At 61.2% G+C, this 56237-nt stretch carries 51 protein-coding genes and 1 riboswitch (2 of these 52 cut by a window edge); of the genes, 27 read left to right on the top strand and 24 right to left on the bottom strand.

Annotated elements, in window-relative coordinates; translation table 11 throughout:
- The 6 genes from KGA96_RS00990 to madM form a co-directional block, all read left to right on the top strand.
- Nucleotides 1-763 carry the 3' portion of a biotin-independent malonate decarboxylase subunit beta gene (locus KGA96_RS00990; RefSeq protein WP_046039278.1) on the top strand. It extends 89 nt beyond the left edge of the window, so only the last 763 of its 852 coding nucleotides appear in the window; its start codon lies beyond the left edge, outside the window; it ends in the stop codon at nucleotides 761-763.
- Nucleotides 760-1563 carry a biotin-independent malonate decarboxylase subunit gamma gene (mdcE, locus tag KGA96_RS00985; RefSeq protein WP_046039279.1) on the top strand — a complete coding sequence of 268 codons (804 nt, stop codon included), beginning with the start codon at nucleotides 760-762 and terminating at the stop codon, nucleotides 1561-1563. Before KGA96_RS00990 ends, mdcE begins: the two co-directional genes overlap by 4 nt.
- A complete protein-coding gene (locus KGA96_RS00980; protein ID WP_223465274.1) occupies nucleotides 1557-2177 on the top strand; it encodes a malonate decarboxylase holo-ACP synthase in 621 nt (206 codons plus the stop codon). Before mdcE ends, KGA96_RS00980 begins: the two co-directional genes overlap by 7 nt.
- The gene (gene mdcH / locus KGA96_RS00975) at nucleotides 2174-3085 is read left to right on the top strand and encodes a malonate decarboxylase subunit epsilon (protein WP_046039282.1); all 912 of its coding nucleotides are present in this window, start codon (nucleotides 2174-2176) and stop codon (nucleotides 3083-3085) included. Before KGA96_RS00980 ends, mdcH begins: the two co-directional genes overlap by 4 nt.
- A gap of 65 nt (nucleotides 3086-3150) precedes the next feature.
- Nucleotides 3151-3567 (top strand): malonate transporter subunit MadL, encoded by a 417-nt coding sequence (gene madL, locus KGA96_RS00970; RefSeq protein ID WP_056726512.1) that lies wholly within the window; start codon nucleotides 3151-3153, stop codon nucleotides 3565-3567.
- Nucleotide 3568: 1 nt separating this feature from the next.
- Nucleotides 3569-4333 (top strand): malonate transporter subunit MadM, encoded by a 765-nt coding sequence (gene madM / locus KGA96_RS00965; RefSeq protein WP_046039286.1) that lies wholly within the window; start codon nucleotides 3569-3571, stop codon nucleotides 4331-4333.
- Between the two features lie 158 nt (nucleotides 4334-4491).
- Here madM and KGA96_RS00960 read toward each other — a convergent pair whose 3' ends face one another.
- Nucleotides 4492-5406 carry a LysR substrate-binding domain-containing protein gene (locus KGA96_RS00960; RefSeq protein WP_046039288.1) on the bottom strand — a complete coding sequence of 305 codons (915 nt, stop codon included), beginning with the start codon at nucleotides 5404-5406 and terminating at the stop codon, nucleotides 4492-4494.
- A 131-nt stretch (nucleotides 5407-5537) separates the two neighbouring features.
- Here KGA96_RS00960 and trhA point away from each other — a divergent pair, with 131 nt between their 5' ends.
- Nucleotides 5538-6155 carry a PAQR family membrane homeostasis protein TrhA gene (trhA, locus tag KGA96_RS00955; RefSeq protein WP_223511328.1) on the top strand — a complete coding sequence of 206 codons (618 nt, stop codon included), beginning with the start codon at nucleotides 5538-5540 and terminating at the stop codon, nucleotides 6153-6155.
- Here the strand turns inward: trhA and KGA96_RS00950 are convergent.
- Nucleotides 6152-7069 carry a LysR family transcriptional regulator gene (locus KGA96_RS00950; RefSeq protein ID WP_046039291.1) on the bottom strand — a complete coding sequence of 306 codons (918 nt, stop codon included), beginning with the start codon at nucleotides 7067-7069 and terminating at the stop codon, nucleotides 6152-6154. The genes trhA and KGA96_RS00950 overlap by 4 nt on opposite strands.
- A 109-nt stretch (nucleotides 7070-7178) precedes the next feature.
- Between KGA96_RS00950 and KGA96_RS00945 the strand changes: the two genes are divergently transcribed.
- The 3 genes from KGA96_RS00945 to KGA96_RS00935 are packed head-to-tail and all read left to right on the top strand — an operon-like array spanning nucleotide 7179 to nucleotide 9730.
- Complete coding sequence (locus KGA96_RS00945; RefSeq protein WP_223511326.1) at nucleotides 7179-8420, top strand: D-amino acid dehydrogenase; 1242 nt, start codon at nucleotides 7179-7181, stop codon at nucleotides 8418-8420.
- Between the two features lie 27 nt (nucleotides 8421-8447).
- Entirely contained in the window at nucleotides 8448-8798 is a 351-nt protein-coding gene (locus KGA96_RS00940; RefSeq protein ID WP_046039294.1) for a RidA family protein, read from the top strand.
- Between the two features lie 29 nt (nucleotides 8799-8827).
- Nucleotides 8828-9730: a transporter substrate-binding domain-containing protein gene (locus KGA96_RS00935; RefSeq protein WP_007975438.1), complete on the top strand. Its 903-nt coding sequence runs from the start codon at nucleotides 8828-8830 to the stop codon at nucleotides 9728-9730.
- A 1-nt stretch (nucleotide 9731) separates the two neighbouring features.
- On the opposite strand, the gene KGA96_RS00930 is transcribed toward KGA96_RS00935, so the two are convergent.
- Both KGA96_RS00930 and KGA96_RS00925 read right to left on the bottom strand, forming a co-directional pair.
- Entirely contained in the window at nucleotides 9732-10451 is a 720-nt protein-coding gene (locus KGA96_RS00930) for a 16S rRNA (uracil(1498)-N(3))-methyltransferase (protein ID WP_046039295.1), read from the bottom strand.
- A 220-nt stretch (nucleotides 10452-10671) separates the two neighbouring features.
- A complete protein-coding gene (locus KGA96_RS00925) occupies nucleotides 10672-12078 on the bottom strand; it encodes an adenosylmethionine--8-amino-7-oxononanoate transaminase (protein ID WP_223511324.1) in 1407 nt (468 codons plus the stop codon).
- A gap of 223 nt (nucleotides 12079-12301) precedes the next feature.
- Between KGA96_RS00925 and KGA96_RS00920 the strand changes: the two genes are divergently transcribed.
- From KGA96_RS00920 to KGA96_RS00910, 3 genes are all read left to right on the top strand, one after another.
- Nucleotides 12302-14053: a flavin monoamine oxidase family protein gene (locus tag KGA96_RS00920; RefSeq protein ID WP_046039297.1), complete on the top strand. Its 1752-nt coding sequence runs from the start codon at nucleotides 12302-12304 to the stop codon at nucleotides 14051-14053.
- 266 nt (nucleotides 14054-14319) lie between these two features.
- Nucleotides 14320-14871 carry a cytochrome b gene (locus KGA96_RS00915; RefSeq protein ID WP_046039298.1) on the top strand — a complete coding sequence of 184 codons (552 nt, stop codon included), beginning with the start codon at nucleotides 14320-14322 and terminating at the stop codon, nucleotides 14869-14871.
- 32 nt (nucleotides 14872-14903) lie between these two features.
- Nucleotides 14904-15497, top strand: a complete 594-nt coding sequence (locus KGA96_RS00910) for a YceI family protein (protein WP_046039299.1) — start codon at nucleotides 14904-14906, stop codon at nucleotides 15495-15497.
- Between the two features lie 178 nt (nucleotides 15498-15675).
- On the opposite strand, the gene KGA96_RS00905 is transcribed toward KGA96_RS00910, so the two are convergent.
- From KGA96_RS00905 to ahcY, 4 genes are all read right to left on the bottom strand, one after another.
- Entirely contained in the window at nucleotides 15676-17544 is a 1869-nt protein-coding gene (locus KGA96_RS00905; RefSeq protein ID WP_046039300.1) for a DEAD/DEAH box helicase, read from the bottom strand.
- A gap of 222 nt (nucleotides 17545-17766) precedes the next feature.
- On the bottom strand, nucleotides 17767-18585 hold the full coding sequence (locus KGA96_RS00900; protein WP_223465280.1) for a substrate-binding periplasmic protein: 819 nt from the start codon (nucleotides 18583-18585) through the stop codon (nucleotides 17767-17769).
- A gap of 192 nt (nucleotides 18586-18777) precedes the next feature.
- Nucleotides 18778-19623: a methylenetetrahydrofolate reductase [NAD(P)H] gene (gene metF / locus KGA96_RS00895; protein ID WP_046039302.1), complete on the bottom strand. Its 846-nt coding sequence runs from the start codon at nucleotides 19621-19623 to the stop codon at nucleotides 18778-18780.
- A gap of 189 nt (nucleotides 19624-19812) precedes the next feature.
- Nucleotides 19813-21222, bottom strand: coding sequence for an adenosylhomocysteinase (ahcY, locus tag KGA96_RS00890; RefSeq protein ID WP_046039303.1), 1410 nt, complete (start codon nucleotides 21220-21222; stop codon nucleotides 19813-19815).
- A gap of 23 nt (nucleotides 21223-21245) precedes the next feature.
- Nucleotides 21246-21348: riboswitch (S-adenosyl-L-homocysteine riboswitch) on the bottom strand.
- A 197-nt stretch (nucleotides 21349-21545) separates the two neighbouring features.
- Between ahcY and KGA96_RS00885 the strand changes: the two genes are divergently transcribed.
- Nucleotides 21546-21950 carry an acyl-CoA thioesterase gene (locus tag KGA96_RS00885; RefSeq protein ID WP_046039304.1) on the top strand — a complete coding sequence of 135 codons (405 nt, stop codon included), beginning with the start codon at nucleotides 21546-21548 and terminating at the stop codon, nucleotides 21948-21950.
- Between the two features lie 111 nt (nucleotides 21951-22061).
- On the opposite strand, the gene KGA96_RS00880 is transcribed toward KGA96_RS00885, so the two are convergent.
- Nucleotides 22062-23231, bottom strand: coding sequence for an MFS transporter (locus KGA96_RS00880; RefSeq protein WP_223465281.1), 1170 nt, complete (start codon nucleotides 23229-23231; stop codon nucleotides 22062-22064).
- A gap of 218 nt (nucleotides 23232-23449) precedes the next feature.
- On the opposite strand from KGA96_RS00880, the gene KGA96_RS00875 reads away from it, so the two are divergent.
- Together KGA96_RS00875 and KGA96_RS00870 are read left to right on the top strand one after the other, a co-directional pair.
- Entirely contained in the window at nucleotides 23450-24283 is an 834-nt protein-coding gene (locus tag KGA96_RS00875; RefSeq protein ID WP_223465283.1) for an EamA family transporter, read from the top strand.
- Nucleotides 24284-24314: 31 nt separating this feature from the next.
- Nucleotides 24315-24698 carry an MAPEG family protein gene (locus KGA96_RS00870; protein ID WP_046039307.1) on the top strand — a complete coding sequence of 128 codons (384 nt, stop codon included), beginning with the start codon at nucleotides 24315-24317 and terminating at the stop codon, nucleotides 24696-24698.
- A 132-nt stretch (nucleotides 24699-24830) separates the two neighbouring features.
- On the opposite strand, the gene KGA96_RS00865 is transcribed toward KGA96_RS00870, so the two are convergent.
- Nucleotides 24831-26015, bottom strand: a complete 1185-nt coding sequence (locus KGA96_RS00865; RefSeq protein ID WP_046039308.1) for a murein transglycosylase A — start codon at nucleotides 26013-26015, stop codon at nucleotides 24831-24833.
- 128 nt (nucleotides 26016-26143) lie between these two features.
- On the opposite strand from KGA96_RS00865, the gene KGA96_RS00860 reads away from it, so the two are divergent.
- The gene (locus KGA96_RS00860; protein WP_046039309.1) at nucleotides 26144-26593 is read left to right on the top strand and encodes a c-type cytochrome; all 450 of its coding nucleotides are present in this window, start codon (nucleotides 26144-26146) and stop codon (nucleotides 26591-26593) included.
- A gap of 191 nt (nucleotides 26594-26784) precedes the next feature.
- Here the strand turns inward: KGA96_RS00860 and KGA96_RS00855 are convergent, their stop codons facing one another.
- From KGA96_RS00855 to KGA96_RS00840, 4 genes are all read right to left on the bottom strand, one after another.
- Nucleotides 26785-27180 carry a DUF1090 domain-containing protein gene (locus tag KGA96_RS00855; protein WP_046039310.1) on the bottom strand — a complete coding sequence of 132 codons (396 nt, stop codon included), beginning with the start codon at nucleotides 27178-27180 and terminating at the stop codon, nucleotides 26785-26787.
- A gap of 96 nt (nucleotides 27181-27276) precedes the next feature.
- Nucleotides 27277-28956 (bottom strand): NAD-dependent DNA ligase LigB, encoded by a 1680-nt coding sequence (ligB, locus tag KGA96_RS00850; protein ID WP_046039311.1) that lies wholly within the window; start codon nucleotides 28954-28956, stop codon nucleotides 27277-27279.
- Between the two features lie 187 nt (nucleotides 28957-29143).
- Nucleotides 29144-30334, bottom strand: a complete 1191-nt coding sequence (metK, locus tag KGA96_RS00845) for a methionine adenosyltransferase (RefSeq protein WP_008050251.1) — start codon at nucleotides 30332-30334, stop codon at nucleotides 29144-29146.
- A gap of 18 nt (nucleotides 30335-30352) precedes the next feature.
- A complete protein-coding gene (locus tag KGA96_RS00840; protein ID WP_046039312.1) occupies nucleotides 30353-31348 on the bottom strand; it encodes an ArsR/SmtB family transcription factor in 996 nt (331 codons plus the stop codon).
- Nucleotides 31349-31609: 261 nt separating this feature from the next.
- Between KGA96_RS00840 and tkt the strand changes: the two genes are divergently transcribed.
- From tkt to fba, 6 genes are all read left to right on the top strand, one after another.
- Nucleotides 31610-33607, top strand: coding sequence for a transketolase (tkt, locus tag KGA96_RS00835; RefSeq protein ID WP_223511322.1), 1998 nt, complete (start codon nucleotides 31610-31612; stop codon nucleotides 33605-33607).
- 152 nt (nucleotides 33608-33759) lie between these two features.
- Nucleotides 33760-34812 (top strand): erythrose-4-phosphate dehydrogenase, encoded by a 1053-nt coding sequence (epd, locus tag KGA96_RS00830; protein ID WP_008050248.1) that lies wholly within the window; start codon nucleotides 33760-33762, stop codon nucleotides 34810-34812.
- Nucleotides 34813-34824: 12 nt separating this feature from the next.
- Nucleotides 34825-35988: a phosphoglycerate kinase gene (locus KGA96_RS00825; protein ID WP_046039315.1), complete on the top strand. Its 1164-nt coding sequence runs from the start codon at nucleotides 34825-34827 to the stop codon at nucleotides 35986-35988.
- Nucleotides 35989-36022: 34 nt separating this feature from the next.
- Nucleotides 36023-36244, top strand: coding sequence for a hypothetical protein (locus tag KGA96_RS00820; RefSeq protein WP_046039316.1), 222 nt, complete (start codon nucleotides 36023-36025; stop codon nucleotides 36242-36244).
- Nucleotides 36245-36300: 56 nt separating this feature from the next.
- Nucleotides 36301-36633, top strand: a complete 333-nt coding sequence (locus KGA96_RS00815; RefSeq protein ID WP_046039317.1) for an MliC family protein — start codon at nucleotides 36301-36303, stop codon at nucleotides 36631-36633.
- Between the two features lie 119 nt (nucleotides 36634-36752).
- On the top strand, nucleotides 36753-37817 hold the full coding sequence (gene fba / locus KGA96_RS00810) for a class II fructose-bisphosphate aldolase (protein ID WP_007981624.1): 1065 nt from the start codon (nucleotides 36753-36755) through the stop codon (nucleotides 37815-37817).
- An 89-nt stretch (nucleotides 37818-37906) separates the two neighbouring features.
- On the opposite strand, the gene KGA96_RS00805 is transcribed toward fba, so the two are convergent.
- The gene (locus KGA96_RS00805; RefSeq protein WP_046039318.1) at nucleotides 37907-38575 is read right to left on the bottom strand and encodes a polysaccharide lyase family 7 protein; all 669 of its coding nucleotides are present in this window, start codon (nucleotides 38573-38575) and stop codon (nucleotides 37907-37909) included.
- 322 nt (nucleotides 38576-38897) lie between these two features.
- Between KGA96_RS00805 and KGA96_RS00800 the strand changes: the two genes are divergently transcribed.
- From KGA96_RS00800 to KGA96_RS00790, 3 genes are read left to right on the top strand one after another with little or no spacing between them, the layout of a single operon-like run.
- Nucleotides 38898-41021, top strand: a complete 2124-nt coding sequence (locus tag KGA96_RS00800; RefSeq protein ID WP_223511320.1) for a putative bifunctional diguanylate cyclase/phosphodiesterase — start codon at nucleotides 38898-38900, stop codon at nucleotides 41019-41021.
- A 45-nt stretch (nucleotides 41022-41066) separates the two neighbouring features.
- Nucleotides 41067-41555 (top strand): M48 family metallopeptidase, encoded by a 489-nt coding sequence (locus tag KGA96_RS00795; protein ID WP_046039320.1) that lies wholly within the window; start codon nucleotides 41067-41069, stop codon nucleotides 41553-41555.
- A 37-nt stretch (nucleotides 41556-41592) separates the two neighbouring features.
- Nucleotides 41593-41889: a helix-turn-helix domain-containing protein gene (locus tag KGA96_RS00790; RefSeq protein ID WP_046039321.1), complete on the top strand. Its 297-nt coding sequence runs from the start codon at nucleotides 41593-41595 to the stop codon at nucleotides 41887-41889.
- 109 nt (nucleotides 41890-41998) lie between these two features.
- Here KGA96_RS00790 and KGA96_RS00785 read toward each other — a convergent pair whose 3' ends face one another.
- Nucleotides 41999-42451 carry a GNAT family N-acetyltransferase gene (locus KGA96_RS00785; protein WP_046039323.1) on the bottom strand — a complete coding sequence of 151 codons (453 nt, stop codon included), beginning with the start codon at nucleotides 42449-42451 and terminating at the stop codon, nucleotides 41999-42001.
- A 258-nt stretch (nucleotides 42452-42709) separates the two neighbouring features.
- Between KGA96_RS00785 and KGA96_RS00780 the strand changes: the two genes are divergently transcribed.
- A complete protein-coding gene (locus KGA96_RS00780; protein ID WP_046039324.1) occupies nucleotides 42710-43447 on the top strand; it encodes a substrate-binding periplasmic protein in 738 nt (245 codons plus the stop codon).
- Between the two features lie 84 nt (nucleotides 43448-43531).
- On the opposite strand, the gene yccS is transcribed toward KGA96_RS00780, so the two are convergent.
- The 8 genes from yccS to betB all read right to left on the bottom strand — a co-directional run.
- A complete protein-coding gene (yccS, locus tag KGA96_RS00775) occupies nucleotides 43532-45715 on the bottom strand; it encodes a YccS family putative transporter (RefSeq protein WP_046039325.1) in 2184 nt (727 codons plus the stop codon).
- Between the two features lie 220 nt (nucleotides 45716-45935).
- Nucleotides 45936-47114, bottom strand: a complete 1179-nt coding sequence (locus tag KGA96_RS00770) for an NAD(P)/FAD-dependent oxidoreductase (RefSeq protein WP_046039326.1) — start codon at nucleotides 47112-47114, stop codon at nucleotides 45936-45938.
- Nucleotides 47115-47261: 147 nt separating this feature from the next.
- Nucleotides 47262-48599, bottom strand: a complete 1338-nt coding sequence (dbpA, locus tag KGA96_RS00765; protein ID WP_259674431.1) for an ATP-dependent RNA helicase DbpA — start codon at nucleotides 48597-48599, stop codon at nucleotides 47262-47264.
- Between the two features lie 105 nt (nucleotides 48600-48704).
- Nucleotides 48705-50132, bottom strand: coding sequence for a multidrug transporter subunit MdtD (gene mdtD, locus KGA96_RS00760; protein WP_223511318.1), 1428 nt, complete (start codon nucleotides 50130-50132; stop codon nucleotides 48705-48707).
- Nucleotides 50133-50321: 189 nt separating this feature from the next.
- On the bottom strand, nucleotides 50322-51659 hold the full coding sequence (locus KGA96_RS00755; protein ID WP_046039331.1) for a TldD/PmbA family protein: 1338 nt from the start codon (nucleotides 51657-51659) through the stop codon (nucleotides 50322-50324).
- Entirely contained in the window at nucleotides 51659-53101 is a 1443-nt protein-coding gene (locus KGA96_RS00750; RefSeq protein WP_046039332.1) for a TldD/PmbA family protein, read from the bottom strand. The genes KGA96_RS00755 and KGA96_RS00750 overlap by 1 nt, the downstream gene beginning before the upstream one ends.
- Nucleotides 53102-53385: 284 nt before the next feature.
- A complete protein-coding gene (gene betA, locus KGA96_RS00745; protein WP_046039333.1) occupies nucleotides 53386-55086 on the bottom strand; it encodes a choline dehydrogenase in 1701 nt (566 codons plus the stop codon).
- 140 nt (nucleotides 55087-55226) lie between these two features.
- On the bottom strand, nucleotides 55227-56237 hold the 3' portion of the coding sequence (gene betB / locus KGA96_RS00740; RefSeq protein WP_223465286.1) for a betaine-aldehyde dehydrogenase. Its footprint extends 462 nt past the window's final position; only the last 1011 of its 1473 coding nucleotides appear in the window; its start codon lies off the right edge, out of view; the stop codon is at nucleotides 55227-55229.

The raw sequence follows: 56237 nt of genomic DNA, 5'->3' as shown, positions 1-56237 counted from the left end.
CTTCCGCGAACTGCTCGACCCCTTTCAACGGATCATGTCGCCGTGGCTGTCGCGCCAGGGCGTGGTGCCACAAGCCGATGACGGCGTGGTGATCGCCAAGGGCAATCTCGATGGTTTGCCGGTGGTGATCGCGGCCATCGAAGGTGCGTTCCAGGGTGGCAGTCTCGGTGAGGTCGGCGGAGCAAAAATTGCCGGCGCACTGGAACTGGCCGCCGAAGACAACCGCAACGGCATCCCGACTCGCGCCGTGCTGCTGCTGGAAACCGGCGGTGTGCGCTTGCAGGAAGCCAACCTTGGCCTGGCGGCCATTGCCGACATCCACGCGGCGATTGTCGAGTTGCAGCAGTACCAACCCGTGGTCGGTGTGGTGGCGGGCAGCGTCGGTTGCTTTGGCGGCATGTCGATTGCCGCCGGGTTGTGCAGCTATCTGTTGGTGACCCAGGAGGCGCGACTCGGCCTGAACGGTCCGCAGGTGATCGAACAGGAAGCCGGACTCGAGGAATACGACTCCCGCGACCGGCCCTTCATCTGGAGCCTGACCGGTGGCGAGCAGCGCTTCGCCAGTGGCCTGGTGGATCGCTATGTTGCCGACGACGTGGCGCAGATTCGCCAGCAAGTCGGCGAGTTGCTCCAGCAAGGTTTGCCGGCGCAACCACGTAGCCAACAGGCCGAGCTGTTCCTGCAACATCTGGCGCGTCTGGACGCCGAACCGCAAATCGAGCCGTCTGTGGTTCGCGATCTGTACCAAGGAGAACGCCCATGAGTTCGTATTCCCTGCGAGGTTTGAACTGGTTCAACGCCTTGAGTGCCGGGGCGAAAGCGGTCGAGGGTTTGCCGGCTTCGCTGAAGGTCGCCGACGGTTCGCTGGGCGATCAGCCTGTGCGTTTCATCGCGGTGGTGGCCGACCCGGAAAACCGCTTCGTCCGTGCACGCAATGGCGAAGTGGGGCTGCTCGAAGGCTGGGGCCTGGCGAAGGCGGTGGATGAGGTGATTGCCGCCGATGCTGACAAAACGCAGAAGCGCGCAGTGATCGCCATCGTCGACGTGCCGAGCCAGGCCTACGGCCGACGCGAAGAAGCCCTCGGCATTCATCAGGCGCTGGCCGCTGCGGCGGACAGTTATGCCCGTGCCCGTCTGGCCGGTCATGCGGTGATCGGCTTACTGGTGGGCAAGGCGATGTCCGGGGCATTTCTGGCCCACGGTTATCAGGCCAACCGCTTGATCGCCCTGCGCGATCCGGGGGTGATGGTGCACGCCATGGGCAAGGCGTCGGCGGCGCGGGTGACCTTGCGCAGCGTCGAAGAACTCGAAGCCCTGGCTTCCAGCGTGCCGCCGATGGCCTATGACATCGACAGCTATGCCAGCCTCGGGCTGCTGTGGGAAACCTTGTCGGTGGAAAAGATCGAGCAGCCGACTGCGGCGGATCTGACGCGGGTGACCGAGTGCCTGCATCAGGCGATTGGCGATGTGGCCGCCGCGGGCCCTGATCTGAGCGGTCGCCTGGGTGCGGCCAATCGGGCGGCGTCGAGCAAGGTTCGCCAATTGCTGAGAGCGCAGTGGTGAGCACGCTGTTGGCTCACGACCTGCTGTGGGGCATGACCCCGCAGCAGTTACCTGTGGATGCGCCTGCCTGGGTGATCGAGTCGATCAGTGCCGGCCAGCCGGTGGTGGTCCGTCGTGCCTTGAGTGTGGCGGGGCAGGTGGCGGTGGGCGTGCGCGGGCCGTTGCGCGAACTGCGATTTGCAGCGGTGATGGAAGTCGCTGCCGTCACGCGCCGGGTGCGGCCGGAAGAACTATGCCATGTTCAAGGCCGACGCGATTTCCCGGCGCTGCGGGCCTTGGCGCAACTGCGCTCGCACCTCGATGACAGTGGTTGGGTCTGGGGTGTCAGCGGCAGCGCCGGGTTCGAGTTGGCCAGTGGGTTTGCCGCTTTGCACGAGGGCAGCGACCTCGATCTGATCCTGCGTACGCCACGTCCGTTGAGTCGTGTCGACGCGCAGGCGTTGGTGGCCGTTCTTGATGCCGCCGTGTGCCGCGTGGACCTGCAGTTGCAGGCACCGTCGGGCGCCGTTGCCTTGCGCGAATGGGCCGGTGCTTCGTCGCGGGTCCTGTTGAAAAGTGCCACTCAGGCCAGCCTGGTCACTGATCCGTGGAATCCACAGGAGCAAGCAGCATGAGCAGCTTGCTGGTGTTCCCCGGCCAAGGCGCGCAACAACCCGGGATGCTGGCGCGTTTGCCTCGGGAAACATTGAACGAGGCGAGCGACCTGCTCGGTGAGGATGTGACGCAGCTGGATTCTGCCGAGGCGTTGCAGTCGACGAGGGCGGTGCAGCTTTGCCTGCTGATCGCCGGTGTCGCCGCTTCACGTCAGTTGGCCATGGCCCCGGACTACTTGGCCGGCTTGTCGATCGGCGCTTACCCTGCAGCGGTGGTGGCTGGCGCCCTGGGTTTCAGCGATGCGTTGCATCTGGTCAGCCTGCGCGGTGAGTTGATGCAGCAGGCTTATCCACAGGGCTACGGCATGACCGCGATCATCGGTCTGGACCTGGCCACGGTGGAAGGATTACTGGCCCGGGTGCACAGCGCGCAAATGCCGGTTTATCTGGCCAATATCAACGCCGATAACCAGGTGGTGATTGCCGGTAGCGACGCGGCGATGAAAACGGTGGCCGAGTTGGCGAAAGGTTGCGGGGCTGGCTTGGCCAAGCGTCTGGCAGTGAGCGTGCCGTCCCACTGCCCATTGCTTGAGGTACCCGCGCAACGGTTGGCCGAAGCCTTCGCCAAAGTGCCGCTGCACACCCCGAAGATGGGCTACCTGAGCGGCAGTCGCGCGCGTCCGCTGATCAAGCCTGAAGCCTTGCGTGATGACCTGGCCTTCAACATGTGCCGCATCGTCGATTGGCGCGGCACGGTACAAAGCGCCTACGAGCGCGGCGTGCGTCTACAGATCGAACTGCCGCCCGGTGCGGTGCTGACCGGGCTGGCGCGCCGGGTGTTCGAGCAGGGCACCGTGATTGCCTTCGACGGTGCCCGGCTCGATACCTTGCAGGCGCTGATGCGAGAGGAGGGAAGCTGCCACTCTTAAATCACCCGACTTAAGGCTTCGAACAACAAAAACAACATTCGAAATGCACTTTGAGGACTACAACAATGATTATTTACGGTGTGGCGCTGTTGGCGATCTGTACGCTGGCAGGGGTGATCATGGGTGACATGCTCGGTGTGTTGCTGGGAGTGAAGTCAAACGTCGGCGGTGTCGGGATCGCGATGATCCTGCTGATTTGCGCACGGTTGTGGATGCACAGGCGTGGCGGCATGACCAAGGATTGCGAGCTGGGCGTCGGCTTCTGGGGCGCCATGTACATCCCGGTGGTGGTGGCGATGGCCGCGCAACAAAACGTGGTCACGGCGCTGCATGGTGGTCCGGTGGCGGTATTGGCGGCGATCGGTTCGGTGGTGATCTGCGGCTGCACTATTGCCCTGATCAGCCGGACCCACAAAGGCGAACCCTTGCCCGATGAACCGGTGGATGTAACGCCGGTTGGCGCACCGGCAGGAGGTCGCTGATATGTGGGATCTCATCAAGAATGGTCTGGAACATAACGGTCTGGTCACCGCATTCGCCTTCGTCGGCGTGATCATGTGGGTGTCAGTGCTGATTTCCAAACGCCTGACCTTCGGGCGTATCCACGGCTCGGCGATTGCCATCGTCATCGGCCTGGTACTGGCCTGGGTCGGCGGCACGATGACCGGCGGGCAAAAAGGCCTGGCGGACTTGACGCTGTTTTCCGGCATCGGGTTGATGGGCGGCGCCATGCTGCGGGACTTCGCCATCGTCGCCACAGCATTTGAAGTGCAGGCCACGGAAGCGAAAAAGGCCGGCTTGATTGGTGTGATCGCGCTGCTGTTGGGCACGGTGCTGCCGTTTATTGTCGGTGCGTGCATGGCCTGGGCATTCGGTTACCGCGATGCGGTGAGCATGACCACCATTGGCGCCGGTGCGGTGACTTACATCGTCGGGCCAGTGACCGGCGCGGCCATTGGCGCCAGTTCCGATGTGGTGGCGCTGTCGATTGCCACCGGTTTGATCAAGGCGATTCTGGTGATGGTCGGCACGCCGATGGCGGCGCGCTGGATGGGCCTGGATAACCCGCGCTCGGCGATGGTGTTCGGTGGGCTGGCCGGGACAGTCAGTGGCGTGACCGCCGGCTTGGCGGCGACGGATCGACGTCTGGTGCCTTATGGCGCGCTGACCGCGACCTTCCACACCGGGCTTGGCTGTCTGTTGGGGCCTTCGTTGTTGTTCTTTATTGTTCGGGGGATTGTCGGCTAGTCCAGTGACCGCTTTTTGTGGCGAGGGAGCTTGCTCCCGCTGGGCTGCGTAGCAGCCCTGAAATCTACCACCGAGATGAGTCAGGTAAATCCGGTGGCCTGATTTTACGGGCGCTTCGCACCCGAACGGGAGCAAGCTCCCTCGCCACAAGGGCTCCGTCAAACCTGCCGATTGGCATACATCCGACACTCCGCCAGCAACGCCAGCAGATTCGGATCACGCTCCTTGGCTTTGAGGAACACCACGCCAATGTGCTGCTGCAAGCGGTACTTTTCCTGCAACGGGATCAGCTTCACCCGGTTCTCGTATACCGCCGCAATCCGCCCCGGCAGCAACGCATAACCCACGCCCGAACTGACCATGCTCAGCAGGGTAAAAATGTCGTTGACCTGCATCGCCACCTTCGGCTCGAACCCTGCCTGCTCGAATACCCGCTTGCCGTCCTGATGGGTGGCGAAGCCCTGGGTCAGGGTGATGAAGGTTTCGTCGCGGACCTCGGCCAGGTCGACTTCGGTTCGCTGGGCAAACTTGGAATCGGCGGGTGTGGCGAGGAAGATGTCGTCGGAAAACAGCGGGATCTGCTCGCAATCCGGATCGTTGACACTCTCGTCCAGCGACACCAGGGCCGCATCGACTTCCATGTTCTTGAGCTTGTAGAGCAGGTCGATATTGGAGCCCAGAATCAGGTCGATGTTGAGCTCGCTGCGGCGGATCTTCAAACCCATGATCAGTTGTGGCACGGTCTTCACCGTCAGTGAATACAGCGAGCCGAGTTTGAAACGTTCGGCCGAGAACCCGGCGGCTTCGCGGGTCAGGCGCACGCTTTCGACGACATCCTGAATCAGCTTCTGCGCCCGTTCTTCCAGCACATAAGCGCTTTCCAGCGGCGTCAGGCTGCGGCCTTCGTGCTTGAACAAGGGGCAGCGCAGGGCGCTTTCCAGTGAATGGATCGCCCGATGCACGCTGACGTTGCTGGTCTGTAATTCGGCAGCGGCCCGCGCCAGGTTACCGGTACGCATGAAGGCCAGGAACACCTCGAGTTTTTTCAGGGTCAACTCTTCATCGATCAGCATGGGGCGGACTCTTTTTGGAATGACTCGATTGTGCCCAATTACGCCAGGCTCGTCGTACAGAAACATTGCGCTTTTACGCTTGAAGCCTGAGCCTTGCGCTCTGCGGCAATGAAATGCGAGGTAAGCAACGCATGTATCACGGGGAAAGACTGAACGCCTGGACGCATCTGCTCGGGGCCGTGGCGGCGTTTATCGGCGGGGTGTGGCTGATTGTGCTGGCCAGTCTCGACGGCAGCCCGTGGAAGATCGTCAGTATGGCGATCTACGCCTTCACCTTGCTGGTGCTCTACAGCGCATCGACCGTGTACCACAGCGTGCGCGGGCGCAAGAAAGCGATCATGCAGAAGGTCGATCACTTTTCGATCTATCTGTTGATCGCCGGCAGCTACACGCCGTTCTGCCTGGTGACCCTGCGCGGGCCGTGGGGCTGGACCTTGTTCGGGATTGTCTGGGGATTGGCGCTGATCGGCATTCTGCAGGAGATCAAGCCGCGTTCGGAAGCGCGCATTCTGTCGATCGTGATTTATGCGGTGATGGGCTGGATCGTGCTGGTGGCGGTCAAGCCGCTGCTTGCGGCGCTGGGTGGCGTCGGGTTTGCGTGGCTGGCATCGGGCGGGGTGCTGTACACCGTGGGGATTATCTTTTTTGCCCTCGATCATCGCCTGCGCCACGCCCACGGGATCTGGCATCTGTTCGTGATCGCCGGGAGCTTGCTGCATTTTGTGGCGATTTTCTTTTATGTCCTTTAAGGCTGTACCGGGACCAGGCGATCCAGCTGCTCCCGGGCTCGACGGCTGAATACCTGCAACAGGTCGTTCAAGGTGTGGGGCGGTGGTTCGGCGACGCGGGTCACTGCGTACAGGGTGATGGGTAGCGGCGGTGCCAGAGGGCGGATCGTTGTGGTGGCGGGAGAGGCGCCAAGGGCGGTGAACGGATCGATCACCGCCAGGCCCGCACCGGATTCCACCATCGCCCGTGCCAGTGAGTAGGTTTGCACGGCGATGCGTACCCGGGGCGGCGGTTCGACCGCTTCCAAGTAACTGTCGAGCCGCGCGGCCAGTGGATCGGCGCTGGATAAACCGATCAGCGGCGCATCTGCCAGCGCCATCAGCGGCAACGGTTTACCCACCTCTTCCTGAGTCCAGTAACCACTCGGCGCCAGCGCCACCAGCACGCCGGACGCCAGCGCCTGGGCCTTGAGCCCCGGGTGATCCGGGCGTTGCAGGGTCAGGGCGACATCCACTTCGCGCATCAACAGGTTCTGCACCAGTTCGCGACTGTGGGCGCTGGAGAGTTCGCAAACGATGTCCGGGTAACGCCCGGTCCATTCGTGAATGGCCGGCGGCAGCAATGACAGGGCCAGCGCCGGGGTGGCACCGATGCGCAGGCTGTGGCCAGGCTCGCGGCGCAGGCTCTGCGCCAGGCGTCGCACGCCTTGCAGGCTTTCGCTGACCTTGTCCACTTCGCGCTCCAGCTCCAGCGCTTCCGGCGTCGCCTGCAATTTGCCGCGTACCCGCAGGAACAGCGGAAAACCCAATTGTTGCTCGGCGTGCTGCAACACCTTGCTCACCGCCGGCTGCGAGACGTGTAGCAATTGCGCGGCAGCGCTGATCGAACCGGTCTGGCGGATGGCCTGGAAAATCTCGATATGGCGAAGGCGCATGGCAAGTCCATAACCTTTGTTTATGGGTTTGCCATCTTTATGCATTGTTCAACGTCTGTCACCTGGCTCTAACCTTGGCCTCGTCTTCACAACGGTTTTAAGGACGGACATGGCTCAGCGTGTGTGCATCATCGGTGGCGGCGTGATTGGCCTGGCAACGGCTTATGCGCTGGTGCGCGACGGCTTTGAGGTGACGGTGGTTGAGGCGCGTTGCTCGCTGGGCAGCGAAACCAGCTTCGCCAACGGCGGCCAGTTGTCCTATCGCTATGTCGCGCCCCTGGCCGACGCCGGTGTGCCTTGGCAAGCCATCGGCTGGATGCTGCGCGGCGATTCACCATTGAAGCTGCGCCCGCGCTTCGACCCGGCCCAGTGGCGCTGGATGGCGTCGTTCCTCGGCGCCTGCCGCCGCTCGGTCAACCGCGAGAACGCCGCGCACTTGCTGCGCCTGGCGCTGTTCAGCCAGGACACATTGAAGTCCTGGCGCGAGGACGATGGACTGGCGGGATTCCAGTGGCGGCGCAATGGCAAACTGGTGACTTTCCGCCGGAACAGCAGCTTCGAGCATGCGCGCCAGGGCCTGGCCGACCCGCAGCAACAGCAAGTGTTGTCACCGGCCGAATGCGCGCAGCTGGAACCGGCGCTGATAGATGCGCCCTTTGTCGGGGCGATCTACACCCCGGACGAAGAGGTCGGCGATTGCCACGGTTTTTGCCAGCAACTGGCCGCCCGGCTGCAAGCGTCCGGCTGTTGCGAGTTTCGTCTCGGGCAAGCGGTGACCGGCATTCGCCACAGCAATGGTAGCGTCAACGCCATTGAGCTGGGCGAGCAAGTGCTGCCGGTCGATCAACTGGTGATCGCCGCCGGTCACCGCAGTCCGCTGTTGGCGCTACCCGGGCTTCAACTGCCGCTTTATCCGCTCAAGGGCTACAGCCTGACCGTGCCGATCGGCATCGGTCACCGGGCACCGGACGTGAGCATCACCGACTACGACCGCAAGATCGTCTATGCCCGCATCGGCAAGCAATTGCGGGTGGCGGCGATGGTCGACATCGTCGGCTTCGACCCTGCTTTGGACCCCAAGCGCCTGGCGCTGATCAAGCGTCAGGCCCACGACACCTTTCCAAATGCCGGCGCCTATGACGAAGCCGTCGAGTGGGCCGGCATGCGCCCGGCCACCCCCAGCGGCGTGCCGTTACTGGGCGCGACGGCGTATCGCAACCTGTGGCTCAACCTCGGCCACGGTGCGCTGGGTTTTACCCTGGCATGCGGCAGCGGGCGCTTGCTCAGCGAGCTGATCGGCGAGCGCCGGCCTTCCATCGACCTGCGCGGTTTCAACCACCGGGCCGCCTGAACACCGATTTCTGAAGAGGAGACCGCAATGACCATTACCCGACTGCACAGCAACCCGCGCCTGTCTGGCGCCGTGACCTTTGGCGACCTGGTGTTTCTCTCCGGTCAGGTGCCGGGCGATGCCCTGGATGCCAGCGGCCAGACCCGCGAAGTGCTGGCGAAAATCGATACCTTGCTGGCCGAGGCGGGCAGCGACAAGGATCATCTGCTCAGCGCGACCATTTACCTGAAGAACATCACCGAGGATTTCGCCGCGATGAACGAGGTCTGGTCGGCCTGGCTATCGCCGGGGCAGGCACCGAGCCGCACCACCGTGCAGGCCGAACTGGCCCGACCGCAGGTGCTGGTGGAAATCACCGTCATCGCTGCACGCGTCTGATAAACCAACACCCACAACGGAGAATAACAATGCAAAAAATCACGTTGCTCGCTTGTACGCTTGGCCTGTTGCTTGGCAGTCAGGTTCAGGCCAATGAAGCGCCGCTGACCGGCACCCTGAGCAAGATCGCCAGCGCCAACAGCATCACCCTGGGCTATCGCGATGCTTCGGTGCCGTTCTCCTACGTGGGTGATCACAGCGGCAAGCCGATGGGTTACTCGGTGGATCTGGCGGGCAAGATCGTCGAGCGCATCCAGCAGCAACTGGCGCTGCCAGACTTGAAGGTGAAGTACAACCTGGTGACCTCGCAGACCCGCATTCCACTGGTGCAGAACGGCACCGTGGACCTGGAGTGCGGCTCCACCGGCGTGACCGCCGAACGGCAGAAGCAGGTGGCGTTCTCTTATGGCTTCATTTACGTCAAAGGCCAGTTGCTGACCGCGAAGGACAGTGGGATCAAGAGCTTCGCTGACCTGCGCGGCAAGAACGTGGTGACCACCGCCGGCACCACCAACGAGCGCTTCCTGAAAAGCTACAACGTCGATCACAAGATCGACATGTTCGTGATCAGCGCCAAGGACCACGGCGAAGCCTTCCAGATGCTGCAATCGGGCCGGGCGGTGGCGTTCTACATGGACGACGCGCTGCTCTACGGTGAGCGCGCCAAGGCCAATGACCCGCACAAGTGGGTGGTGGTCGGGGAGGAGCAATCGCGGGAGATCTACAGCTGCATGGTGCGCAAGGACGATCCGCAGTTCCTGGCGCTGGTCAACGGCGCGTTGGCGGATCTGTACAGCTCGGGCGAGATCAATGGCATCTACAAACGCTGGTTCGAGCAGCCGATCCCACCGAAGGGTTTGAACCTTGAGTTCCCGATGACCAGCGAACTCAAGGCGATCATTGCCAAACCGGTGAGTGATCCGGTGCAGTAGCCTAGAAATCACCCCAGAGTTGCTGGGCCACCGCCAGTGCAACAACCGGCGCGGTTTCGGTGCGCAGCACCCGTGGACCGAGGCGGGCGGCGTGGAAGCCGCTGGCCTTGGCCTGATCGACTTCGGCATCGGACAAACCACCCTCCGGACCAATCAGGAATGCCAGACTTGAAGGTTTGGCATGGCTCACCATCGGCTCAGCCACCGGATGCAGCACCAGCTTCAATTCGGCTTCGGTCTGCTTCAACCAGTCAGCCAACAACAGCGGCGGATGAATCACCGGCACTCGCGAGCGCCCACATTGTTCACATGCGCTGATCGCCACCTGGCGCCAGTGCAGCAGGCGTTTGTCGGCGCGCTCGTCCTTGAGCCGGACTTCGCAGCGTTCGGTGAAGATCGGGGTGATTTCAGTGACGCCCAGTTCCGTGGCTTTCTGGATCGCCCAGTCCATGCGCTCGCCCCGGGACAGGCCCTGGCCGAGGTGGATTTGCAGGGGCGACTCGATCTGCCCGGCGAAGCTTTCATCGACCTGCACTACGACGCGCTTTTTGCCGACCTCGACCAGCCTGGCGCGAAACTCCTGGCCCGAACCGTCGAACAACTGCAACGCATCGCCCTCGGCCATGCGCAGCACGCGGCTGATGTAATGGGCCTGGGCTTCGGGCAACTCATGCTCGCCGATGCTCAGGGGGGTGTCGATAAAGAAGCGGGACAGTCTCATGCTGGGTCTCTACTGAATCTAATGTTCGGCATCGTAAATGTGTCGAAGTAGCTTTTTGTGGCGAGGGGGCTTGTCGGACCGCCGCACCGCCCCGTTCGGCTGCGAAGCAGTCGCAAATCCTGCTGATGCGATTGATCCGGGGAAACCGGGTTGCCGGATTTGGGGTCGCTACGCGACCCAACGGGGGCAAGCCCCCTCGCCACAGGGTAATCAGTGACTGTCAACCCGGATCACGGAACCCCGGATGGAAGTCCTTCGGCACTGCCACGCTGACACTGTCACGGGTCGCAATGTCGATCCCTTCGCTGGCCACTTCGGCAAGGAAGTCGATCTGCTCCGGGGTGATCACATACGGCGGCAGGAAATACACCACGCTACCCAACGGACGCAGTAAAGCACCGCGCTCCAGGGCGTGCTGGAACACCTTCAGGCCGCGGCGTTCCTGCCATGGGTAAGCTTCCTTGCTGGCCTTGTCCTTGACCATCTCGATGGCCAGCACCATGCCGGTCTGGCGCACTTCGGACACGTTCGGGTGATCGACCAGGTGCGCCGTCGACGAAGCCATGCGCTGGGCCAGGGCCTTGTTGTTCTCGATGACGTTGTCTTCTTCGAAAATATCCAGGGTCGCCAGGGCCGCTGCGCACGCCAGCGGGTTGCCGGTGTAGCTGTGGGAGTGCAGGAAGGCGCGCAGGGTCGGATAGTCGTCGTAGAAGGCGCTGTAGACCTCGTCTGTGGTCATGCACGCCGCCAGCGGCAGATAGCCGCCGGTCAGGGCCTTGGACAGGCACAGGAAATCAGGGCGGATGCCGGCCTGTTCGCAGGCGAACATCGTCCCGGTACGGCCGAAGCCGACGGCGATTTCGTCGTGGATCAGGTGCACGCCGTAGCGGTCACAGGCTTCTCGCAGCAGCTTGAGGTACACCGGGTGGTACATGCGCATGCCACCGGCGCCCTGGATCAGCGGCTCGACGATCACTGCCGCGACCGTGTCGTGGTTTTCGGCCAGGGTCTGCTCCATGGCCGCGAACATGTTGCGCGAGTGCTCTTCCCAGCTCATGCCTTCGGGGCGCAGGTAGCAGTCCGGGCTCGGCACCTTGATGGTGTCCATCAACAGCGCTTTGTAGGTTTCGGTGAACAGCGGCACGTCGCCCACCGACATCGCCGCCATGGTTTCGCCGTGGTAGCTGTTGGTCAGGGTAACGAAGCGCTTCTTGTTCGGCTGATCGCGATTGAGCCAGTAGTGAAAGCTCATTTTCAGCGCGACTTCGATGCAGGACGAGCCGTTATCGGCGTAGAAACACCGGGTCAGGCCTTCCGGCGTCATCTTCACCAGGCGCTCGGACAACTCGATCACCGGTTGATGACTGAAGCCAGCAAGGATCACATGTTCGAGCTGGTCGACCTGGTCCTTGATGCGCTGGTTGATCCGCGGGTTGGCGTGGCCGAACACATTGACCCACCAGGAGCTGACCGCATCGAGGTAGCGTTTGCCTTCGAAGTCTTCCAGCCACACGCCTTCCCCGCGCTTGATCGGGATCAGTGGCAGTTGTTCGTGATCTTTCATCTGGGTGCAGGGATGCCACAGCACGGCGAGGTCGCGTTGCATCCAATGATTATTCAGGCCCATTTTCACTCTCCTGGAGGTGGTCCGTGACCAGCGCGGACAAACAATCGCGCAAGCCTATGCAATGCGTGCCACGGGGACAACCCATTGTGTCGAATGAGCTACTTTGTACAGGCCGATAGACGTTGCTGGCGGGCGTCTGACGGCTGACGTATCCTTCGCGGTTCTTGAGCCGTCTGGCTCGCAAAAACTGCTGTTTTCCTCGTGTGATTCCGGAGTTCGCTGAATGTCTGTCGGTTGGCTGCGCGCCTGTGCGCTGGTGATGTTGGGGCTGTTCAGCGTGTCTGCGCTGGCCAAGGATAAAACCGCGATCGTGATCGGCGGCGGCCTGTCTGGCCTGACTGCCGCGTACGAGCTGCAGAACAAGGGCTGGCAGGTCACCCTGCTGGAAGCCAAGTCGAGCCTGGGCGGCCGCTCCGGCATGGCCACCAGCGAGTGGATCGGCAACGACAAGGCCCAGCCGGTGCTGAACAAGTACGTATCGACCTTCAAGCTGAGCACCACGCCAGCCCCTGAGTTCGTGCGGACCCCAGGCTACCTGATCGATGGCGAGTATTTCTCCGCTGCCGACCTGGCGACCAAGCAGCCGGCCACCGCCGAGGCGCTCAAGCGCTTCGACAAGACCGTGGACGACCTGGCGCGCTCGATCGACGACCCGCAGAACCCCGCAGCCAACAACACACTGCACGCGCTGGATCAGATCAACGTGTCGAGCTGGCTCGACAAGCAGAACCTGCCAGCCACCGCTCGCCAGCTGATCAACCAGCAGATCCGCACCCGCTACGACGAACCTTCGCGCTTGTCGCTGCTGTACTTCGCGCAGCAGAGCCGTGTCTACCGTGGCGTCTCCGATCGTGACCTGCGTGCTTCGCGCCTGGTCGGTGGCAGCCCTGTGCTGGCCCAGGCCCTGGTCAAACAGCTGAAAACCATCAAGACCAGTTCCCCGGTCTCGTCGATCATTCAGGACAAGGACGGCGTGACCGTCAAAGTCGACAACGTCGGCTATCAGGCAGACTACGTGGTGCTGGCCGTGCCATTGCGCGCCCTGAACAAGATCCAGATGACCCCGGCGCTGGATGCCCAGCACCTGGCGGCGATCAAGGGCACCAACTACGGCTGGCGCGACCAGATCATGCTGAAGTTCAAGACGCCAGTATGGGAGCCCAAGGCGCGCATGTCCGGCGAGATCTTCAGCAACACCGGCCTGGGCATGTTGTGGATCGAACCTGCCCTGAAGGGTGGCGCCAACGTGGTGATCAACCTGTCCGGCGACAACGCGCGGGTGATGCAGGCATTCGGCGACAAGCAGATGGTCGATCAGGTGTTGATCCGTCTGCACGCGTTCTATCCACAGGCGCGTGGTTCGTTCACCGGTTATGAAATCCGTCGCTACAGCACCGACCCGTCGACTGGCGGCGCCTACCTGGCCTTCGGTCCGGGCCAGATCAGCAAGTTCTGGCGCCTGTGGGAACGCCCGATTCAGCGCGTAGCCTTCGCTGGCGAACACACCGACACTCTGTACCCGGGCACCCTGGAAGGCGCGCTGCGTACCGGTCAACGTGCAGCCAGCCAGGTTGAAGACCTGGCGGCGGGCAAGTCGTTCGAGCCGGCGAAAGTGGGTCCGGCCGCCGCAGCGGCGGGCGCTGGTGCGGTGGTGGCGAAGAAAGGCAATTTCTTCAGCAACCTGTTCGGCGGCTCGGATGACGAGAAGAAGCCAGAGCCGGTCAAGGCACCTGAGCCGGTAGCTCCGGCAACTCCGGCACCTGCTCCAGCTCCGGTTGTTGCACCGGCTCCGGTCGAAGCGCCGAAACCAGTAACCCCGGCAAAAGCCGAGCCGGCCAAGAAAGCTCCGGCGAAACCGGCTGCCAAGACCGAGGCGAAAAAAGCCCCGGCCAAGGCTCCTGTGAAGAAAGCCGAGCCGGTGAAGAAGCCAGTGGCTAAACCCGCGGCGACTCCGACAACGGATGCCAAGGCGTAGTAAGCCCCGGGCATAAAAAAAACGCGGCGTAAAAGCCGCGTTTTTTTATGCCTGGAGAAATCTGGGCACACAATCGAATAAACCTTTGGCAGGAAGTGTTATTGAATTGGGCTACATTTTTGTACACACATTTGCCGTTAATCTTTTCTTAACTCGCCTGTTTCAGACTCTTGATCGTATTTCTCGATATTTCAAAGCAAAATTTTCCGCTTTAATTCGATAGATAACTCGATAGTCTTGGGCCAGCACTTACAGGGATCTAGGCAATGCAGCTACGTAACTCTACCTCCCGCTACGGCTGGGTCAGCATCTTCATGCACTGGGGCGTGGCACTGGCCGTGTTCGGTTTGTTCGCCCTTGGGCTATGGATGGTTGGCCTCGGCTATTACGACCCATGGCGCAAGGAAGGGCCGGATCTGCACAAGAGCATCGGTTTGATCCTGCTGGGGGTCATGGTATTGCGCGTGTTGTGGCGTTTCATCAGCCCGCCGCCGCCAACCCTGGCCAGCTACAGCCGCATGACGCGACTGGGCGCCATGTTCGGTCATGCCTTTCTGTATTTCTGTCTGTTCGCTGTGATGATTGCCGGTTACCTGATTTCCACCGCAGAAGGCGCCGGGATTCCGGTGTTTGACTGGTTTGAAGTGCCTGCCCTGGTTTCCGGACTACCGGACCAGGCAGATAACGCCGGTGCGATTCACCTCTACCTGGCGTGGGTGCTGGTAATTTTTTCCGGCCTCCATGCGTTGGCAGCATTGAAACACCACTTTATCGACCGTGATGTGACCCTCAAGCGAATGCTGGGTCGCAAAGCCTGAAGTTCAACCTCGACTCCCAAGGAAAACAAAGCATGTTGAAAAAGACTCTCGCCGCTCTGGCCATCGGCTCCGCTCTGCTGTCCGCCAACGTGATGGCGGCTGACTATGTTGTAGACACCACAGGCCAGCACGCCTTCGTTGACTTCAAGATCAGCCACCTGGGCTACAGCTTTATCACCGGTACCTTTAAGACCATGGACGGCAAGTTCAGCTTCGACGCTGCCAAGCCTGAAGACAGCAAGATCGAGTTCAACGTGAACCCCGCCAGCGTCTTCACCAACAACGCCGAACGTGACAAGCACATCTCCAGCAAAGACTTCTTGAAAGTGGCTGATTTCCCTAAGGCCACGTTCGTGTCCACCAGCGTTAAAGCCACCGGTAAAAACGCTGCTGGCAAAGACACGGCCGACGTGGCCGGCGACCTGACTATTGCTGGCGTAACCAAGCCAGTCGTGATCAAGGCCACTTTCCTGGGTGAAGGCAAGGATCCATGGGGCGGCTACCGTGCAGGCTTCGAGGGCACTACCAGCATCAAGCGTTCCGATTTCGGCAAGATGATGGACCTGGGTCCACAGTCCGACGCAGTCGATCTGTACATCTCGTTTGAAGGTGTTAAAGCGAAGTAATGCTGAGACTGTAGGAGCGAGCCTGCTCGCGATAGACCTGAGAGCGCCGCGGAGCATCAGGCTTGCAGCGTTATCGTTGACGACCATCGCGAGCAGGCTCGCTCCTACAGGATGTCATCAGCCATAAAAAATGCCCCGGACCTTTTGGTTCGGGGCATTTTTTCATTGCAGCGATAACTCAGCGATTGCGGGTCAGCAGCGCTGGTTTCTCACCACGAGGACGGCTTGGCAGTTGATCCAGCTGCTCAGGTGTCGGGAAGCGGTCAGCCTTCGACTCCTTGTGCATGATCTTCGGCGCGGGACCGCGCGGGTTCTGTACGGCGGGTTCCGAACGCGGCTGGTCGTCACGGGCCGGACGGCGATTGCGCGAGTCTTCGCGGCGGGCCTGGCCGTCGCGCGGTGCGCCACTGCGAGGACCGCTACGCTTGGCCGGTGGGGTGCCGGTGCTGGCGCCTTCGCTGTTGCGCGGACCGTTCTGGCGACCTTGTGGCTTGCCGGAACGTGGAGCGCCCGAACCTGCCGCAGTGCCTTGTGCCGGAGCACCCGGACGGCGACCACGGCCTTGCGCGGGTTTCTGCTGCGGCACGTAGTCGACGCGGTTACCGAAGTTATCGACATCGTCGTCCAGGAACTCGTCCGGGGCACGATCAGAGGCGGCACGAGGAGGCTGCGACGGACGCTGTTCGCGAGCCGGAGTGCCTTCACGTGGCTTCTGCTGACGGGCAGGGCGCTCGCCGCGTTCGCCGGCCGGTTTTTCCTTGCCCTTGTCTTTGCCTTTGTCCTTGCGACCGCCGCCGCCACCGCTGCCGTTCGGACCGTCGCCGCGCGGGCCACGTGGATTGCGTGGGTTACGCATGTCCGGACGTTCGCGCACTTCAGGTTTCTCGGCTTCCACGGCACTCGCATCGAAGCCCATCAGGTCGCCGTCGGCGATTTTCTGCTTGGTCATGCGTTCGATGCTTTTCAGCAGTTTTTCTTCGTCCGGGGCGACCAGCGAAATCGCCTCGCCCGAACGACCGGCACGGCCGGTACGGCCGATGCGGTGCACGTAGTCTTCATCGACGTTCGGCAGCTCGAAGTTGACTACGTGTGGCAACTGGTCGATGTCCAGACCGCGAGCGGCGATGTCGGTGGCGACCAGGATGCGTACTTCACCGGCCTTGAAGTCGGCCAAGGCTTTGGTGCGGGCGTTCTGGCTCTTGTTGCCGTGGATCGCGACGGCGCTCAGGCCGTGCTTGTCCAGGTACTCGGCCAGGCGGTTGGCACCGTGCTTGGTGCGGGTGAACACCAGCACCTGTTCCCAGGCGCCAGCGGTGATCAGGTGCGCGAGCAAAGAACGCTTGTGGCTGGCGGCCAGGCGGAATACGCGCTGTTCGATACGCTCGACCGTGGTGTTCGGCGGCGTGACTTCGATGCGCTCCGGATTGTGCAGCAGCTTCCCGGCGAGGTCGGTGATGTCCTTGGAGAAGGTCGCCGAGAACAGCAGGTTCTGGCGTTTGGCTGGCAGACGGGCCAGGACCTTTTTCACGTCATGGACGAAGCCCATGTCGAGCATGCGGTCGGCTTCGTCCAGCACGAGGATTTCCACGTGTGACAGATCGACGCTGCCTTGGCCGGCCAGGTCGAGCAGGCGCCCAGGGCAGGCCACCAGCACGTCTACGCCACGGGACATGGCCTGAACCTGCGGGTTCATGCCGACACCGCCGAAGATGCAGGCGCTGACGAACTTCAGGTCACGGGCATAGACCTTGAAGCTTTCATGCACTTGCGCGGCGAGTTCGCGAGTCGGGGTCAGGACCAGTACGCGCGGCTGGCGCGGGCCGTGACGCTGGGATTTGTCCGGGTGACCGTTGGGGAACAACCGCTCCAGAATCGGAAGGGCGAAACCGCCGGTTTTACCAGTACCTGTCTGTGCCGCGACCATCAGGTCGCGACCTTGCAACACGGCGGGAATGGCCCGCTGTTGCACCGGAGTAGGCTCGGTATAGCCCGCTGCCTCGATGGCGCGGACTAAAGCCTCGGAGAGACCGAGGGAAGCAAAGGACATGAGTAATCCTGTTCTAGTTAGGGCTTGGCCCAATGGGAGTCTTGCCTGGCGCGAATCGCGTTTAAGAGGACGCAATCCCGTCCGGTCCTGCTGGGTCTCGAAGGCTCGTCTGCAAGCGCTCGCGCGGGCTGAAAGCTGCGCAGTAGCGGGGTTGAGATGCCATTAACGATTCCGAGCGTCCGGGCGTGAGCCTGGCGGGAAGGCCGGAGTATAACAGAGCAATCACTGCGCGCCGCTTTCCTGCTGCTCAACGGTTTTTTCCGTGGCTACCGTGGTCTTTTCGGTTTTCACGCTGGCTGCCGGTTCCGCGCCGTAGCGGGCACTCAGTTCAGCGTAGGCGGGCTCGCGCTTGAAACGTTTGAGTTCGGCGCCGAAACGCTGCACCAGCAGATCCATGCCCGCATTGCGCCGTACCGCGAGAAACTGGCTTTGCTGGCTGATGATCGTAGGGTTTTCGGTGATCTTGTTGCGGATTCCCAGTTCGTCGAGCAAATGCTGGCCGACCCGGCGGTCGGTGATCAGCAGGTCAATCCGCCCGCGTACCAGTTTGCCGAAGTTGGCTTCATGGGTGGGGGCCGGCTCGCGGGTGAACAGCGTCGAATCGCTGAAGTCCTTGCTGTACAGGTAACCCGGCGAGGTGCCGATGGTCAGGCCGCGCAAGTCATCGAGGGTGCGAAACGGATGGGGCCGTTCATTGGCGTAGAACATCACGAACTGGACTTCAGACAGTGGTTCGCTGGGGTAGAGCAGGGTCGCATCGCGTTCGTCGCTGTGAAAGATGTCCAGCGCGCCGTCGGCCTGGCCTGACTCCAACATCGACAGGCAGCGTTTCCATGGCAGGAATTGCCACTCCACTTCGATGCCCAGGCGCTTGAAGACAATGGCGGTGGTTTCGTAGTCCAGGCCCAGGGATTTGCCGTTGTTGTCTTCGTATACGTAGGGCGCCCACGGTTCCGTGACAATGCGCAGCTTCTCGCCCCGGGCGGTGAAGCTCAGGCAAGTGAAGACAAGCACGGCGATTAACTGCGTGATCAAAGGCATGGGCTGAGATTACGACGAGAAACCGGAAAGAGCCAGAAACTGACCGCAGAAGCTCTAACTCCGTGGATTGCTGCACATTAATAGTGCGCTGAAAGCAAAAGATCGCAGCCTGCGAAAGCTCCTACAGGAGCTGCCGAAGAATACGATCCTTTGAACTTGCTTGTCGCTTTCAGCTTGAAGCTTGCAGCTGCTTCAACGCGGCAACTTCAGGTTGTTCCACACCGCCAGGCTCGCTTCAGCCTGGTTCAGGGTGTAGAAGTGCAGGCCTGGAGCGCCACCCTGCAGCAGTTGTTCGCACATCTCGGTGATGACCTGTTCGCCAAAGCGCTGAATGCTCTGGGTGTCGTCGCCGTAGGCTTCCAGTTGCTTGCGGATCCAGCGCGGGATTTCCGCACCGCAGGCATCGGAGAAGCGCGCCAGCTTGCTGTAGTTGGTGATCGGCATGATGCCCGGCACGATCGGGATGTTCACACCCAATGCCCGCACGCGTTCCACGAAGTAGAAGTAGCAGTCGGCGTTGAAGAAGTACTGGGTGATCGCACTGTCGGCGCCAGCGTTGGCCTTGCGCACGAAGTTGGCAACATCGTCTTCGAAATTGCGCGCTTGCGGATGCATTTCCGGGTAAGCGGCGACTTCGATGTGGAAGTGATCACCGGTTTCTTCACGAATGAATTCAACCAGGTCATTGGCGTGGCGCATTTCACCGCTGGCCATGCCCATGCCCGAAGGCAGGTCACCGCGCAGGGCGACGATACGCTTGATGCCGGCGGCCTTGTACTGGGCCAGCAGGCCACGCAGGTCAGCTTTGCTATCGCCCACGCAGGACAGGTGCGGAGCGGCAGGGATTTTGACTTCGCTTTCGAGCTGCAACACGGTGTTCAGCGTGCGATCACGGGTCGAACCGCCGGCGCCGTAGGTGCAGGAGAAGAAATCGGGGTTGTAGGCGGCCAGCTGGCGAGCAGTGGCGAGCAGCTTTTCTTGCCCAGCATCGGTCTTCGTAGGGAAGAACTCGAAGCTGTAGCGACGATCTTGGGACATGGAGGGAACCTCCAGCTACAAGCTGCAAGCCACAAGCTGCAAGAGAAGCGGAGGTGCGCTCGTCTCTTGTGCCTGGAACTTGCTGCCTGACACTGTTTTGGCAAATTGGGGCAAAACTGCGGGCTTCGTGCGGCAAGATCGGCTTTTGGCCTGTGCTTGCCGCTTGAAGCTCAAAGCTTGCAGCTGCTCTTAGTAGCGGTAAGCGTGCGGCTTGAACGGACCTTCGACGGTCACGCCGATGTAGTCGGCCTGGGTCTTGGTCAGTTGAGTCACAACGCCGCCGAAGCCGCGGACCATTTCCAGGGCCACTTCTTCGTCGAGTTTCTTCGGCAGTACTTCAACGGTCAGGCGCTCGGCTTTCTTGGCTGGCGACAGGTCGGCGTACTTCTGGCCGAACAGGAAGATCTGAGCCAGAACCTGGTTGGCGAACGAACCGTCCATGATGCGGCTCGGGTGGCCAGTGGCGTTACCCAGGTTAACCAGACGGCCTTCGGCCAGCAGGATCAGGTAATCGTCGTTCTGTGGGTCGAAATCGCCAGCGCCGGTGCGGTGGATCTTGTGAACCTGCGGCTTCACTTCTTCCCATGCCCAGTTCTTGCGCATGAAAGCGGTGTCGATTTCGTTGTCGAAGTGGCCGATGTTGCAGACAACAGCACGCTTCTTCAGGGCCTTGAGCATGTTTGCGTCGCAAACATTGACGTTACCGGTGGTGGTCACGATCAGATCGATCTTGCCCAGCAGTGCCTTGTCGATGCTCGCTTCGGTACCGGTGTTGATGCCGTCGATGAACGGCGAAACCAGTTCGAAACCGTCCATGCAGGCTTGCATGGCGCAGATCGGGTCGACTTCGGAGACTTTGACGATCATGCCTTCCTGACGCAGGGACTGGGCCGAACCCTTGCCCACGTCGCCGTAGCCGATGACCAGCGCTTGCTTGCCGGACAGCAGGTGGTCGGTGCCGCGCTTGATCGCATCGTTCAGGCTGTGACGGCAGCCGTACTTGTTGTCGTTCTTGCTCTTGGTTACCGAGTCGTTGACGTTGATGGCCGGGATTTTCAGCTCGCCCTTGGCCAGCATGTCCAGCAGGCGGTGAACGCCGGTGGTGGTTTCTTCGGTCACGCCGTGGACGCGGTCCAGAACGGCTGGGTATTTCTTGTGCAGCAGCTCGGTCAGGTCGCCGCCGTCGTCGAGGATCATGTTGGCATCCCAAGGCGCGCCATCTTTCAGGATGGTTTGCTCCAGGCACCACTCGTACTCTTGCTCAGTCTCGCCTTTCCAGGCGAAAACCGGGATGCCGGCAGCGGCGATGGAAGCGGCGGCCTGATCCTGAGTCGAAAAAATGTTGCAGGACGACCAGCGCACTTCGGCACCCAGGGCAACCAGGGTTTCGATCAGCACGGCAGTCTGAATGGTCATGTGGATGCAGCCGAGGATCTTCGCGCCCTTGAGCGGTTGCTCTTCGGAGTACTTGCGACGCAGACCCATCAGGGCTGGCATTTCAGACTCGGCGATGATGGTTTCGCGACGGCCCCAGGCAGCCAGGGACATGTCGGCGACTTTGTAGTCGGTAAAATCTGCAGGCGTGTTGACAGCGCTCATGAAGAGCCTCCATTCGTAATGTATGCGAATGGGCGCCGTTGTGCGTTTAGTGTCCAGCCAGTGAAGGCCAGGCAACGCCCCATCCGAGCCTGACAGGTCGAACCTGCTGCAGCGCCCCTCGGACAGGTGGCGGGAAAACGGTAGCAATTGAAGATGACCGTTTTGAAACGGTGGCGATTATAGCTTTCTTTGAGCGGCAAGTTGCAAGCTGCAAGCGACAAGTTGCAGCGGCAAGTTGCAAGCGGCAAGCTACAAGAAATAGCCGCTCGACGATCAACTTGCAGCTTGTAGCTTGCCGCTTGAAACTGCTTTCAGGAGTGAACATGAACTTCCACACCCGCAAATGGGTAAAACCCGAAGACCTCAACCCCAACGGCACGCTGTTCGGCGGTAGCCTGCTGCGCTGGATAGACGAAGAGGCGGCGATCTACGCCATTGTCCAGTTGGGCAACCAGCGTGTGGTCACCAAGTACATTTCCGAAATCAACTTCGTCAGCGCCTCGCGCCAGGGCGACATCATCGAACTGGGCATCACGGCGACCGAATTCGGCCGCACTTCCATCACCCTGACCTGTGAAGTGCGCAACAAGATCACCCGCAAGAGCATCCTCACCGTTGAAAAAATGGTGTTCGTGAACCTCGGTGAAGACGGCTTGCCGGCGCCTCATGGTCGGACAGAGATCAAGTACGTCAAGGATCAGTTCAAGGATGATGACGCCGGTCAGTGAGATCGGTGATGTCCCCATCGCGAGCAGGTCGAATCATCGCTCCCACATTGAGCCGCGATCCCTTGTGGGAGCGAGCCTGCTCACGAATGCGGCATACAATCAAGGTGATGCTCAGCCCACCAAATCAAGCGCAGTCGCACCGCGACGCTGGCGATAGATGAAGAACAGTGCAGTCAACACGGTCAGCCCGCTGACCAGTGCACCGGTCCACGGCAAGTCCGCAAGGTCCGCGCCGCTGGCCACCACCAGCCCGCCGATCCAGGCGCCGGCCGCGTTACCCAGGTTGAAGGCGCTCTGGTTCAGTGTCGAACCCAGGTTCGGTGCCTCGTGGGCCTGATCGATGATCAGCAGTTGCAGGATCGGGCACAAGGCAAAGGCAAACGTCCCCCACAACACCAGTGTGATTGCCGCCGGGATCACCGAATGGCTGGTTTGCGTGAATGCCGCCAGCACCAACAGCACCGCCAGCGCCATGCCCACCAGCGAAGGCAGCAAGCGGCTGTCCGCCAGACGACCACCGAGCATGCTGCCGGCGGTCAAGCCCACGCCGAACAATAGCAGCATGATGGTGACGCCGTGAGGGCTGACTCCGGTGATGTCCTGCAGGATCGGTGCAATGTAAGTGAACACACTGAACAGGCTGGTTGAGGCCAGCACGCTCATGCCCAGGGCCAGCAGCACGTTGGCCTTGCCCAGTACCTTGAACTCGCTGGCCAGGTTGGCTTTATCCATCGCGATGTTTTTCGGCAGCCAGACCCATTGCGCAATCGCCGCCAGAACCCCGATCACCGACACCGCCCAGAAGGTCGAGCGCCAACCTGCGTATTGCCCGAGTGCGGTGCCCAGTGGCACGCCGAGCACATTGGCCAGGGTCAGACCGGTGAACATCATGGCAATCGCCTGAGCCCGTTTGTTGGGTGCCACCAGCCCGGCAGCCACCACCGAACCGATGCCGAAAAATGCGCCGTGGCACAGTGCCGTGATCACGCGCGCGGCCATCAGCGTGGCGTAGTTCGGCGCCAGTGCGCAGAGCATGTTGCCGAGAATGAGCATCAGCGTCATGCCCAACATCGTGGCCTTACGTGGCATGTTGGCGGTGCCGACCGCGAGGATCGGAGCACCGAACACCACGCCCAGGGCGTAGCCGGTGATCAGCAATCCGGCATCGGGAATGCTCACGCCGAGGTCGCGGGCGACATCGGGCAAAAGACCCATGATGACGAATTCAGTGGTGCCGATGCCGAAGGCGGCAACAGCGAGGGCAAGCAAAGCGAGTGGCATGCGCAAGGTCTCTGTCGGTAGTCTTGACGCTGTGATCAGGCATACGCAGGCCGACGACCGTTCTCGACGAGAGCGGGTCGGGCAGAATTTTTATTGGAATTAGTCTGTGCGCAACTGAGTGCGGCGTGGTCACTTGCAGTATAAGCAGCCACTGAAGTATGGCGAATCAATTCTCGGCGCCCCTATAAGGATCGTGGAGACAACAAAAGGAGTAGGCCGTGCTTGCGACGGCGTTGGTGTTGGTGGCGGCGCTGTTGCATGCGGCGTGGAATACCCTGATCAAGTTCAGTGCGGAGCGACTGTTGGTGGTGGCCTGCATGGACAGCGTGGCGCTGCTTTTTGTCGCGCTGATGCTGCCGTTCCTGAGCGTGCCGCCACTGGAGATCTGGCCGTGGATCCTGGCGTCGGCGGCGTTCGAGTTGCTCTATCGCTATTTGTTGATCCAGGCCTATCGGGTCGGTGACCTCGGGCTGGTCTATCCATTGATGCGCGGCCTGTCACCGTTGGTGGTGCTGGCGCTGACGCTGATCTTTGCCGGGGAGGTGCTGACCCATCAGCAGATCTTCGGAATCCTGCTGATCCCGTTCGGCATGCTGTGCCTGCTCTGGCAGGGCGGCGGCGGAGCGCGCCTTCCATGGTCGATGCTACCGGTGGTGGCGCTGATCGGTCTGTGCATCGGTTGCTACACCTACATCGACGGTCAGGCATTGCGGCGCTGGTCCCATCCACTGGATTACCTGGTCTGGGTCACCTTGCTCAGTGCCTGGCCGTTTCCGCTGTTGGCGTTGGTGCGCAAGCGGCCCGCGTTCATGTTGTTCTGGCGCGAGCAGTGGCGACTGGGCCTGGCCGTCGGGTTTTGCGTGTTGTTCAGCTACGCTCTGGTGCTGTGGGCGATGCAATTGGGCTCGATTGCAGAAGCGGCGGCGTTGCGCGAGATCAGCGTAATTCTGGTGGTGCTATTTGGCATGCGTTACCTGAAAGAACCTTTTGGCGGACCGCGCCTCTTAGCTTGTGGGCTGGTGCTGATCGGCATTTTGGTCATGAAATTTTGACTGTTCTGAAACGTGAAGAAGGGACTGCTTTATGACGGTTGCTCTGTGGTGCATTTTGATCGCGATTCTCCTGCCGTATGTGTGTACGTGGGTCGCCAAGATCAGTGGCGGGTTCAGGTTGAGAGACAACCATGACCCCCGGGATTTTCTCGATTCGCTGGAAGGCTTGGGCAGGCGCGCGAATGCGGCGCAACTGAACAGCTTTGAAGTGATCCCGGCGTTCGCTGCGGCAGTGATCGTAGCGCACCTGGCAGGCAATGCCGAACTGGTGACGATCAATGTGCTGTCGGTGTTGTTCATCACCAGTCGCCTGCTCTACATCATTTGCTACCTGGCGGACTGGGCGACGCTGCGGTCGCTGGTGTGGTTCGTGGGGATGGCGTTGATCGTGAGTTTTTTTGTGGTGTCGGTCTAAACGATCTTCAGGGTTTTTGCCGGCCTCATCGCGAGCAGGTCGAATCGTCGCACCGTCGCTCCCACATTGGAACGCGTGTCTTCTGTGGGAGCGAGCCTGCTCGCGAAAGCTATCTAACGGTCAACACTCGCCTCAGGGCTTGGTCTTCTCTGCATCCGCCACCTGCGGTACTTGTGGCAGCGCAGCACCTTTGGGCCAGAGCATCCAGATCTGTCCCTGCTGTTTCATGTCCCCGGCCAGTTGCCCGGCCGCATCGCCGGTGCCCCAGAACAGATCCGCCCGAACCTCGCCGGCAATGGCGCCGCCGGTGTCCTGTGCTGCCACCGGGCGAACCAGTGCAGTGCCGTCCGGTTTGGTGGTCGATAACCACAGCAGACTGCCCAGCGGAATTACCTTGCGATCCACCGCCGCGCTGTAACCGGCAGTCAACGGTACGTTCAGCGAGCCGCGCGGACCTTCGTTGCTGTCCGGGTTGCGGGTGAAGAATACGTAGCTGGGGTTGCTGCCGAGCAGTTCGGGAATCCGCGACGGATTGGCCTTGGCCCAGGTGCTGATGGCGCCCATGGTCACGTCTTCTTTTTTCAACTCGCCCTGTTCCACCAGCCAGCGGCCGATCGGTCGATACGGATGGCCGTTCTGATCGGCGTAGGCAATGCGCAACTGGCGACCATTGTCGAGCTGGATACGGCCCGAACCCTGGATTTGCAGGAACTGCAGGTTCATCGGATCGGTCAGCCAGGCCACGACCGGCGCCTTGACCCCTTTGCTTTCGATGGTTGCCGCATCGTCGTACGGCTTGAGCACACGACCTTCGAGTCGACCGCGCAGGCGCTTGCCCTTGAGTTCCGGGTAAATGCTGTCGAGGGCGACGATGATCATGTCTTCGGGGACGCCATACACCGGCACACTGGCAACGCTGGTCTGGGTCAGACTGCCGGGGTAAACCGGTTCGTAGTAACCGGTGATCAAACCGTTGGAGTTGTCGTTGGCAGCGCGCAGGCCATAGACATCGAGGTTCTGCTTGAGAAAACCGCGAATGTCGCTGGCGGTTTGCGGCACGTTGGCAGCCGCTACGCAGGTGCCACCCCAGACCGGGTCGGCCTTTAGTCGGGTGCAGGCGCTGCGCCAGGAACCGAAACCGGCGACCAGGTCGCTGTCGGACACCGCCGGCAGCGCTTCCCATGTGGCGCTGGAGTAGGTGGCCAGGGCGTGGGTTTTCGGTTGTTTGTTGTCGCCACCGGTGCAGCCTGCGAGCAGGGCCACCATCGGCAGGGTCCAGGCCAGGCTGTGACGCCAGGCCTTGAAACGGCTGTTCATGGAGTGATTCCTTTGCCGGTTGCCTGAGCGCTCCATGTGCTCAAGCAACCCTTGTTGATAATAGGGCTATTGGTCTTTGCCGATGACGCGAGGATACTGGCCGCCGTTTCCCGTGACCTGAAGCCACCATGACTTTTAAAAGACTTTCTGTTGTATTGCTGGCCTGCCTGACGTTGTCCGCTTGTGGCGGTGTCGACCCCAACTCGCCGCTCGGCCAGCGCAAGGCCATTTTCAAGCAGATGCTCAAGACTGGCGAAGACCTGGGCGGCATGTTGCGTGGACGCATTGCGTTCGATGGTCCGAAATTCGCCGAAGGCGCGGTGAAGCTCGATGCGTTGTCCCGTGAGCCGTGGCAGCATTTTCCGCAAGTGCGCGAGGAAGATCACACCAGCGCCAAGAGCGATGTCTGGGAGCAACAGGCACGCTTTCAGGCAATGGCCCGCGACCTTGAAAGCGCCACCGGTGAATTGGTGATCGCCAGCCAGGTCCAGCCCTACAAGGCCAGCAACCTGGGGCCGGTGGTGCAGAAAGTCGAAGATGCTTGCAGTGCTTGTCATAAGGCGTTTCGGGATCATTGATTCTCGGCTGCGACGGTCTGTTGTTGTGGCGAGGGAGCTTGTCGGAGCGCCGCATCGTCCCGCTCGTCTACGCAGCAGGCGTTAGTTGGCAGTCGGGTTCGATCTGATGTTCAGGATGGCTGGTTTGGGGCTACTTCGTAGCCCGGCGGGAGCAAGCTCCCTCGCCACGGTTAGCCTTGGGTGTTGCTTGTTTATTTATCCAGCTCATCCAGTGCGTTCTGCAATTCCTTGCGGGCATCGGCGAGTTTGTCTTTGCGCTTGTTGATCTTGTCGGGGTCGCCTTTGCTCATGGCCTTGTCGAGGTCCGCCTGACGCTTGCTGACTTCGTGCTTGGCGTCGAGCACCTTGTTTTCCCGTTCCTTCTTCAGCGAGGCGTCGGTGCAGTTCGCTTCGACTTCGCTCAGGGCCTTTTCCAGGCCGGCCTGCTGGTCGGCATTACCGTGGACCTTGGCCAATTCGATCTGGTTGATGATTCCTTGCTTCTTGGCGGCGCAACCGGTCAGCCCTGGCGCTTCCTCGTCCGCCATCAACGGGGTGGCCAGCACGCTGCAAAGGGTCAACAGGGCGAGCGGTGAAAGAAATTTCATAAAAGCTCCATGTAGGAAAGCAAGCAGGCCGGTGTGGCAATGGCTTGTTGGAGCCCAGCGGTCCCTTGGGGTTCCCGGTGGGCGCAGGGCCGACAGCTAAAAGCCGTCAATCCCCGCATCACGTAATGTTTCACTCAAGGCCAGGACCTGCGGATCGCGGAAAAATGCGTTCAGTTGCGCTGCGCGCCCTGGCCCGATATCGGCCTCGGCCCGCCATTGTTCGATGTTTCGCTCTGCCAGTACCTGCCATGAATCGCCGAGATGCGCCTGGCCTGTCGGTGGTAATCCCAAGGCTTTGAGCCAGTGCGCGAACGGGCGTTGCCGGGCCTGGTTGAAGCCGTCCGCAAGGCGAGCCGCACTGCGCTCGCCGAAACCGTCAATGGTAGCAAGCTCTTGGGCATCGAGGGTCAACCAATCCAGCAGACCGTTCAGGCGACCTGTTGCAAGAAGTTTTTCCCAAGTACCCGGACCCACATTGGGTAGCGCCAGGCCCTGCTTGCTGCTGAGCCAGGTCAGGCGCGCGAGAAACTGGCTCTCGCAGCCCGGAGTCGGTTGCCAGCAACTCAATAAATGGAAGTCTGCTGCCAGCGGTGTGTTCAATTCGGCGCGTTCGCTGCTGCGCAATACAACGCTATCGAGCCTGGGAATGGTCAGCCCGGCCAGGCTGATGGCGACCTGATCACCCGGGCGTATGTCCAGCGCCTGCCAGCGTTGCAACGAACCGACGCTGACGTGTTTGATCTGCCGGTCATCGAGCTTCACCGGGGTCAGTTCAAGTACCGGAGTGATCCGCCCGGTCCGGCCGATTTTGAAGTGAACCTGGCGGACTTCGGCCAGTGCCTGGGCGAAGGGGTATTTCCAGGCGATGGCCCAGTAGGGCGACCTGGCCTGCCAGCGCTCAGCGGCTGGGCGCTGGTTTTGGCGCAGGACGATGCCGTCGCTGGCAAAGGGCAGGGCAGAGCGATACCAGTGCTCGCGCCAGCGTTCGGCATCGACAGCGGAGGCAATGGGCTGGCTGTATGTCGTGGTACTCGGGAAGCCAAGCGCAGTCAGCGCCGCGGCACGCGCGGGCACGCTCGCCGGCCCTTGGGGCCAGTCCCAGACAAACAAGTCGATGTTGGCGGCCTGTTCGGCGCTCAAGACCTTGCGCGCCATCAGGCCGGCCACCGAGCCACGAGCATTGAGGCTACCGGCCCGGGCCTGCACATGATCGGTCAGGCGCCAATACAGTTCGCCTTGCACGATCAGGTCCCGGGCCTGCGGTAGCCGTTGCGGGATGGCCGGAATCTGCCGTGCAGGAAGCGTCCAGTCCTGACCACTCTTGCCGTCACCACGGCTGATGGCCTGGGCCAACAGACCGTTGCGGTAAACCAGGGTCACCGCCACGCCATCGATTTTAGGCTGGACCCAGACGTCCACCCGGCCACGCAGCCATTTTTCCACGGCGGGCTGATCGTGCAGTTTGTCCAGGCCAGTGTGGGCGATAGGGTGGGGCAGTGTGCCGCGTGCAGTGCGCAAGGGGTCTGCGGACGGGCTCAGGTTGAAGCAGTGGCGCCATTGGGTGAGTTGGGCGCGGGACTGGTCGTAGAGTTCATCGGCGACCAGTGAGCGTCCCTGGCGGTGATAGCTGTCGTCCCAGAGGTCGACTTGCTGTTGCAGTTTGTTGACTTCAATCAGGGCGCGTTCCGGCGTCCAGTCGGGGCACTCGGCGGTATTGGCGGTCATGTGGGTAAAGAACAGTAGAACGGCAAAAAACAGGCGCAGGTGGGGAAGCATCTTGAGCGTCCTTGCTCGGTGAGGTGCTTGAAGGCTAGGTCAGTATCAGTTAGCGCAGCGGGCGGGGTTTTTACCGAGTGTTTCTAATGGCTTGCCCGCGAAGGCTGCGATGCGGTGTAAAGCGAATCCCAATAAAAAGCCCCGCAGGGCGCGAACCGTGCGGGGCTTCGGGTGTTGCGGGGAAGTCTTACAGGCCGGCAGCAGAACGCAGAGCGTCGGCGCGATCGGTTTTTTCCCAGGTGAACGTGGTGAAGGTGTCGTCGCCCACGGTCTTGGTCGCCGGGGTGCGACCGAAGTGGCCGTACGCAGCGGTTTCCTGATACATCGGGTGCAGCAGGTCGAGCATCGTGGTGATCGCGTATGGACGCAGGTCGAACACTTCGCGGACCAGTTTGACGATCTTGTCATCGCTGATCTTGCCGGTACCGAAGGTGTTCAGCGAGATCGAAGTCGGCTGAGCAACGCCGATGGCGTAGGACACCTGAATCTCGCAACGCTCGGCCAGGCCGGCGGCAACAATGTTCTTGGCCACGTAACGACCGGCGTAGGCAGCCGAACGGTCAACCTTCGATGGATCCTTGCCGGAGAATGCGCCACCGCCGTGACGGGCCATGCCGCCGTAGCTGTCGACGATGATCTTGCGACCGGTCAGACCGCAGTCACCCACCGGGCCGCCGATAATGAACTGGCCGGTCGGGTTGATGTGGAACTGGGTGTCCTTGCTCAACAGTTCGGCAGGCAGCACGTGCTTGACGATCAGCTCCATCACGCCTTCGCGCAGGTCGTTGTACGACACTTCCGGGTTGTGCTGGGTCGACAGAACGACGGCGTCGATACCGACAACCTTGCCGTTTTCGTAACGGCAGGTCACTTGCGACTTGGCGTCCGGGCGCAGCCAAGGCAGCAGGCCGGATTTACGGGCTTCGGCCTGGCGCTGCACCAGTTGGTGCGAGAAAGTGATCGGTGCAGGCATCAGCACGTCGGTTTCATTGCTGGCGTAGCCGAACATCAGGCCCTGGTCGCCGGCACCCTGATCTTCAGGCTTGGCACGGTCGACACCCTGGTTGATGTCTGGGGACTGCTTGCCGATGATGTTCATCACGCCGCAGGTCGCGCCGTCGAAGCCGACGTCGGAGCTGGTGTAGCCGATGTTGGTGATCACGTCACGAACGATCTGCTCCAGGTCAACCCAGGCCGAAGTGGTGACTTCGCCGGCGATGATCGCCACGCCCGTTTTCACCAGAGTCTCGCACGCCACACGGGCGAACTTGTCTTCAGCAATGATGGCGTCCAGCACCGCATCAGAAATCTGGTCGGCGATTTTGTCCGGATGCCCTTCAGACACGGACTCGGAGGTGAAAAGGGAGTATTCGCTCATCTCGATGTTTTCCTGAAATTACCGATGGTGAGTGTCGCCAGCCGGTCGCTGAAAATGGCGGACCTGGATCTGGAAACCATTACGTAAGCCTACATAGAGGCTTTCCCCGGGAACGAGTCCCGCAGCGGTGGCCCAACGGGCCAGATCGTCCTGTTCAAACCCCAGCCAGAGATCACCGCAGGCCTCCTTGGCCCAACTCTGGTTGTGGCTACATAACTCTGTCACTAACAGGCTACCGCCTGGTTGCAGCAAATTGGCCATGTGCTTGAGCGCATCGGCCGGCGCGGCAAAATGGTGCAGCACCATGTTCAGTACAACGCAATCGGCCTTGAGGCTGACGCCGTTCAATGCATCGGCCAGTTGCAGGCTGACGTTAGTCAGCTTGTCGCGTTCGCAGACCTGGCGCGCCAGCTCAAGCATCGCGCTGCTGTTATCCAGCGCCGTGACTTGCGCGAAGCGGCGCGCCAGTTCCGGCAGGAATGCGCCATCGCCGGGGCCGACTTCAATGGCCGTGGCGTCTTTGTCGAAGCTCAGCTTGTCGAGCAGGGCCACCACGCTTTCGCGGTATTGCGGCAGGCCGGCGATCAAGTCTTGCTGGGCGCGAAACTTCTCCGCCACCCGTGAGAAAAAGTCCTGGCTGGCGGCCGCGCGTTGTCCATGGACCTGGGTGATGCGCGACTGTACGTCGGTCGGCAGCGTCAGGTTGTCCACTTCTTCGAGCAGCGCTGCGTGCAATTTGCCGCCCAGCAGTTCGGTGTGGGGCAGTGCACGACGGTAGAAAATCGCGTTGCCTTCGCGGCGCGTCGCCACCAGGTCGGCCTGGGCCAGTACCTTGAGGTGGTGGCTCATGCCTGACTGGCCGATGCCGAAGATCTGTGCCAGTTCCAGCACACCGAACGAATCGTTGGCCAGTGCGCGCAAGACATTCAACCGCAGGGGATCGCCGCCAGCCTTGCACAAGGCTGCCAGCTCATCGCAATCGTCATGTTGAATGGATGGCACGCGTAAATTCATAAGGCCGGCAGTCTAGTCACGGGTCGAAGGCATCGCAAGAGCAATATCAAAAAGTTTTGATATTGCTCGATAGATGGCACTTCTTAACGTTAGCTTCAGTCAACAAACGGACGGCGGAAAGGTTTCACCAAGCGAATACGTCGTTATCCATTGGAAAAACGCCTTCAGATGACTATCTGTCATTGCCCCGAGGCGTCCCGGTGAGGGAAAATGCTCGCCTTTTTTCCGTTTCGTTTTATTCAAGCCCCCAGGAGAACAGCGATGCCTAGCCGTCGTGAGCGTGCCAACGCCATTCGTGCCCTCAGCATGGATGCCGTGCAAAAAGCCAACAGCGGCCATCCCGGTGCCCCGATGGGTATGGCGGATATCGCCGAGGTACTTTGGCGCGACTACCTCAAGCACAACCCGAGCAATCCATCGTTCGCCGACCGTGACCGCTTCGTGCTGTCCAATGGCCACGGCTCGATGTTGATCTACTCGCTGCTGCACCTGACCGGCTACGACCTGTCGATCGATGACCTGAAGCAGTTCCGTCAACTGCACAGCCGCACCCCGGGCCACCCGGAACTCGGCTACACCCCGGGCGTAGAAACCACCACCGGTCCACTGGGCCAAGGCCTGGCCAACGCCGTGGGTTTTGCCCTGGCTGAAAAAGTCATGGCGGCGCAGTTCAACCGTCCTGGCCATAACATTGTCGACCACCACACCTATGTGTTCCTGGGTGATGGCTGCATGATGGAAGGCATTTCCCACGAAGTCGCTTCCCTGGCCGGTACCCTGGGCCTGGGCAAGCTGATCGCCTTCTACGATGACAACGGCATCTCCATCGATGGCGAAGTCGAAGGCTGGTTCACCGACGACACGCCGAAGCGTTTTGAGTCCTACAACTGGCAAGTGATCCGCAATGTCGACGGTCACGACCCGGAAGAGATCAAGACGGCGATCGACACTGCGCGCAAAAGCGAGCAGCCAACCCTGATCTGCTGCAAGACCACCATCGGTTTCGGTTCGCCGAACAAGCAAGGCAAGGAAGATTGCCACGGCGCCCCACTGGGTGACGCGGAAATCGCCCTGACCCGTGCGGCGCTGAAATGGAACCACGGTCCGTTCGAAATCCCGGCCGATATCTACGCCGAGTGGGACGCCAAGGAAGCAGGTAAAGCTGTCGAGGCCGAGTGGGACCAGCGTTTCGCCGCTTACTCCGCCGCGTTCCCGACTGAAGCCAGCGAACTGGTGCGTCGTCTGAGCGGTGAGCTGCCAGCTGATTTCAGCGAAAAAGCCTCGGCCTACATCGCCGAAGTGGCTGCCAAGGGCGAAACCACCGCCAGCCGTAAAGCCAGCCAGAATGCCCTGAACGCATTCGGCCCGTTGCTGCCTGAGTTCCTCGGCGGTTCGGCTGACCTGGCCGGTTCCAACCTGACCCTGTGGAAAGGCTGCAAAGGCGTCACCGCCGAAGACGCCAGCGGCAACTACATGTACTACGGCGTGCGCGAGTTCGGCATGACCGCGATCATGAACGGTGTTGCCTTGCACGGCGGCCTGGTGCCTTACGGCGCGACCTTCCTGATGTTCATGGAATACGCGCGCAACGCGGTGCGCATGTCGGCCCTGATGAAGCAGCGTGTGATCCACGTCTACACCCACGACTCCATCGGTCTGGGCGAAGACGGCCCGACTCACCAGCCAATCGAGCAACTGGCCAGCCTGCGCTGCACGCCGAACCTCGATACCTGGCGCCCAGCCGACGCCGTTGAGTCGGCGGTGAGCTGGAAATACGCACTGGAGCGCAAGGACGGTCCTTCGGCCTTGATCTTCTCCCGCCAGAACCTGCAGCACCAGACCCGCGACGCCGGCCAGATCGCCGACATCAGCCGTGGTGGTTACGTGCTGAAAGACTGCGCTGGCGAGCCTGAGCTGATCCTGATCGCCACCGGTTCGGAAGTCGGCCTGGCCGTTCAGGCCTTCGACAAACTGACCGAGCAGGGCCGCAAGGTACGCGTGGTTTCCATGCCGTGCACCAGCGTGTTCGATGCCCAGGACGCCGGCTACAAGCAATTGGTCCTGCCGTTGCAGGTCAGCGCCCGTATCGCCATCGAGGCTTCCCATGCGGACTACTGGTACAAGTACGTGGGCCTGGAAGGCCGCGTGATCGGCATGACCACCTACGGCGAGTCGGCGCCTGCGTCGGCCTTGTTCGAAGAGTTCGGCTTCACCCTGGAAAACATCCTGGGTCAGGCTGAAGAGCTGCTGGAAGACTAAGTCCGACAGTGATGTTGTCCGGGCTGACGCCTTCGCGAGCAGGCTCGCTCCTACAGGGTTCTACATCGCCCATGTAGGAGCGAGCCTGCTCGCGATAGCGTCGGTTCAAACGACACAAAACTGATGGATTCACCACGGTAATCGAGAACCCCATGCCTCAACCGCGTCCCTACAAAGTTGCACTCAACGGCTACGGCCGGATTGGTCGTTGCGTCTTGCGTGCGTTGTTCGAGCGAGGCGAGAAGGCCGGGTTCGAGATTGTCGCGATCAACGATCTGGCGGACATGGCCAGCATCGAATACCTGACACGCTTCGACTCCACCCATGGCCGGTTCCCCGGCGAAGTGAAGGTCGACGGCGATTGTCTGCATATCAATGGCGACTGCGTGAAGGTCCTGCGCAGTGCTACCCCCGAAGGCATCGATTGGGCGTCCCTGGGCGTCGATCTGGTGCTGGAGTGCTCCGGTGCTTATCACACGCGAGAGGACGGCCAGCGTTTCCTCGACGCCGGCGCCCCGCGTGTGCTGTTTTCCCAGCCGATGGCCAGCGAGACGGACGTCGACGCAACCATCGTCTATGGCGTGAACCAGGATTGCCTGACCGGCGACGAGTTGCTGGTGTCCAACGCGTCCTGCACCACCAACTGCGGCGTGCCGCTGTTGCGCCTGTTGAATCAGGCCATTGGTCTGGATTACGTATCGATCACCACCATTCACTCGGCGATGAACGATCAGCCGGTCATCGATGCCTATCACCACGAAGACCTGCGCCGTACCCGTTCGGCGTTCCAGTCGGTGATTCCGGTGTCCACCGGTCTGGCGCGTGGTATCGAGCGCCTGCTGCCGGAACTTGCCGGCCGAATTCAGGCCAAAGCCGTGCGGGTGCCGACGGTCAACGTGTCCTGCCTCGATATCACGATGCAGACCGCCACCGCGACCGACGCCACCGAGGTCAACCGGATCTTGCGCGAAGCCGCCACCAGCGGCCCGCTCAAAGGCTTGCTGGCCTACACCGAGCTACCTCACGCAAGCTGTGATTTCAACCATGACCCACATTCGGCGATCGTCGATGCCAGTCAGACCCGCGTTTCCGGCCCACGGCTGGTGAACATCCTGGCCTGGTTCGACAACGAATGGGGTTTTGCCAACCGAATGCTGGACGTTGCAGAACACTATCTGCAAACAGCAACTTCAAAAAAACCGTAGGAAGTGCGACCCATGACCGTGTTGAAGATGTCCGACCTCGATCTGCAAGGTAAGCGCGTATTGATCCGCGAAGACCTCAACGTCCCAGTCAAGGACGGTGTTGTCACCAGCGATGCGCGTATCCTGGCCTCGCTGCCGACCATCAAGCTGGCCCTGGAAAAAGGCGCGGCCGTGATGGTCTGCTCGCACCTTGGCCGTCCGACCGAAGGCGAGTTCTCGGCCGAGAACAGCCTCAAGCCAGTCGCCGACTACCTGAGCCGTGCTCTGGGTCGTGAAGTGCCGCTGGTGGCCGATTACCTGGGCGGTGTCGACGTGAAAGCGGGCGACATCGTGCTATTCGAAAACGTACGCTTCAACAAGGGCGAGAAAAAGAACGCTGACGAACTGGCCCAGCAATACGCAGCCCTGTGCGACGTGTTCGTGATGGACGCCTTCGGCACCGCTCACCGTGCCGAGGGTTCGACCCACGGCGTGGCCAAGTTCGCCAAAGTCGCTGCTGCCGGCCCGCTGCTGGCTGCTGAACTGGATGCGCTGGGCAAAGCCCTGGGCGCCCCGGCCCAGCCGATGGCGGCCATTGTTGCCGGCTCCAAGGTGTCGACCAAACTCGACGTGCTGAACAGCCTGAGCCAGATCTGCAACCAGTTGATCGTCGGCGGCGGCATCGCCAACACCTTCCTGGCCGCTGCCGGTCACCCGGTCGGTAAATCCCTGTACGAGCCGGACCTGTTGGACACCGCTCGCGCCATCGCCGCCAAGGTCAGCGTACCGCTGCCAGTGGACGTGGTGGTTGCCAAGGAATTCGCCGAAAGCGCCACTGCGACCGTCAAGCTGATCGCTGACGTTGCTGCCGACGACATGATCCTGGACATCGGCCCGCAGACCGCGGCGAATTTTGCCGAGCTGCTGAAGTCGTCGCAAACCATCTTGTGGAACGGTCCGGTCGGCGTGTTCGAATTCGATCAGTTCGGTAACGGTACCAAGGTGCTGGCCCAGGCCATCGCAGACAGCGCGGCGTTCTCCATTGCCGGCGGTGGCGACACCCTGGCCGCCATCGACAAGTATGGCGTGGCCGAGCAGATCTCCTACATTTCTACCGGTGGCGGCGCGTTCCTCGAATTCGTCGAAGGCAAGGTCCTGCCAGCCGTTGAAGTCCTGGAAAGCCGGGCCAAGGCCTGAGGGTCGCCCGTTTGACCAGGCAGGGAGTGTTGAAATGGTCAAGACGTTAGCGCTGTTGATCGTCGCAGGTTCGCTGGTGGCGTGCGGGAGTAACCCGAAGGCCACTGCGGAACCGGCGCCGTCCGAGTCGGACAAAGGCTGCTACCAGGCTGACTGGCAGGCGGAAACCAACCCGGTGCTCAACAAGCGTTCCGGGCCGGAGGGCCTGGACAAATACGAGACCCAGGCACCCGCCAAGGAACATGGCTGCCCTTGACGGGTCTGACTCATTACTCAGGGCTGGCGGCGTGCGCCGTCAGTCGAGGGACACGGATGAAAGGTTTTATCGCCGTTGCGGCGCTGACGTTGTTGGCCGGTTGTGCTCAGTTGAACCTGTTCCAGTCGTCCGCCCCTGTGGATAACTGGACCACCTGGACCTGCGACAGCCAGGCCAAAGTGCTGTGGCGCTACACCGACGACAGCCGCAGGGAAGTCGACGTGCGCCTGGGCGGTGCCGATCAGGTCTACCGCCTGAAGCAGGAACCGGGTGCATCGGGTTCGCTGTACAGCAATGACATGCTGGCGTTTCACATAAAAGGTGAGGAAGGCCTGGTTTACTGGGTCGCCACCAATGATTTGATCGGCCGTGGTTGCAAGGCCGAGTAAAACGAAGAACACCGAATCCGCAGCCCGGGCCAACCCCCGATCTGCAAAAACTTGAATAGCCGCCGCCGCTCCGGCAGGCTGGCACGATTAACGACCCTCAACCGGGAGAGATACACACAATGGCACTTATCAGCATGCGCCAGATGTTGGACCACGCAGCCGAGTTCGGCTACGGCGTTCCAGCCTTCAACGTCAACAACCTTGAGCAGATGCGCGCCATCATGGAAGCCGCTGACAAGACTGACTCCCCGGTGATCGTCCAGGCTTCGGCCGGCGCCCGTAAATACGCTGGCGCGCCATTCCTGCGTCATCTGATCCTGGCCGCGATCGAAGAATTCCCGCACATCCCGGTGTGCATGCACCAGGACCACGGCACCAGCCCTGACGTCTGCCAGCGTTCCATTCAACTGGGCTTCAGCTCGGTAATGATGGACGGTTCCCTGGGCGAAGACGGCAAGACCCCGACCGACTACGACTACAACGTCCGTGTTACCCAGCAAACCGTAGCCATGGCTCACGCTTGCGGCGTTTCGGTAGAAGGCGAGCTGGGCTGCCTGGGTTCGCTGGAAACCGGTATGGCCGGTGAAGAAGACGGCATCGGCGCCGAAGGCGTTCTGGATCACAGCCAGATGCTGACCGACCCGGAAGAAGCCGCTGACTTCGTAAAACGCACTCAGGTTGATGCCCTGGCGATCGCCATTGGCACCAGCCACGGCGCCTACAAGTTCACCAAGCCGCCTACCGGCGACGTGCTGGCCATCGACCGCATCAAAGAGATCCACAAGCGCATTCCGAACACTCACCTGGTGATGCACGGTTCGTCTTCGGTTCCGCAAGAGTGGCTGGCGATCATCAACCAGTACGGCGGCGACATCAAAGAAACCTACGGCGTACCGGTTGAAGAAATCGTCGAAGGCATCAAGCACGGCGTGCGCAAGGTCAACATCGACACCGACCTGCGCCTGGCATCCACTGGCGCAATGCGTCGCCTGATGGCCACCAACCCGAGCGAGTTCGACCCACGTAAATTCTTCGGCGCCACCGTTACCGCCATGCGCGACGTGTGCATCGCTCGCTACGAAGCCTTCGGCACTGCCGGCAACGCTTCGAAGATCAAGGCGATCTCGCTGGAAGGCATGTATCAGCGTTACCTGAAAGGTGAGTTGAACGCCAAGGTCAACTAAGCCTGAGCGTTAAACTGCCTTGATGAAAAACCCGCCGAGAGGCGGGTTTTTTTGTGGGCGAGAGAAATGTATGACGCGGACTTTCGGGGCTATTGATTGTGATCGATATCCAGCTTGCTAAATGTCACTTTGCCGCCTTCCGTGGTGTACCCGGTGTTGTCCTGCACATAGACCCCGGCCTTGAAATACAGCGGTTTGTCGCGCCAGGTTGTGCTGATTTGCGTATCCCATTGATAACCTGCGGCGCTGATGCCCAAGGCGCCACCAGGGCTGAGATGAATGAGATAGTTGAACTCCTGGTCGAGTTTCACCCCCGTCGCAACGATGATCACCTGGCCTGTATCGTCATCGGGATGCATCCGGACCTTGGCGACGATATTGCCGGTGCCTGTACTGGTTTTGTATTGGTATTCGACCTTCACCAGAGGTTTCTGGCTTTGATAGGCATGGATCTGGCCGATGACGATCTTCCCGGAACTCGGCACCTGGTTTACTGCCAGAGTGGCATACAACAAATTGTCGGCCTCCGGGTAATACCAGTTTTTCAACGTGCCGTTGCTGTAGGTTTCACGCAATTCGGTGCGCGGATAAATCGCGTTTTCGGTACGGGAGCCGGTCACGGGCGACCAGAAAAACAATGTGCCGGTGTCGGAATGGAAGTATTGATCTTTGAAGCCATCCACCAGTTTGGCGGTTTCGACGGTGTACGGTGGGCTGCCAACGGGAACGCTGAGGTTCCAGGTTGCGAGATCGATCATGTCGGTTCTTCCACTGGGTTCATGCTGCACGGGCGTACCAGAAGCTCTAGACCGCACCTTTTGGGCGGCCTTTATAAGCGTAGCGGGGGATTTTGTTAATGCTCGCCTGACGGATGGCTGACGTCAACATCCTGTCGAAATGCCATCTTCCGGGGTTTCATCGGACAGAGCATTCGACCGTTAGTCGGTAAAAAGACACAATGATTAAATGATGGCTCACTGACACCTTCTGCTTTCGCAGAACCGGGTCTAGAGTGAAGGCACAGTATTTGTCCGGTTTTCACGAGAAACCGGCCTGACACCCCGCAATTAGAGAAGCAGCATGGAATGCGCGCAAACCACGCCAGTAGAAGGCGGCTCAACCCTTTTAGTCGTCGACGATTACCCTGAAAACCTGATTAGCATGCGCGCGTTGTTACAGCGCCAGGGCTGGCGGGTCATTACTGCCAACTCGGGTTTCGAGGCCCTCGGCTTGTTACTTGAACACGATATCGACCTGGTGCTGCTGGACGTGCAGATGCCAGGCATGGACGGTTATGAAGTGGCGCGCCTGATGCGCGGTAGCCAGCGGACCCGTCTGACACCGATCATTTTCCTGACCGCCAACGAACAGTCCAAGGACGCCGTGATCAAGGGCTATGCCAGTGGTGCGGTGGATTACCTGTTCAAGCCGTTCGACCCACAGGTCTTCACGCCCAAGGTCCAGGCGTTGCTTGAACACCAGCGTAACCGCCGGGCCCTGCAGCGCCTGAGTCATGATCTGGAAGCCGCTCGTGCCTTTAATGCGTCGGTGCTGGATAACGCAGCCGAAGGCATTCTGGTATTGGGTGAGGACGGTCTGATTCGTTTTGCAAATCCTGCGATGTCACGGTTGCTCAATGCCCCGGTGCAGGAGCTGCAAGGCAAGGAGTTTCTGGACTACCTGCAAAAACCGCATATCCCGATATGGGCCGATTCCGAGTTGCTGGCCGGATACAAACGCGGCGAAACCCTGCGACTGCACGATGCCCAGCTACGAACCGTGCCCGGCCAGCAGGTACCGGTGGCCTTGTCCTGCGCGCCATTGCCTGCCGAGCAACACGCGATGGTCGTGACCGTGCTGGACATGTCGGTGGTGCGCCATCTGCATCAGCAACTGGAGTTTCAGGCGGTCACCGATCCGTTGACCGGATTGCTCAACCGCCGGGGTTTCTACCAGACCGTAGAGAACCTGCTGTTGCGCGGTGAGCGTTCCGACAGTTCCTGGGTCTTGATGTACCTGGACCTCGACGGCTTCAAGCGAGTCAACGATTCCCTAGGGCACGATGCTGGTGATCGTGTGCTGCGCTGGGTCTCCGAACAGTTGAAGGCTTGCCTGCGGCCCTTCGACATTCTGGCGCGGATGGGCGGCGACGAATTCACCGCGCTGCTGGATCTGGAGTTCCCCGAGCAGGCGGCGAAGATTGCCGAGAAGCTCATCGAGCGAGTGTCGATCTGTCAGCAGGTCGATGGCCTCGATATCGCCCTGGGTGCCAGCATCGGCATCGCTACGTTCCCTGATTGTGGCGCCAATCTCGACGGCATGCTGCGGGCGGCCGACATCGCCATGTACGAAGCCAAGCGTGCCGGCCGTCAGCAATATCGCTTCTACGATCATGAAATGAATGGCCGGGCGCGCACGCGGCTGATGCTGGAAGAAAGTGTGCGCACGGCCATCGAGAACCGGGATTTCAATTTGGTGTATCAGCCTCAGGTGGCGATTGCCGACGGGCGGATTCGTGGCTTCGAGGCCTTGTTGCGCTGGCAGCATCCGAGCGTTGGCGATGTCCCCCCGGGGCTGTTTTTGCCATTGCTGGAGGAGGCGCGGCTGATCAGTCGCCTGGGTAGCTGGATCTACCATCGCGGCGCCGGGCAACGCAAAGCCTGGGAGTCCCTGTTTGCCGAGGACCTGGTGCTCGGCGTCAGCTTGAGCAGTACGCAGTTCGGCTTGCCAAATCTGGTCACCGAGTTGCGCCAGGTGCTGGAGCGCCATGGCCTGCAACCGCGTCATCTGGAAGTCGAGGTCACGGAAGAGGCCTTGATGCACAACCCCGAAGAAACCCGCAAGCAATTGCGCCTGTTGCACAATCTGGGCGTACGAGTGGCATTGGATGACTTCGGGGCCGGCCCCTGTTCCCTGACGCACTTGCGCGACCTGGAGCTGGATACCCTCAAGATCGACCGCCATTTGATCGCCAAGTTGCCGGCGTCGGCAAAGGATGCGGCGCTGGTGCGCAGTGTGATCGACCTGTGCAAACAGTTCGGGATGCTGGTGATTGCCGAAGGGGTGGAAACCGTTGCGCAGTATGAATGGCTGCAAGCCAACGGCTGTGAATCTGTGCAAGGTTTTCTGGTGGCCCGGCCGCTGATGGCCGAAGACACCGGGGTCTTTGTCCAGCCGTTTGACTGGGGCGCGCTACCCCGCTGAATTCGCTACACTGGCGACCTTTCAGTGACCTGTATTGCCGCCCCGATGACCGTGTTGAAATATCTCCAGGCTTATCCCGCTACCCTGCAGGATCAGGTGCGCCAGCTGATCGCCGACGGTCGGCTGGGCGATTACCTGAGCCAGCGTTATCCGCAAAAGCACGGGGTGCAGAGCGACAAGGCGCTGTACACCTATGCCCTGGACCTCAAGCAGGAGTACCTGCGTAATGCTCCGGCCATCGACAAGGTGCTGTTCGACAACCGCCTGGACCTGACCCACCGTGCCCTTGGCCTGCACACAACGATTTCCCGGGTGCAGGGCGGCAAGCTCAAGTCCAAGAAGGAAATCCGCATCGCTTCGTTGTTCAAGGAGGCGCCTTCCGAGTTCCTGAAAATGATCGTGGTGCATGAGCTGGCGCACTTCAAGGAATCGGACCACAACAAGGCGTTCTACAAACTGTGCGAACACATGCTGCCGGGTTATCACCAGGTGGAATTTGATGTGCGGGTGTACCTGACGTGGCGGGATCTGTAGGCGTTGCCGCAGGCTGCGATCTTTTAAGGAGCATTGGATGGACGTGAGCAAGACCAAGAGCAGCTTCTATCGCCGGTTGTACGTGGCGTACCTGATCGACAGCGGGCTGGCCAGCAGCGTCCCGTCGCTGACCGAGGTCACCGGCATGCCCCGGCGCACGGCACAGGACACCATCGCGGCGTTGGCGGATCTGGATATCATTTGTGAGTTCGAGCAGGAAGAAGGCGCGCGCAACCATGCGGGGCGCTATCGGATTCGCGAGTGGGGGGCGATTGATCGTGATTGGATCGAACGTAATCTGCGGCAGATCAAGGCAGTGTTGGAGTATCCCTGAAATCTTTCAGTGGTTTGACTGACGCCTTCGCGAGCAAGCCCGCTCCCACAGTTGATTTGAGTTGTGAACACAATCCAGTGTGGGAGCGGGCTTGCTCGCGAAGAGGCCCTTACGGGCGACGCATGCCAATGTGTGGAATGCCATCCTCGACATATTCCTCACCCGCCACGACAAACCCGTACCGCCCGTAATACCCCTGCAAATGCGCCTGGGCCGAGAGGTAGACCGGCAGGCCGGGCCAGTATTTTTCGATCTGTTTCAACGCCTGATCCATCAGCTCATGCCCCAGGCCGACGCCGCGTGCCTGAGGGGCAATGATCACCCGCCCGATCACCACGTCGCCGCCTTGTGACTGCGGGTCGAGCAGCCGCAGGTAGGCCACCAGCCGGTTACCGTCCCAGGCCATCACGTGGCAGGTGTCGCCTTCCAGGTCCTGACCATCAATATCCTGGTAAACGCATTTTTGCTCGACGACGAACACTTCCGCACGCAACTGCAAAATGGCGTACAGCTGCTCCTTGCCCAGGTCGCTGTGGTGTTTGCAGATCCAATCGACTGTCATGTTTTTATTCCCTGAAAACGTCGTTCCGATACTAAGCGCACTCACGCCAGAAGTCTTTATGGTGGAAGAATCTGTGACAAAGGCCAAAATGCCATCATTCATTTCTCGCGCAGATGTCTTCTTTGTGTAATCTGGATCGAAGCGCTGTGCTGTGGCGTCGATGAGCTAATGTTGAGTACCCGGGTCTTGCCGATACAGGGGCCTTGGGGTTTTGGCTGAAAACACGTCGGGCAACCTGCCCGCTAAGGATTTTCTGGCATGCCGCGATTGCATCGAGCTTTGGCCTTGATTGGATTGCTGTTGCTGGTTCAGGGAGCGGCGGCAGAAAAACTGCGGCTGGTCGCTGATGCCTGGCCCCCCTTTACCGATTCCACGCTCGTCAACGGTGGTTTGGCCACGGACATTGTCAGTACCGCACTCGCCAGGGCCGGCTATGCCAGTGAGTTCGAGCAGGTGCCCTGGGCACGGGCCTTGATGGGACTGGGCGAGGGTCGATACGACGTGCTGGTCAACGCCTGGTACACCGAGGAGCGGACCAGGCTTGGCCAGTTTTCTGGCGAGTACCTGCTTAATCGCGTACGCTTTCTCAAGCGCAAAGACGCGCCCATCGAATTCAATAACCTGCAGCAATTGCACACCTATCCGATCGCGATCGTGCGTGGATACGCGTATTCGCCTGCGTTCGACAGCGACGAGTCGTTGCAGAAAATCCCCGTGCACAGTTTCGCCATGGCGGTGCGCATGCTCGCGGCCGACCGGGTCAAGCTGACACTGGAAGATGAGTTCGTCGCTCGCTACTATCTGGCCCGTGAGTCACCCAAGGTGCGAAACGCCGTGGAGTTCCTGCCCAAGCCATTAAGCGAGAACAGCCTGCATATTATGGTCAGCCTGAAGAATCCCGAGCATGCGCGGATCGTCGCCGGTTTCGACCGCGAGATCGCGGCGATGAAGGCGGACGGGAGTTATGACAAGTTGATCAAACAGCACGGGATGTGAGTGGGTTGAGCCAGTTTCTGTGTTGTTGCTGATGGCCTCATCGCGCGCTTGCTCGCGATGAGGTCCGCACGGACACCACAGGTCTCAATCCTCACTGGTGTCCTTGATCAGATGCGCCGCCAGCGTCCTCAACGGCCCCAACTGCCGGCAGATCAACGCCAGTTGCGTCTGCACCAACCGCTGCCCCTCATCGATTTCATCAGGCATCTGTTCCAGTTCATTGGCCAGTGCTTCTTCTTCATCGCTCTGAATCTCGATCGAAGACTTGCTCGCCAGCCCTTGGGCGATCGCGTCGATGCTGGTGGCCAGTTTCACCCCGGCCCCATCGATCAAGTGCTCGCGCACGTCTGTCGGCAGTTGAGTTTCCCGATGCGCACCCAGGCCCGACAGGTAGCTGAGTAGCGTGTGTGACAGCACCAGGAAGCGGAAGCCTACATCCGCTTCCTTTCGGAAATGCCCAGGCTCCATCAGCATGTTGGCCAGTGTGGTGGACAGCGCCGCGTCGGCGTTGTGCGCGTTGCGGCGGGCCAGGCGGTAAGCCAGGTCGTCGCTTTTGCCCGCAGCGTATTGCTGCATGATCTGGCGCAGGTAAATGCTGTTGCAGGCCAGGGTGTTGGCCAGCACTTTGTTCAGGCGTCGGCCCTGCCAGTCCGGCAGGAACAGGAACACAGCGAGCCCGGCGATCAGGCTGCCGAGCAAGGTATCGAACAACCGTGGCAGGAACAGCCCGTAACCGTCACCCACCTGGTTGAAGCAGAACAGCACCATCAGGGTGATTGCCGCCGTCGCCAGGGTGTAGCGGGTGGTGCGGTTGGTAAAGAACACCACCCCGGCGGCAATGGCGAAACACGACTGGATCAGCGGGTTCGGGAACAGGTCGAACAGCGCCCAGGCCAGGGTCAGGCCGATGGCGGTGCCGATGATCCGTTGACCGAGTTTGCGGCGGGTGGCGCCGTAATTCGGTTGGCAAACGAACAGCGTGGTGAGGATGATCCAGTAACCCTGGGACGGGTGAATCAAATGCACCATGGCGTAGCCGATACTCAAGGCCAGGGGCAATCGCAGGGCATGACGGAACAGCAGCGAGGTCGGCGTCAGTTGCGTGCGCAAGCGCAGCCACACGTCCTTGAGGCTGCGCGGCGAACGGTCGAGCAGGCTGCTGTCGGTGGCATCGGCCAGGGCGTCGGGGTTGCTGGCATCGCTGAGCAGGCGGTCGAGAGTACCGAGGTTGGCCGCCAGTGCCCGCAGTGAACGCAGCAAGCCGCGCCAGGCCGGGTTGCTCTGGATGCGCAGGTGTTCGAGAGAGGCATCCAGGTCGCTCAGGGCCTCGGCGAAACTGGCGTCATAGGTGAACGGCTGGCGCATCTGGATCGATTCGGCCAGGGCCCGGCAGGCCTTGCCTTGCTGACGCAACAGGCGTTGGCAGCGGAACAGCACGTCGCTGTGGAAGAAGGCGTCGGCCAGAGCGTTATAAGGGTAGTGCGATGAGCTGGCGCGCTCGTGGATGTCCTGGGCAAGGAAGTACAGCTTGAGGTAGCGGCTGACTTTCGACCCCGGGCGACCATTGCCGACCCGGTGCAGGATGATCTCCTTGGCGGCGTTCAGTGCCGCCACCACCCGGCCGTTCTGCTGGGCCAATTCCAGGCGCCGCGCCTCCACGTCCATCTGCCGGATCGGCTCGAACAGCGAGGATTTCAGCTTCAGGTAAAAACCCAGTTCGCGGAACAACCGCGCCAGGCTCTGCTGCACCGGCTGATTGGAAAACAGCGCCTGCCACACCACCGACAGCAAGCCGTACCAGGCAGCACCGGCCACCAGCAGCAACGGTTCGTGCCAGACATCGCTGACCGCTCCGCCGCGCTGGTCCACGCCGATCATGGTGTAGACCGAAAGGATCAAAGTTGCCGAGGCAATCGCGCCATAGCGCTCGCCAAGAGCGCCGAGCATGGTCAGGCAGAACGCGGCCAGGGCGAAGGCGATGATAAACAGCGAGGGGTAGGGGAAGAGCAGTTCGACAGACAGGGCGGCGACAGCGAAACACACCAGCGTCACCGCCAGCGCGTTGATACGGCCCTGCCAGCTGTCGTCGGTTTCGGCCAGGGCACTGGCGATAATCCCCAGGAACAACGGGATCAGCAGGCCCATTTCATCCTGATACCAACACAGCGCCATGGTGCCGGTCAGGGCAATGAATACCCGCACGCTGTAGCTGAATTTATCCAGCGCCCAAAGGCGACGCAGAGACTGGCGGAACGAAGTCGATGACATGAAATGCGAAGGCCTTCCGAGGCAATGACGCTAAATTGAGCCACTAATGACGCCGACGCAATGGCGCCGATCACATCAGACAGCAAAATCTGTTCCTTGATACCACACGTATTCAATGTAGGAGCGAGCCTGCTCGCGATGAGGCCGGTACATTCGATATTGATGTCGACTGTTAGACCGCTATCGCGAGCAGGCTCGCTCCTACAGGTTTTGGGGTGAGTCAGACGTACTGCGCGGCGGCGTAACCAGAAGCCCACGCCCACTGGAAGTTGAACCCGCCCAGATGCCCGGTCACGTCCAGCACCTCACCAATGAAGTACAGCCCCGGGCTTTTCAGCGATTCCATGGTCTTGGACGACACTTCATTGGTGTTGACGCCGCCCAGGGTCACCTCAGCGGTGCGATAGCCTTCGGTGCCGGCGGGCACGACTTTCCAGCTCGCCAGTTTTTCCGCGATATCGGCCAGCTCGGCGTGGGTGTACTGCTTCATCGGTTTGGAGACGAACCAGTTGTCCGCCAGCAGGTTGGCCATCTTCTTGGTGAAGATTTCGCCAAGCAGGGTTTTCAGCTCGCTGTTGGGGCGTTCGGCTTGCTGCTGTTGCAGCCAGTCCGGCACGTCGTGATCCGGCAGCAGGTTGATCTCGACGGTATCGCCGGACTCCCAGAACGACGAGATCTGCAAAATCGCCGGGCCGCTGAGGCCGCGGTGGGTGAACAGGATGTTTTCGCGGAAGCTCTGGTCGTTGCAGCTCACCAGGCAATCCACCGACGTGCCGGACAACTCGGTGCACAGGGCCTTGAGCTGATCGGTGATGGTGAACGGCACCAGGCCGGCGCGGGTCGGCAGCAGTTCGTGTCCGAATTGCCTGGCCACCTGGTAACCGAAACCGGTGGCACCCAGGGTCGGGATCGACAGACCGCCGGTGGCGATCACCAGGGATTCGCAGGTGATCTGGTCGAGTGTCGTGTCCAGCAGGTAGCCGCTTTCGAGTTTCTCGATGGTCTGGATCGAGGTGTCCAGGTGCAGGCTGACGCCGACCTGATCGCACTCGTTGAGCAGCATTTCGAGGATGTCGCTGGATTTGTTATCGCAGAACAGCTGGCCGAGTTTTTTCTCGTGGTACGGCACGCCGTGCTTGGCCACCATGCCGATGAAATCCCACTGGGTGTAACGGGCCAGGGCGGATTTGCAGAAGTGTGCGTTCTGCGAGAGGAAATTGCTCGGCTCTGTGTACATGTTGGTGAAATTGCAGCGGCCACCGCCCGACATCAGGATTTTCTTGCCGGCCTTGTTGGCATGGTCCAGCAGCAACACCTTGCGCCCACGCCCGGCGGCGGTCAGTGCACACATCAACCCTGCGGCGCCAGCGCCAATGATCACGACTTCGGTAGAGCGCAAAACGGTGTCCTCACACAAAATTCAAATTCACCGGCGATCCATGTGGGAGCGGGCTTGCCCGCGATGGCGGACTGACAGACAACATTGATGTTGAATGTTCTGGCCTCATCGCGGGCAAGCCCGCTCCCACAGGGGTATACGTTGTTCTTACAGGATGCGAACGCGCAACGAACGGCCCTTGATCTTGCCGTCGTTCAAACGCTGCAAGGCCTGCTTGGCGACGCCGCGTTCTACGGCCACATAGGCCTGGAAGTCGAAAATCGCGATCTTGCCGACCTGGGCGCCTGGGATGCCGGCGTCACCGGTCAGTGCGCCAAGAATGTCGCCCGGACGAACCTTGTCCTTGCGGCCGGCGGCGATGCACAGGGTGCTCATCTGCGGCAACAGTGGGCCACCGCCCTTGGAGGTGAGGTTGTCCACCTGATCCCAGGTCAGTGGTGTCTGCTGCAATTGCTCGATGGCTTGGGCGCGCTGCGCTTCGGACGGCGCCACCAGGCTGACCGCGAGGCCTTTCTCACCGGCGCGGCCAGTACGGCCGACGCGGTGGATGTGGATTTCCGAATCACGGGCCAGTTCGACGTTGATCACCATGTCCAGGGAATCGATATCGAGGCCGCGGGCTGCGACATCGGTCGCCACCAGTACCGAAGTACTGCGGTTGGCGAACATCGCCAGCACCTGGTCGCGGTCACGCTGTTCCAGATCGCCGTGCAGGCCGACGGCGGAAATGCCTTTGGCGGTCAGGTGGTCGACGGTTTCCTGAACCTGCTGCTTGGTGTAGCAGAAAGCCACGCAGGAGGCCGGGCGGAAGTGGCCAAGCACCTTGGTCACCGTGCTCATGCGGTCATCCGGGGAAATCTCGTAGAAGCGCTGCTCGATCTGCGTGTCGTCGTGGAACGCCTCGGCCTTCACTTGCTGCGGGTTGCGCATGAACTTCGAGGCCAGCTGCTTGATGCCTACCGGGTAGGTGGCGGAGAACAGTAGGGTCTGGCGACGCTCCGGGGCCTGCATGATGATTTCTTCGATGGAATCGTAGAAACCCATGTCGAGCATGCGGTCGGCTTCGTCGAGGATCAGGGTGTTCAGGCCGTGGAGTACCAGCGAACCCTTGCGCAGGTGCTGCTGGATGCGTCCCGGGGTGCCGACGATGATGTGCGCGCCGTGCTCCAGCGAAGCGATCTGCGGGCCGAGGGACACGCCGCCGCACAGGGTCAGGACCTTGATGTTGTCTTCGGCACGGGCCAGGCGACGGATTTCCTTGGCGACCTGGTCAGCCAACTCGCGGGTCGGGCACAGGATCAGCGCCTGGCAACCGAAGTAGCGCGGATTGATCGGGTTCAGCAGGCCGATACCGAAGGCGGCGGTCTTGCCGCTGCCGGTCTTGGCCTGGGCGATCAGGTCCATCCCCTTGAGGATCACCGGCAAGCTTTGCGCCTGGATCGGCGTCATCTGGGCATAACCGAGGGAGTCGAGGTTAGCCAGCATGGCGGCGGACAGCGGCAAAGTATTAAATTCGGTGGCGATGGTGGTCACGGGACTGGCCTGCAAAACAAAATGTCGCGCAGTGTACCAGCCCGGTGGCCATTCGCCCTAAGGCTCTATGTGTTCTTCCGGACGTTTGACTCGCCGTCCGTCATTCTTTGAGAGCTGCGAGAAGATCGTTGCGGCCAGCATGGCCATGATTCCGACGGTCACGAAGGTCAGCTGGAATGCACCTAAAACGGTTTCTACGCCGTCATTTCCAATCTCCGCCGTAAAGCCACCGAGCAATGCACCCGCGCACGCAACACCCAGGCTCAGGGACAATTGCGCGACCACCGACAGCAGGCTGTTGCCGCTGCTGGCGCTGGCGTCATCAAGGTCGATCAGGGTCACGGTGTTCATCGCGGTGAACTGCAAGGAGTTGATCGCGCCAAGGATCGCCAGCAGGCACAGCAGCAGCCAGTACGGCGTCTGCTCGCTGACCAGGCCCATGCTCGCCAGCATGATGCCCAACGCAAGGGTGTTGCCGGTGAGCACGATGCGATAACCCAAGCGCTCGATCAGCGGCCGCGCGACCCACTTGGCGATCATCGCCGCCGCGGCCAGCGGCAGCATGCTCATCCCGGCCTGGGACGGCGAATAGCCCAGCGCCACTTGTAGCAACAACGGCACCAGAAAGGGCAGGGCGCCGCTGCCGAGGCGGGCGAACAGGTTGCCGAGAATGCCCACGGCAAAGGTCCGGGTCTTGAATAGGGACGGCGCAAACAACGGGTTCTCGATATGCCCGGCCCGCAGCCAGTACGCCGCCAGGCACGCCATGCCGCCGAACAGCAACAACATCACCCGCAGGTGCGGCAGGTGCAGTTCGCCCAGGCCTTCCATGGCGATGGTGATCAGAATCATCGCCGCGCCAAACAGCACGAAGCCCGGGCTGTCGAAACGGGTGCGCTCGGAACCGCGCAGGTCCGGGATGAATTTCCACACGGCGTAGCAACCGACCAGCCCCACCGGCAGATTGATCAGGAAAATCCAGTGCCAGGTCAGGTATTGCACCATCCAGCCGCCCATGGTCGGGCCGATCAACGGGCCGAGCAGCCCGGGAATGGTGATGAAGCCCATGATCCGCACCAGTTCCGAGCGCGGGTAGGCGCGCAACACCACCAGCCGCCCGACCGGCAGCATCAACGCGCCGCCCAGGCCCTGGATCACCCGGGCGCCGATCAGCATGCTCAGGCTGCTCGACAATGCGCAGAGCAGCGAGCCGAGGCTGAACAGCAAAATCGCACTGAAGAAGATTTTCCGGGTGCCGAAGCGATCGGCGATCCAGCCGGACGCGGGAATCAGCAAGGCGACCGTGAGCATGTAGGCGATGATCACACCCTGCATGCGCAATGGATCTTCGGCCAGGTCCCGGGCCATGGCTGGCAGGGCGGTGTTGAGGATTGTCCCGTCGAGGGACTGCATGAAGAAGGCAATGGCGACAACCCAGGGTATCCAGCGGGCGGTTACAGCGTCGAGAGGTGGGCGGTTGGGCATGGGACCTCAATTGGACTAGAAAGGACCATTGTGGCGAGGGGGCTTGCCCCCGTTCGGCTGCGCAGCAGTCGCAAATCCGGCAATGTGGTTGATCTGACGAAACGCATTTGCCGATTTTGGGGCCGCTTCGCGACCCAACGGGGGCAAGCCCCCTCGCCACAGGTTTCCCGGTATACCGGGATATTGCGTTTACAGCGTCAGGGTCAATCGGCTGACCAACGCCCCCGGCAACAACGCCGAAGCCGTCGCTCGCTGGCTGTAGGTGCTCGCCGACAGCAACAACTCCCGCTCCTCGGTCAACGCTTCCAGTTGCGAACCGAGCAGGCTGAAGGCGCTGTCATCGAAGCGCATGGTGCTGACCGGTGCCTGGATCTCGCCGTTCTCGACCCAGAACGTGGCAAACCGGGTCATGCCGGTCAGGCGTGCGGCCGGTTGATCGGAGAAGTTCAGGTACCACAGGTTGCTGATGTACAGCCCGGTGCCCAGTTGCTTGAGGATGTCCGCGTCAGGCAATGCCCCGGCTTTCATGTTCAGCGCGCTCGGCGATTCACCACCGCTGGCACCATTGGCGGTCAAGCCGTATTCGGCGGCGCTGCGCGAGCTGACCAGTCGTGCCCCGGCCTTGCCGTCGACGATCAACCCCAGATCGCTGCGCGGATACCCTTCATCGGAAAACGCCGGGCTCAGCGAGCCGCTGACTTTTTCATCCAGCGAGACCAGCGGGCTGAACGCGCTGTCGCCACCGTAGAGCTTTTGCAGCGGGCTGCTTTTGCTGGCAATCGACTGTGCCGAGAATCCACCCCAGCACAGCATGCCCATGATTTCTTCCAGCGCGGCCGGTGCCAGGTAGGCGCGGTATTGGCCGGGTGGCAAAGTGCGCAGCGGCCGGCCCAGAAACTCAAGCTGCTCGCGGGCTTGCTGGAAGCGTTTGGCAAAGCCTTCGCTGTTCCAGTCGTGCCCGGCGTAGCTGGCTTTCACGGCCTGGCCATTCTCGTGGAACAGACTGAAGTCGAAGTTGAAGCTGTTGGCCTGATGCCAGCCGAAGGCGCCCGAAGAGCTGGCAAAGCCACGACTGATCGGGCCGGCAGCGTAGAAACCGACAAGATCCAGACCTTCGGCGGCCTGGGTGATTTGCGCGACCACCTGCTCGGTGTCCGGCAGCGGATGCGACTGCACGTTGTTGCTCTGCCAACCGTTGTAGTTGAGCAGCAAGTAAGGATCCTGAGGCAGCAGCGGCAAGGTTTCCCGCAGCTGTTGCAGACCTTCGGTCAAACGTTGCAGATCAACCTGGGGATCGCCGGCCAGGGTGATGTTCAGGTCGGCATGGCGGCCTTCGTTGATCAGTTTCAGGCCGATGCTCGCCTGCTGCACCTGACCGGCCTGACGCACTTTGGCGTGGTTGAAGCGCACGAAGGCCGACGACTCGGCGGCGTAGCTGAGGGTGAACTGCTCGGGCTCGCGCAGGGCTTCACGCAGGCTGTTGACCAGCGCCTTGAACGACGCGGACTGGCTGTTTGAAGGATTCATCAGGCGTCTCCTCCGAATACATCAACGTTGCTGAACACGCAGGCCGGTGACGCGTGGCCGACGCGGATCACCTGGTTCGGTTCGCCCTTGCCGCAGTTCGGTGTGCCGAGGACCTTGAGGGTAGTGGCATCGCCGACGGCGCTGAGGCTCTTCCAGAATTGCGCGGAGATGCCCCGGTAATTGGGGTTCTTCACCACGCCCTTGAGTTCGCCGTTTTCGATCAGTTGGCCCCATTCGCAGCCGAACTGGAATTTGTTGCGCGCATCGTCGATCGACCATGAACGGTTGGTCGACATCAGCACACCGTTTTCGATACCGCCGATCAACTGCTTGATGGACTGATCGCCCGGTTCGATGTTGAGGTTGGCCATGCGGTCGATCGGTGGGCGGTTCCAGCCACAGGCACGGCTGTTGGCGACGCCTTCCATACCGGCACGGAATTGCGACAACGCACCGCCCAGCGGGCGCAGCAACAGGCCTTCACGGATCAGGAACTGTTTGCTGGCAGGCGTGCCGTCGTCGTCATGGCTGTAGCTGGCGAGTTCTTCGGGGATGTCCGGGTCGAAGGTCACGTTGAGCAGGCCGGAACCGTATTGCAGGCGGCCGAAATCACTGGCTTTGACGAAGCTGGTGCCGGCGTAGTTGCGCTCGTCGCCGAGGATGCGGTCCAGTTCCAGCGGATGGCCGATGGACTCGTGGATTTGCAGCATCATCTGGTCGGGCATCAGCAGCAGGTCGCGTTTGCCTTGCGGGGTGTTTGGCGCCAGGAGCAACTGCAGGGCCTGATCGGCCACCTGGGCACCGGCACCGATCAGGCCGCAGCGGCTGATGACGTCCGCCGCGCCTTGCTGGCCGAAGTTTTCGCGGCCAAGGCTGCGGGTCTGGCTGTCGTTGCCGTCGTAGGCCGTGACGTCCAGGCCGGGGTACACAAAGCGTTGGGCCTGGCGCAGTTCGGCACTGGCGCTGTTGAGGTAGATCTGCTCGACGTGGGTGATGCCGAGGCTGACTTGCCAGTTTACCAGGCGGTCGTCCTTGGGCACGGCGGCGGATTCGGCGCCGAGCAACTGGAAGCAGTCGCTCAGGGGCGGAAAGGCCTGGTCGAGGTTGGGTGAAAAGTAATCGGCGCGGTCGCTGGAAACGGCTTGTTCGCGCAGGTCCAGCAGGGCGTGGGGCTTGAGTCGACGGGCCTGGAATTCGGCGCGTTCGAGGGCAGCTTGCAGGCCCTGTTGCGACAGGTCGTTGGTGGCCGCATAGGCCTCGACGCCATTAACCCGCACGGTCAGCATCGCCCCTTCGTCACGGCTCAGGCTTGGCGGTTCGGCGACGTTCTTGCGCACCGACAGGTACTGTCCGGATTCGCGCACATAACGCAGGGAAAAGAATTCGGCACCCGTGCGCAAGGCAGCGAAGCGCTGCTTGAGCTGGGGGTAAAAATCGAACATTCGTGAACCTCCTGGGTATGGAGTGGCGATGGAGCGGTGTTGCGAGGGGAGGGGTGAAACGATTGCGTGGCGCTAGATTAGGCCTGCAAGGGGGGAGGATCAAGTTTGGATCTGTGGAGAGAGGGATTGCTGGGTTTGTCCGGAAGATGTGTGCGGGTTGTCAGGACCTCATCGCGAGCAGGCTCACTCCTACAGTGGTTGAGGGTGGATCACAAATCTGCAATCCAACCTGAAACCTGTAGGAGCGAGCCTGCTCGCGAATAGCCGTAACGCGGTGTAACGCCTTAAGCGATCTGGCTCAATTCCCGCACCGGCTTGCCCTTCACCGGCGCTTCACCCGCCACATAGTAAGTGGCGGTGCTGCGCGGCAACGGCTTGCGGCCACGGATCTTGTCGGCGATTTTCTCGGCCATCATGATCGTTGGTGCGTTGAGGTTGCCGGTGGTGATGATCGGCATGATCGACGCATCGACCACCCGCAGGCCTTGCATGCCATGCACGCGACCTTCGCCATCGACCACGGCCATTTCGTCGGTGCCCATCTTGCACGAGCAGGACGGGTGGAACGCGGTTTCGGCGTGCTCGCGGATGAACTTGTCCAGTTGCTCGTCGCTCTGCACGTCGATGCCTGGGCTGATCTCTCGACCACGGAAGGCATCCAGTGCAGGTTGCTGCATGATTTCACGGGTCAGGCGGATGCCGTCGCGGAATTCCTGCCAGTCCTGCTCGGTGGCCATGTAGTTGAACAGGATGCTCGGGTGCTGGCGCGGGTCCTTGGACTTGGCCTGGATGCGCCCGCGGCTCGGCGAACGCATGGAGCCCATGTGCGCCTGGAAACCGTGCTCTTTCACACCGTTGCTACCGTTGTAGTTAATCGCTACCGGCAGGAAGTGGTACTGGATGTTCGGCCATTCGAATTCCGGACGGGTGCGGATGAAACCGCCGGCTTCGAACTGGTTGCTGGCGCCGATGCCGGTGCCGTTGAACAGCCACTCGGCACCGATGGCCGGCTGGTTGTACCAAAGCAGCGACGGGTACAGGGAGACCGGTTGGGTGCAAGCGTATTGCAGGTACAGCTCAAGGTGATCCTGCAGGTTTTCACCGACGCCCGGCAGGTCGTGGACCACCGGAATGTCGAGCTTGTTCAACAGCTCGGCCGGGCCGACGCCGGAGCGTTGCAGGATCTGCGGTGAAGCGATGGCGCCGGAGCACAACAGCACTTCCTTGCGCGCCTTGACCTCAACGCGCTCTTCAGCGGCGCCGACCAGGTAACGCACGCCGACCGCACGCTTGCCTTCGAACAGGATCTTGTCGGTCAGGGCGTGGGTGACGATGGTCAGGGTCGAACGCTTCTTGGCGACGTCCAGGTAACCACGGGCGGTGGAAGCACGACGACCTTTCGGTGTCACGGTGCGGTCCATCGGGCCGAAGCCTTCCTGCTGGTAGCCGTTCAAGTCTTCGGTACGCGGGTAACCGGCCTGCACGCCGGCTTCAACCATGGCGTGGAACAGCGGGTTGTTGCCGGCTTTCGGCGTGGTCACGCTGACCGGGCCGTCGCCACCGTGGTAGTCATTCGGTCCGATGTCGCGGGTTTCCGCTTTACGGAAATACGGCAGGCAGTCCAGGTACGACCAGTCTTCCAGGCCTGGCAGTTTCGCCCAGCCGTCGTAGTCCATGGCGTTACCGCGGATGTAGCACATGCCGTTGATCAGCGAAGAACCGCCCAGGCCCTTGCCGCGACCGCATTCCATGCGACGACCGTCCATGTGCGGCTCGGCATCGGTTTCGTAGGCCCAGTTATAGCGACGGCCTTGCAGCGGGAACGCCAAAGCGGCCGGCATCTGCGTGCGGAAGTCGAAACGGTAGTCCGGGCCGCCCGCTTCGAGCAGCAGGACAGTGACGCCTGCGTCTTCGGTCAGACGGGTCGCCAGGGTGTTACCGGCCGAGCCGGCACCGATGATGATGTAGTCGAATTCTTGGGACATTGAATGCCTCCGTGAGCTGCAAGCCTCAAGCTTCAAGCTGCAAGTAGAAGCAGCGAAGCGGGGCTTGGTTGAAATGAGAGCGGTGGGCAAGCAAGGCTTTTGCCCTTGCTTGCCGCTTGAAGCTTGTGGCTTGCCGCTGCTCAGAACACTGAGCTGTAATCGCCCAGCTCGACCTGTACCGATTTGATGCGGGTGAAGTTGTTCAGCGAGCTGATCCCGTTCTCACGGCCGACACCCGACTGCTTGTAGCCGCCAACCGGCATCTTCGCGTCGGACTCGCCCCAGGCGTTGATCCAGCAGATACCGGCTTCCAGCTGATGAATCACGCGGTGGGCGCGGTTCAGGTCCTTGGTAACGATACCGGCGGCCAGGCCGAAGTCGGTGTCGTTGGCGCGGCGGATCGCTTCTTCCTCGGTTTCGTAGGACAGGATCGCCATTACCGGGCCAAAGATTTCTTCACGCACGATGGTCATGTCGTCGGTGCAGTCGGTGAACACGGTCGGCGCCACGAACGCACCTTTGGCGAACTCGCCGTCAGTCAGGCGCTCACCGCCGCATAGCAGGCGGGCACCTTCTTCCTTGCCCTTGGCGATGTAGCCCAGCACGCTTTCCATGTGCGCAAAGCTGACCAGCGGGCCGAAGTTGGTGTTTTCGTCTTCCGGGTTGCCGATGCGGATGCGCGCAACGCGCTCAGCGATCTTGGCTTCGAAAGCGGCCTTCAGGTGGGCCGGTACGAACACACGAGTGCCGTTGGTGCAAACCTGGCCGGAGCTGTAGAAGTTGGCCATCATCGCGGTGTCGGCGGCGCGATCGAGGTCGGCGTCGTCGCAGATGATCAGCGGCGATTTGCCGCCCAGTTCCATGGTCACGTCCTTGAGCGAAGAGCTCGAAGCGCTGGCCATGACTTTCTTGCCGGTGTCGGTGCCGCCGGTGAACGAGACTTTCTCGATGCGCGGGTGTTCGGTCAGCCAGGTGCCGACTTCACGGCCGCTGCCGGTCAGGACGTTGAACACACCGTTTGGCACGCCGGCTTCGGTGTAGATCTCGGCCAGTTTCAGGGTGGTCAGCGAGGTGACTTCGCTTGGCTTGAAGATCATCGCGTTACCGGCCGCCAGGGCTGGTGCGGATTTCCACAGGGCGATCTGGATCGG

The organism is Pseudomonas sp. GL-R-26 (assembly GCF_019947365.1).
In the GTDB taxonomy this organism is placed as follows: domain Bacteria; phylum Pseudomonadota; class Gammaproteobacteria; order Pseudomonadales; family Pseudomonadaceae; genus Aquipseudomonas.
Note: the sequence above shows the minus strand (reverse complement) of the source record. Positions and strands in the feature narration are given on the sequence as shown.

Excerpts from the sequence above, each read along its gene's own strand:
- mdcE (WP_046039279.1), top strand. The coding sequence starts at position 760 with ATGAGTTCGTATTCCCTGCGAGGTTTGAACTGGTTCAACGCCTTGAGT.
- mdcH (WP_046039282.1), top strand. The coding sequence starts at position 2,174 with ATGAGCAGCTTGCTGGTGTTCCCCGGCCAAGGCGCGCAACAACCCGGG.
- madL (WP_056726512.1), top strand. The coding sequence starts at position 3,151 with ATGATTATTTACGGTGTGGCGCTGTTGGCGATCTGTACGCTGGCAGGG.
- madM (WP_046039286.1), top strand. The coding sequence starts at position 3,569 with ATGTGGGATCTCATCAAGAATGGTCTGGAACATAACGGTCTGGTCACC.
- KGA96_RS00960 (WP_046039288.1), bottom strand. The coding sequence starts at position 5,406 with ATGCTGATCGATGAAGAGTTGACCCTGAAAAAACTCGAGGTGTTCCTG.
- trhA (WP_223511328.1), top strand. The coding sequence starts at position 5,538 with ATGTATCACGGGGAAAGACTGAACGCCTGGACGCATCTGCTCGGGGCC.
- KGA96_RS00950 (WP_046039291.1), bottom strand. The coding sequence starts at position 7,069 with ATGCGCCTTCGCCATATCGAGATTTTCCAGGCCATCCGCCAGACCGGT.
- KGA96_RS00945 (WP_223511326.1), top strand. The coding sequence starts at position 7,179 with ATGGCTCAGCGTGTGTGCATCATCGGTGGCGGCGTGATTGGCCTGGCA.
- KGA96_RS00940 (WP_046039294.1), top strand. The coding sequence starts at position 8,448 with ATGACCATTACCCGACTGCACAGCAACCCGCGCCTGTCTGGCGCCGTG.
- KGA96_RS00935 (WP_007975438.1), top strand. The coding sequence starts at position 8,828 with ATGCAAAAAATCACGTTGCTCGCTTGTACGCTTGGCCTGTTGCTTGGC.
- KGA96_RS00930 (WP_046039295.1), bottom strand. The coding sequence starts at position 10,451 with ATGAGACTGTCCCGCTTCTTTATCGACACCCCCCTGAGCATCGGCGAG.
- KGA96_RS00925 (WP_223511324.1), bottom strand. The coding sequence starts at position 12,078 with ATGGGCCTGAATAATCATTGGATGCAACGCGACCTCGCCGTGCTGTGG.
- KGA96_RS00920 (WP_046039297.1), top strand. The coding sequence starts at position 12,302 with ATGTCTGTCGGTTGGCTGCGCGCCTGTGCGCTGGTGATGTTGGGGCTG.
- KGA96_RS00915 (WP_046039298.1), top strand. The coding sequence starts at position 14,320 with ATGCAGCTACGTAACTCTACCTCCCGCTACGGCTGGGTCAGCATCTTC.
- KGA96_RS00910 (WP_046039299.1), top strand. The coding sequence starts at position 14,904 with ATGTTGAAAAAGACTCTCGCCGCTCTGGCCATCGGCTCCGCTCTGCTG.
- KGA96_RS00905 (WP_046039300.1), bottom strand. The coding sequence starts at position 17,544 with ATGTCCTTTGCTTCCCTCGGTCTCTCCGAGGCTTTAGTCCGCGCCATC.
- KGA96_RS00900 (WP_223465280.1), bottom strand. The coding sequence starts at position 18,585 with ATGCCTTTGATCACGCAGTTAATCGCCGTGCTTGTCTTCACTTGCCTG.
- metF (WP_046039302.1), bottom strand. The coding sequence starts at position 19,623 with ATGTCCCAAGATCGTCGCTACAGCTTCGAGTTCTTCCCTACGAAGACC.
- ahcY (WP_046039303.1), bottom strand. The coding sequence starts at position 21,222 with ATGAGCGCTGTCAACACGCCTGCAGATTTTACCGACTACAAAGTCGCC.
- KGA96_RS00885 (WP_046039304.1), top strand. The coding sequence starts at position 21,546 with ATGAACTTCCACACCCGCAAATGGGTAAAACCCGAAGACCTCAACCCC.
- KGA96_RS00880 (WP_223465281.1), bottom strand. The coding sequence starts at position 23,231 with ATGCCACTCGCTTTGCTTGCCCTCGCTGTTGCCGCCTTCGGCATCGGC.
- KGA96_RS00870 (WP_046039307.1), top strand. The coding sequence starts at position 24,315 with ATGACGGTTGCTCTGTGGTGCATTTTGATCGCGATTCTCCTGCCGTAT.
- KGA96_RS00865 (WP_046039308.1), bottom strand. The coding sequence starts at position 26,015 with ATGAACAGCCGTTTCAAGGCCTGGCGTCACAGCCTGGCCTGGACCCTG.
- KGA96_RS00860 (WP_046039309.1), top strand. The coding sequence starts at position 26,144 with ATGACTTTTAAAAGACTTTCTGTTGTATTGCTGGCCTGCCTGACGTTG.
- KGA96_RS00855 (WP_046039310.1), bottom strand. The coding sequence starts at position 27,180 with ATGAAATTTCTTTCACCGCTCGCCCTGTTGACCCTTTGCAGCGTGCTG.
- ligB (WP_046039311.1), bottom strand. The coding sequence starts at position 28,956 with ATGCTTCCCCACCTGCGCCTGTTTTTTGCCGTTCTACTGTTCTTTACC.
- metK (WP_008050251.1), bottom strand. The coding sequence starts at position 30,334 with ATGAGCGAATACTCCCTTTTCACCTCCGAGTCCGTGTCTGAAGGGCAT.
- KGA96_RS00840 (WP_046039312.1), bottom strand. The coding sequence starts at position 31,348 with ATGAATTTACGCGTGCCATCCATTCAACATGACGATTGCGATGAGCTG.
- tkt (WP_223511322.1), top strand. The coding sequence starts at position 31,610 with ATGCCTAGCCGTCGTGAGCGTGCCAACGCCATTCGTGCCCTCAGCATG.
- epd (WP_008050248.1), top strand. The coding sequence starts at position 33,760 with ATGCCTCAACCGCGTCCCTACAAAGTTGCACTCAACGGCTACGGCCGG.
- KGA96_RS00825 (WP_046039315.1), top strand. The coding sequence starts at position 34,825 with ATGACCGTGTTGAAGATGTCCGACCTCGATCTGCAAGGTAAGCGCGTA.
- KGA96_RS00820 (WP_046039316.1), top strand. The coding sequence starts at position 36,023 with ATGGTCAAGACGTTAGCGCTGTTGATCGTCGCAGGTTCGCTGGTGGCG.
- KGA96_RS00815 (WP_046039317.1), top strand. The coding sequence starts at position 36,301 with ATGAAAGGTTTTATCGCCGTTGCGGCGCTGACGTTGTTGGCCGGTTGT.
- fba (WP_007981624.1), top strand. The coding sequence starts at position 36,753 with ATGGCACTTATCAGCATGCGCCAGATGTTGGACCACGCAGCCGAGTTC.
- KGA96_RS00805 (WP_046039318.1), bottom strand. The coding sequence starts at position 38,575 with ATGATCGATCTCGCAACCTGGAACCTCAGCGTTCCCGTTGGCAGCCCA.
- KGA96_RS00800 (WP_223511320.1), top strand. The coding sequence starts at position 38,898 with ATGGAATGCGCGCAAACCACGCCAGTAGAAGGCGGCTCAACCCTTTTA.
- KGA96_RS00795 (WP_046039320.1), top strand. The coding sequence starts at position 41,067 with ATGACCGTGTTGAAATATCTCCAGGCTTATCCCGCTACCCTGCAGGAT.
- KGA96_RS00790 (WP_046039321.1), top strand. The coding sequence starts at position 41,593 with ATGGACGTGAGCAAGACCAAGAGCAGCTTCTATCGCCGGTTGTACGTG.
- KGA96_RS00785 (WP_046039323.1), bottom strand. The coding sequence starts at position 42,451 with ATGACAGTCGATTGGATCTGCAAACACCACAGCGACCTGGGCAAGGAG.
- KGA96_RS00780 (WP_046039324.1), top strand. The coding sequence starts at position 42,710 with ATGCCGCGATTGCATCGAGCTTTGGCCTTGATTGGATTGCTGTTGCTG.
- yccS (WP_046039325.1), bottom strand. The coding sequence starts at position 45,715 with ATGTCATCGACTTCGTTCCGCCAGTCTCTGCGTCGCCTTTGGGCGCTG.
- dbpA (WP_259674431.1), bottom strand. The coding sequence starts at position 48,599 with ATGCTGGCTAACCTCGACTCCCTCGGTTATGCCCAGATGACGCCGATC.
- mdtD (WP_223511318.1), bottom strand. The coding sequence starts at position 50,132 with ATGCCCAACCGCCCACCTCTCGACGCTGTAACCGCCCGCTGGATACCC.
- KGA96_RS00755 (WP_046039331.1), bottom strand. The coding sequence starts at position 51,659 with ATGAATCCTTCAAACAGCCAGTCCGCGTCGTTCAAGGCGCTGGTCAAC.
- KGA96_RS00750 (WP_046039332.1), bottom strand. The coding sequence starts at position 53,101 with ATGTTCGATTTTTACCCCCAGCTCAAGCAGCGCTTCGCTGCCTTGCGC.
- betA (WP_046039333.1), bottom strand. The coding sequence starts at position 55,086 with ATGTCCCAAGAATTCGACTACATCATCATCGGTGCCGGCTCGGCCGGT.